This is a genomic window from Nocardia sp. NPDC020380, from assembly GCF_044386975.1.
Taxonomy (GTDB): domain Bacteria; phylum Actinomycetota; class Actinomycetes; order Mycobacteriales; family Mycobacteriaceae; genus Nocardia.
Genome location: NZ_JBIRVQ010000017.1, coordinates 167,455 through 210,148 on the forward strand (window position 1 = coordinate 167,455; position 42,694 = coordinate 210,148).

Genomic DNA, 42,694 nt, shown 5'->3' on the forward strand with positions numbered 1-42,694 from the left:
GGTCTCACCGCTCGCGTACTGATACCCGTTGCGGCCGCGAATGCGCTGATCACCGCCCGAGCAGAAGGCCCAGCCGCCGTCCTTCGGGGAGGGCCCGTTGCCGGTGAGCAGCACCGCGCCCACATCGGCGCTCATCCGGGCATGATCCAGGGCGCGATACAGCTCGTCGACCGTGTGCGGCCGGAACGCATTGCGCACCTCCGGCCGATCGAAGGCGATCCGCACGGTGCCTTGTTCGATGTGCCGGTGATAGGTGATGTCGGTCAGGTTCTCGAACCCGGGTACGGGCCGCCACAGCGCTGCATTGAACGTCACCCGTCTGAACATACTGATCGCCGCTGAGCAGCAGATTGTCGGCTATCGGGAGCGCGGGGAGGCCGGGTTGCTGCCGCGGTAGGACTTTCGGTCAGTTGATACAGAGCGCGGGTGTGAATCTGAAACGCTGCCAATCGATTGCGGGTGGCTTACAGTGCTGTTGCTGCCCTGGCAGTAGCAGCGCGTCGGCATCGTGTGTGCGGGGACACGGGTGCGTATAGTTGCGTGCGCTCGTTCATCGAAAAACTATCCGGAGGAACCTGAAAGTGGTTGCAGCACTGTCTGAATCCCTGCTCGATGACGCCAAGCGTCCGGCATTCATCGCCGACGCCCAGAAGGTTCTGGATGCGGAGGTGTCGGACAAGGGCGGCGCGTCGGGCCTCGCTGTGAAGGGCGGATACGCCGCCATCAAGAAGGTCAGCCCGACGATCGTCGGCGATGCGCTGGACTCGTTCGCCCCGAAGTTCGTCTCGCAGTTGGAGCCGTACTGGGCCGAATTCCGGGCCGGTGGCTCGGGTTCGTTCTCGGATCTGCTGGTTTCGAAGCAGGACGAGGTCGCCGAGGCTCTGCTGTCGGTTACCGATGCGCGTGCGGAGGCGTCCTCGCGTCCGGCGCTGACGAAGGTCTACAACTCCCTGCGTGGCTCGGCGAAGAAGCATGTCGTCGAAGCGCTTCCGCGACTGGGTGACCTGATCCAGCAGCACGCTGGTTAATCAAATGACCGGTTCGCGGCCCGCGCGGGGCCGCGACCGGCACCAGCTCTTGCTGTCAAGTGGGCTGAATCAGCCCGCGGCCCGGCCGGCCCGCCAGTAACCGGTGAAAGTGATGTCGGCCTTCGGGATTCCGCGTTCCTGGGCCAGATGCCGGCGCAGCCCGGTGACGAAACGCTGCTCACCCGCCAGGAAGCCGTAGACGGCGGCGGCGGCCGGAATGCTCGCGGCGCGGACCGCGGCATCCGTGAGCGTGCCCGTCTCGCCGTGCGAATCCGTGCGGACGATCCAGTTCACCTGCACCCCTTCGGGTTCGCCGAGGGTTTGCGCGTCATCCGCGTGCGGGATTTCGATGAACGCCGCACCCCGCAAGTCACGCGGCGCCGACCGCAGTGCGCCCGCGATGCCCGGCAGTGCGCTCTCGTCGCCCGCCAGCAGCGCGAAATCGGTGTGCTCGGGCGCCTGATAGGTGATGCCCTCGTCCAGCAACCCGACGCGATCGCCCGGGGTGGCATTGTTGGCCCACGCGGACGCGGGGCTGTCGTCCCCGTGTGAGACGAAGTCGATGTCGATCTCGGCGGTGCTGCCGAACTGACCCGAACCGGCGGGCCGGTATTCGCGCACGGTGTAGTTGCGCACCAGCGGCCGGTGTTCCTTGCCCGTCACGAGGTATTGCGCGTACCAGCCCAGGCTGCTCGACGAGGTGGGCAGTTTCAGGCTGCCGTCCTTGCCGGGCATGAACAGCCGGAACCATTGGTCGAATCCCATTGCGGTGAAGCCGCCCAGGCCCGCGCCGCCGATGGTGACTCGCACGAAGTTGGGGCTGATCGGCTTGCTCGCGAGGACCTTCGCGGTGAGGATCTCGCGGTGTTCGGGTTTGACATACTTGGTGCGCTTCGCCATTGATTTAGGTTAGCAAACCCTAAGTATATCGGATAGGTGTGAGCAGGCCGACGCAGCGCCCGCACCCACTGTCTGAGAGGCTGGGGGTGTGAATCCTTCGACAGCACAGGCGCACGTCATCGTCGACGAGCTCGCGCGCGGGGGAGTGCGGGATGTGGTCCTGTGCCCCGGTTCGCGAAATGCCCCGCTGGCCTTCGCATTACAGGCCGCGGACGCCGCTGGAAGGCTCCGGCTGCACCTACGGGTCGACGAGCGCACGGCGGGCTTCCTCGCCATCGGGCTCATCGCCTCCAGCGGCCGCCCCGTCCCCGTCGTCATGACCTCCGGCACCGCCGTCGCCAACCTCGGCCCGGCCGTCCTGGAAGCCAATTACGCCCGGCTCCCGCTCATCGTGCTCAGCGCCAACCGGCCCTACGAAATGCTCGGCAGCGGAGCCAATCAGACCGTCGAGCAGTTCGGGCTCTTCGGTAGCCAGGTGCGCGCCGCCATCAGCCTCGGGCTGGCGGAGATCGAACCGGGCGACTCCCACTACTCGACGCAGAACAGCCTGTGGCGTTCCGCGGTCTGCCGGGTGCTGGCCGCCGCCCGCGGCACCCGCTCCGGCAATGCCGGCCCGGTGCAGTTCGACATCCCGCTGCGCGAACCGCTGGTTCCCGACCGTGCCGCCGGTGACCTGCTGCCCTCCGGCCGGGACAACGAATGCCCTTGGACCGCAACGCAGTACGCGACCCTGGACGTGCCGATCGACATCGACTTGACCCTGGACACGGTGGTCATCTCCGGGCACGGCGCGGGACATCGGCCCGAGCTCGCGGCGCTGCCGACGGTCGCCGAACCGACCGCGCCCATGCACGGCCCGGCGCTGCATCCGCTGGCGCTGCCGCTGCTGAAACCCAAGCAGGCCATCATCACCGGGCGGCCGACCCTGCACCGGCCGGTCTCCAAGATCCTCGCCGATCCGGAGGTCACCGTGTACGCGCTGACCACCGGGCCGCGCTGGCCCGATGTGTCCGGCAATGTGGTCGGCACCGGTACCCGGGCGATCACCTTCGGTGCGCCGCGGCCGGAATGGCTGGAGCTGTGCCGGGATCTGAACGAGAAGGCGTCCCGGGTGGTGCGGGCGCAGCTCGCCTGCCATCCCAAGCCGACCGGCCTGCACGTGGCGGCGGTGGTCATGGACTCCCTGCACGAGGGCGATCAGCTGCTGCTCGGCGCCTCCAACCCGGTGCGCGACGCCGCGCTGGTCTCGTATCCGCGGCGCGGCATCCGGGTGCTGTCGAATCGCGGCGTGGCCGGGATCGACGGCACGGTGTCGGCGGCGGTCGGCGCGTCGCTCGCGCATGCGGGCCGTACGGTCGCGTTCATGGGCGACCTGACCTTTCTGCACGACGCCTCCGGGCTGCTCATCGGTCCCGGTGAACCGCGGCCCGAGGACCTCACCATCGTGGTCGCCAATGACGACGGCGGCGGCATCTTCGAACTCCTGGAACAGGGCGATCCGCAGTACGCGGGCGTCTTCGAGCGCATCTTCGGCACCCCGCACGGCATGGATCTGGCCGCGCTGTGCGCCGCCTATCGCATCCCGCACCGCCAGGTGGATCCGGCGCAACTGGCCGCGGCACTGACCGAGAGCGCGCACGGCATCCGCGTGCTGGAGGTCGCCACCGAGCGGTCCAGCCTGCGGGAACTGCACGCGACCGTGCGCGACGGCATCGGCAAGTAGTGCCGCGCGGGCCGCGGGAAGTGAACACGGCCGCGGGAAGTGAAGTAGTGCAGCGGGTTCGGGGTTACTCCTCCGAACCCGGCTCGTCGTAGTCGTCCATCGGCACCGCGATGGCCTGTTCAACGAGGTCGCCTTCGGAGGCGGTCCAGCCGGAGTCTCCGGCGGGCACAGCGTCGATCTCGGTATCGGCGTCCTCGAGCTGGTCGGAATCCCGGTCCGGATACGCCGGGATGTGCTGTTCGATGTAATCGGCCTCGGGAACGGCGTCGGCAGTGCGATCGGACATCGGAGCTCCTCTTCCGCCGGGTGGGCTGGCCGTACGGTCGGGCTGTTTCGAGAATGCGCCTCGCCCGGCCCGACGGCAACCGCCGTGTTCACTCGTCCGGCAGTGGCCCGTCGTCCGCCGGGTACTCGACCAGCGCCAATACCCGCCCGGACAGGAAACGCGCGGTGCGTACCGCGGTGCCGGTCCGGGTCACTTCGCTGACTTCCACCACGCCCCGCGCAATGCGGACCTCGACCTTGCGGCCGGCCCGGGTAGCGGTCACTTCGTAATTGCGAGACCCGTCGCCGGTATCGACGACGATCTCCACTCGATCACCCTTCATCTCCCAATTCTCCTCGCCACCAGTGCTTTTCGCCGCTGATACCGGTTAACAACTCGGTGTCGACCGGCGGGTGTGCTTGCATTCCACGCCCGTGCGGGAACTCCAGCACGGGGGCGCCGGTCATGGTGGTCACCACGACCGGGCCCTTCCAGCCGCACCAGCCGCCGCATTCGCCGATGGTCTGCGACTCGATGCGGCCGTCGTCGAACTGGGCGGTGATCTGCCGGGCCCGGGCGGGGCGCCCGCAGATCGGGCAGGCGCCGAAGTAGTTGAGGATTTCCTGCACTTCGGATGCGATCACGATGCGCTTGCGGTCAGCCATCTTTCAGGAATACGCCTGCCGTGGCGGCGAGCGTGGCGGCTTCGGCTGCCGCTTTGATCACATGCTCGTCGAGCGGGTCGCCGGTATTGAGGAGGCGGTAATACAGGGGAGCGGAGACGGCGGCGAGGACGGCGCGGGGGTCGGTGCCGGAAGGGATTTCGCCGCGTGCCGTGGCGGCCGTGACGCAGGGGGACCATTCGGTCAGGCGGGTGTCGTAGAAGCGGTGCAGGGCCTCGGCGGCGGTGTCGTCGAGGGTGGCGGCGGCGATGACCGCGCGGAAGAGGCGGCCCTGGCGCGGGTCGGTCAGGGTGGCGGCGACCAGGCGGGCATTCGCCAGCAGGTCACCGCGCAGGGAGCCGGTATCGCTGTGCGGGAGTGAGGTTTCCGCCATCTCCGCGAGCAGGTCGGCGACCAGGCCGGCCGGAGCGCGCCAGCGGCGGTAGACGGTGGTCTTGCCGACCTCGGCGCGGGCGGCGACCTCGGTGAGGTCCAGGCCCGCGAAACCGTGTTCGGCGAGCAGATCGCCGGCGGCGCGCAGGACCGCCTCGCGGACGCGGGCGGTGCGGCCGCCCGGCCGGATCGAGCCGGGCGTGGTGTCCTGCGTCATAACGGGCCTCCGGTTCCATTTGTGTTGGGTCGAGTGTATCGTCGGTCGTGTTAATGAAACTGTAGTTCCGTTAGGAGTAGGTCATGGAGTACCGCAGGCTCGGCGCATCCGGTCTCATGGTTCCGGCGCTCAGCTTCGGCGCGGGCACCTTCGGCGGTCGCGGCGAACTCTTCAGCGCCTGGGGCGACACCGACGCGCAACAGGCCCGCCGCATGGTCGACATCGCCCTCGAAGCCGGCATCACCCTCTTCGACACCGCCGACGTCTACTCGGACGGCGCCTCCGAGGAAGTACTGGGCGAGGCCATCCGGGGCCGCCGCGATCGACTGCTCATCTCCACCAAATCCGCGCTGCCCACCGGGCCCGGACCCGGCGAATTCGGTTCCGGCCGGGCCCGATTGATCACCGCCGTCGAGGATTCGCTGCGCCGCCTCGGCATCGACCACATCGACCTGTACCAGCTGCACGCCTTCGACGCGGGCACCCCGGTCGAGGAAACCCTTGCCGCTCTGGACGATCTGGTCCGCGCCGGCAAGATCCGCTATATCGGCGCTTCCAACTTCGCGGGCTGGCAGCTCATGAAATCGCTCGCGGCCGCGGACCGCCACGGCTTCCCGCGCTATGTCGCGCACCAGGTCTACTACTCCCTGGTCGGCCGCGACTACGAGTGGGAACTCATGCCGCTGGGCCGCGATCAAGGAGTCGGCGCGGTGGTGTGGAGTCCGCTCGGCTGGGGCCGCCTCACCGGGAAGATCCGGCGCGGGCAACCCCTTCCGGCGGGCAGCCGGCTGCACAAGACCAGCGAGGCCGGGCCGCCGGTGGACGACGAACTCCTCTACGACATCGTGGACGTGCTCGACGAACTGGCCGCCGAAACCGGCCGCAGCGTCCCGCAACTCGCCTTGAACTGGCTGCTGTCGCGGCCCACCGTGTCCTCGGTCATCATCGGGGCCCGCAATGAGGAGCAGCTGCGGCAGAATCTCGGGGCGATCGGCTGGAGCCTGGACGCCGAACAGCTGGCGCGGCTGGACAAGGCGAGCGCCGTGACTCCGCCCTACCCGTACTACCCCTATTACCGGCTGCCGGACTTCGCCCGGCTGAATCCGCCCGCCGTGTAATCGGTTCCGCGCGTTACGGCGCCGAATACAGTCCCTGCGCCAGCACCGGCCACGAGGCCTTCAGATCGTCCTGCCAGTAGCCCCACGAATGGGTGCCGCTGTTGCGGTACACGAAGGTGGCGGGAATGTTCAGGTCGTTCAGCCGGTGCTGCAGGGTGCGGGTGGACAGGTCGATATTCGCTTCGATGAACGCGCCCACCGCCACGGTTCTCGCATTGTCCTCGGGGCGTTCGAGCCGGAACTTCCCGCCGGGTGCGTCGTAGACGCCGGGAATCCCATTGCCGGTGGAGATGAAAAGGTGTGTGCCGCGCAGCTTCTCGGCCTGCACGGTGGGATCGTTGGTCACCCACAGCGGATTGTCGTCGGCGCCCCACATATTGGTGACGGTGCCGCCGCCCCAATTGCGCACGGTGAGTTTCACCGCCTCCCGGCCGAGGGGGTCGCTGGTTTGCGTGAGCCCGCTGTAAACGGCGGCGCTGCGGTACATTCCGGGATTGCCGATGACCGCGTCCAGCACCGGTATGCCGGACATGGACAGGCCCGCGATGGCGTTCACGCCATTGGTGCCGAGGGCCGCGTCGATCAGCGGCGGGAGTTCCTTGCTCAGGTAGGTGGCCCATTTGTTGACACCGCCCATGGCCGGATCGGGTTGCAGCCAGTCGGTGTAGAAGGTGAAGGCGCCGCCGATGATCTGCACCACATTGATGTTCTTGTCCGCCAGGAAATCCAGTGCGTCGGTGCGCAATTGCCAGGAGGCGTCGTCCACGCCGCCGCCCGCGCCATTGAGCAGGTAGAGAGCGGGTTGCGGGACGGAGGTGTTCTCGGGGCGTTCGACATCCACGGCGAAGCTGCGGTGCATGGCGGCGGAATAGACGGAGAGGCGGATATTGTGGGCGTCCTCGACCAGGACGTCCTCGATATACGAACCGTCGTCCGACCGCAGGACCGGCAGTGTCACTCCGGGTGCGGAGACCGGGTCGGCGTGGGCGGGTGCGCCGCCGAATCCGAGGAGGACAGCGGTCAGCACGGCCGCCGATCGCCCGATGGTCACTGCCGGTCGTCCGCTGATCGCACAGTGCCGCCCTTCGGGTCTCAGTACACGTCGCGTACGTACCTTTTCTCCGCGACCAGCTGTTTCCGGAACGCCAGCGCGGCCTCCTCGCTCAGCTTGCCGTGAATCCGGGCGATTTTCAGCAGCGTATCGTCCACATCCTTGGCCATGCGCGAAGCGTCACCGCACACATAGAAATACGCGCCGTCCTGCAACCAGGCCCACAGTTCCGCGCCGTGCTCGATCATGCGGTGCTGCACGTAGATCCGTTCGCGCTGATCCCGGGAGAATGCCAGATCCAGCCGGGTCAGGAAGCCGGAACGGAACATGTCTTCCAGTTCGTCGCGGTAATAGAAGTTGTCCCGGGCGTTCTGGTCACCGAAGAACAGCCAATTGCGGCCCGCGTGACCGAGTGCGCGACGCTCCTGCAGGAAACCGCGGAACGGGGCGATGCCGGTACCCGGGCCTACCATGATCATGGGTGTGTTCGGGTCCGGTGGCGGCCGGAAATGCGGGGCCCGCTGCAGGAAGATCGGCACCTCGGCGCCGGCGCGATCGGCCAGGAAAGTCGAGCACACGCCGCCGCGCCGGGCCGCCGGATCCCCATACCGCACCACGCCCACCGTCAATTGCACCTCGCGCGGGCTGACCAGCGGACTCGACGAAATCGAATACTGCCGCGGCTGCAGCTTCTTCAACGCGCCCTGCCATTCGACCAGATCGGCCCGCACCGGGAAATCCCGCAGCACGTCCACCGCCTGCCGGTCCCACAGGTAGCTGTCCAGCTCGTTCCGATTGTCCCGCCGCAGTAATTTGGCGAGCCGCTGATTCGTATTCCGTTCCGCCGCAAAGGCCAGCAGGTCCCCGCTCACCTTGGTGATGTCGTACTGCGTCCGGAGGGCCTCCGCGAGCGTGAACTCCCGCCCGTCGACCTCGACGATCCGGCTTCCCTCCAGCCCCGTGACCGCGAGCCACTCCGTCACCAGCGCATCACAATTCGCGGGCCGGATCCCCAGCGAATCCCCCACCTCGTACACGGCCGCGCTACCACTCAGATCGAACCCGAACTGCCGCACCTCTTTCCCGGTCCCCGCCCGCGACAGCAATTCATTGCGCACCAGCGTCGCCGGCAACGGCGCATGCCGCGTGAAAGGAACCGCCCCGGGCCGCCCGATCACCGGCGCCAGCGTGGCCACCGACATCCGCGCGTCCGCCCTGCCCGCGGCCCAGGCACCGCCGATCGAGGTGATCGAACCGGCGCCCGCCACGGATGCCCCACCGGCGGTGGGCCACCCGCCGACGTTCGGCGAGCCCGCTGCGGTGTTCCCGCCGTGGCTCGGCGAGTGCGCTTGGTCTTCGGCCAGGGCCGTGACGATGTCGACGGCCCACCGGTCGGAGAGGTCATCGTGGTCGGGTTCGCTGTCGACGCGGGGGAGGAGGCGAGTGGCCCCGCGGGCAGCGAGCAGTTCGTCGAGTTTGCGGCCGTGGCCACAGAAGTCGTCGTATGAGGAGTCACCGAGAGCGAAGACCGCATAGCGCACGCCGGAGAGTCGAATCTCGCTACCGGACAGCCGTTCCCAGAAGTCCGCGCCATTATCGGGCGGCCCACCGTCCCCGAACGTGCTCGTGATGATCAGCACATCCCCGTGCAGATCCGCCAGCTCGGCGGCATCCATCTCCAGCAGCCGTGGCGCACACCCGGATTCGGTCAACCGGGCCACCATCTCCGCGGCCAATTCCTCGGCCGTCCCCGTCTGCGAGGCCCACAGCAGGGTCAGCGTCCGAGCGGCGGAGCCACTACCGCCATCGGCCGCCGGAAACCCGTTGCCGTTGGCAGGAGATCCATTGCCTGAGGTGCCGGTGGCAAGGGTCCCTGCGCCTGGAGTGCCGGCCGGTGCTGTGCTCGGCCCGGGTATACCCGGGCCGGGCATACCGAGCGCCGCGGCAGCTGACCCGGATGCGGCACTGCGTGAGTACATTCCGGCCAGCAAGCCGTCGATCCATACCCGGCTGCGAGGTGAGATGGGTGCGGAGTCCGGCAAGACCGGGACCGCGGTAATCGGCAGGGCTTGCAGGGCCGACAGGTATCCGCCGAGGTAGATCCGTTCGATCTCGCTCAGCATCGGGGTAGCAGTCGTCTCCAGGCCGAGCATGGCCGCCAGCGGATGCTGTCCGGCGGCAGGCGGATTCGCCGCGCCATACGAACCGGCCGCGTCGTTCGAACCGACCGGGAATTGCGGGCCGGCCGTGCCGGATAGGTCGGCCGGGCCGTGCGCTCCGGCTGGGAGCGACGCGCCGCTCGCGCCCGGGATCGCTTGTGGCTGGGCCGGGTGCGACCCGCGCGGGAGGGCGTCTGCCGTGAAGGTGTCCGCGGCGGGCAGGGTGTCGTGGGTGGGGTTCACGGCGGCCACCTTTCGCAGTCGTACGGCGCAGACCTTGAACTCCGGCTGCAGTGAGTCGGGATCCACGGCGTCGTTGGTGACGGCGTTGATGGTCAGGTATTCGCCCTGTTCGTCGTTCCAGTGGAAGGGGGCGAAGCAGTTGCCGGGGAGGACGCGGTCGCTGACGACCGCGGGGAGGACGGCGCGGCCGCGGCGGGAGGCGATCTCGATCTGATCGCCCGCGACGATGTCGAGTCGGGTCGCGTCGTCGGGGTGGATTTCGACGAACGGCCGCCCGTTGAGTTTGTTCAGCCGGGCGATCTTGCCGGTCTTGGTCATGGTGTGCCACTGATGTTGCAGGCGACCGGTATTGAGGACGAACGGGTGATCCTCGTCCGGCATCTCGGCGGGCAGCAGGTGCGGGCGCGGCAGGAAGACGGCGCGCCGGCTCGGAGTGGCGAAGGCGAGGCGCGGGGTGTGGCCGTCGGCGTCGGTGAACAGGTCCTGGCTGACGCCGTCGTTGAGGTAGCGGATCGGGTTACGCCGCACGGCCGGATCGGGGCACGGCCACTGTGCGGGGCCTTCGCGCAGCATGTCGTAGTCGATGCCGCGGAGGTCGTAGCCGGTCTTGGGGTTGGCGAAGCCGCGGATCTCGTCGAAGATCTCGGCGCTGGAGGCGTAGTCGAAGCCGGGGAACCCCATGGCGGTCGCCACCTGGGAGATCAGCTGCCAGTCCGGTCGCGCGTCCCCGACCGGCGGCAGCGATTGCCGCATCAGGGTCAGGGTGCGTTCCGAACTCACCATGACGCCGTCCGCCTCCGCCCACAGGGTGGCGGGCAGCAGCAGGTCGGCGTACGCGTTGGTGGCATTGTCGGTGTACACGTCCTGCGCGATCACCAGTTCGGCGGCTTCCAGCCCGGCGATGACGTTCTTCCGATTGGCCATGGAGGCAACGGGATTGGAGCAGATGATCCAGCAGGCCTTGATCGCGCCGTCGGCGAGCCCGCGCCACATGTCGACCGTGCCGGGCCCGCCCTTACTGCGCAGACTGCCCGGTTCCAGCCCCCACGCGGTCTCCACGAACGCACGATCCGCGGGCGCCAGCACGCTGCGCTGCCCCGGCAGTCCCGGTCCCATGTAGCCCATTTCGCGTCCGCCCATGGCGTTCGGCTGCCCGGTGAGCGAGAAGGGCCCGCTGCCGGTGCGGCAGAGCGCGCCGGTCGCGAGGTGCAGGTTGCAGAGGGCGTTGGTGGTCCAGGTGCCGTGCGTGGACTGGTTGACGCCCATGGTCCACAGCGACATCCATTCGCCCGCCGCGCCGATCATGGCGGCGGCGGTGCGGATATCGGCTTCGGCGAGTCCGGTGATGGCGGCGACCAGGTCGGGCGGGTACTGGGCGAGGAATTCCGGCATGCCGTCCCAGCCCTCGGTGTGCTCGGCGATGAACTGCTCGTCGATGTCGCCGTTTTCGACCAGCAGGTGCAGGATCCCGTTCAGCAGTGCCAGATCCGTGCCGGGTTTGAGCTGCAGGAACAGGTCGGCCTTGGCGGCGGTGTCGGTGCGCCGCGGATCCACCACGATGAGTTTCGCGCCCGCCTTGAGCCGATCGGCCATGCGCAGGAACAGGATCGGATGGCAGTCGGCCATGTTCGCGCCGATGACGAAGAACAGGTCGGCGTGGTCGAGATCGTCGTACGATCCGGGCGGTCCGTCCGCGCCGAGCGACTGCTTGTAGCCGGTGGCGGCGCTGGCCATGCAGAGCCGCGAATTGGCTTCCATGTGCACGGTCCGGATGTGGCCCTTGGCCAATTTCGTTGCCACGTACTGGGCTTCGATGGACATCTGACCGGATACGTAGAGCGACACGGCATCCGGGCCGTGTTCGTCCAGGATGGCGCGTAGTCGTTCGGCGGCCGCACGAACGGCTTCGTCGACGGGGACCGGTACCGGCGGCTGCCCGCGCTCGGGTCGCCGGTACGCGGATTCCATGCGGCCCGGGGGCCGCATGAGGTCGGCGTGCGTGGCGCCCTTGGTGCACAGTCGCCCGCCGTTGACCGGATGTTCCTTGTCGCCGGCCAATTTGGCGATGATGGGCAGGCCGAGCTCGCCGGTTCTGGTCTGCACGGTGATTCCGCAGCCCACCCCGCAGTACGAGCACACGGTCCGGGTGCTGTTCGAGGCGGGGGAATCGGGCATGGTTCCGATCTTCGTCACCCCCGGTTGCGCCGGATTTACCGAACGTTATCGCGAGGTGACATTCAGCCTCACTTTTGGTTTCCGCGACGGTGAGGAAGGCCCGGTCATGGGCCGATCACATGTTAGCCGAGCTTGTAGCCCCGGTGCAGCGCGACGATTCCGCCGGTGAGATTGCGCCATTTCACCGCTGACCAGCCCGCATCGGCGATGCGCAGGGCCAGCTGCGGCTGCGTCGGCCAGGCCCGGATGGACTCGGCCAGGTAGACGTAGGCGTCCGGATTCGAGCTGACCCGTTCCGCCACCCAGGGCAGCGCCTTCATCAGGTATTCCATGTACACCGTGCGGAAGGGCGTGAGGGTCGGCGTCGAGAACTCCGCCACCACCAGCCGGCCGCCGGGCTTGGTGACGCGCAGCATCTCGCGCAGCGCCAGATCCGGATCGGACACATTGCGCAGGCCGTACGAGATGGTCACGGCATCGAACGAGTCGTCGGCGAACGGCAGAGCCATGGCATCACCGGCGACCATCGGCACATTGCGGAAGCGGCCGGCGGAGAGCATGCCCTGCGAGAAGTCCGCGGCCACACACCAAGCACCCGACTTGGCGAGCTCTACGGTCGAAACCCCGGTCCCCGCGGCCAGATCCAGGACCCGCTCGCCGGGACGCAAGGCCAGCGCCTTCCGCGTCACACGCCGCCAGTAATAGTCCTGCCCCCCGGAGAGCACGGTGTTCGTGATGTCGTATCGCTTCGCGACCCCATCGAACATGGACGCAACCTCATGAGGTTGCTTGTCCAGCGAGGCCCGAACCAATTCCCGCTGCTCATTTTTCGCCACGGTGCTCATTTTGCCCTGCGCTTCGCTCCGGGCGGGTTCGCGGCCCCGAAGTCTCGATTCTTCCCTCCCTCCGCTCCTCCGCTTCGCTCCCCCGCTCCACTCAGTCCAGAATCGAGCCGGCCGCGAACCTTGAGGGCTCGGAGCCACCGCGCGGGTGGCCTCGCACCCAGCAGCCAGAGCGCGGGCAATGCCAGCAACCACGCCACGACAATTACCGACAGCGCCGGGATGATGGCGACACGCGCATCGCGACCCGCCACCCGGACCAGATCGGGATCGCTGCGCCGGTATTCGACATTGATGCGTTCGCCGACCGTCAGCTTGGTCGGGTACAGCACACCGGTTTTCGGATTGTGCGTCTCACCGTCCGGCGTGACGAAGATGACCGCGGACCGCAGGCGGCCCGCCGACAGCACTTCCGCGCTGGTCACGCCCTCGTCGGAGGAGATCAGATGGTCATCGCGCCAGGCGGCCAGCACCAGCAGCACCGCGAGCACGCTCACCGCCAGCGCGGCGACGATCACCGAGATCCGGGCACGCCGCAGCCGTACGGCCCGTCGGTGCGCGGGATCCTCGGCCGGCTGCACGATGCTGGCAGACTGGCTAGTTTCCGACACTTCACCAGGCTATTCCACGACTCGGCTACCGTTGCCGCCATGTCCCGTAAATTCAGCTTCACCGTGCAGTACAGCGTCCCGGTAGAAGAGCTTCACCGGGCACTCACCACCGACGAGATGTGGCAGGCGCGCTTCGAAGGAGCCTCCACGGCAACGCTGGAACTTTCCCACCCGGACGGGCCCGGCACCATCAGCATTCATATGACCGAAAAAGCTCCCGAAGACCAGATTCCCGGCATCGTCAAGAAGGTGCTCAAGAGCGAACTCCAGCTGGAGCGCACCGACACCTGGGGCCCGCTCGACGGCGACACCGCCAAGGGCAGCTTCCACGGCAAGTCCGGCGGCATCACCACCGAAATGCAGGGCACCTTCGAATTGCGGCCCGCCGCCGAGGGTTCCGAACTCGAGGCCACCGGCACCGTGGACGTGAAGGTCCCGCTGGTCGGCGGCGCCATCGAACCGCTGGTCGAGAACCTGCTCAAGAAGGTCATGAACAGCGAGCGCAAGTCCGTCGAAAACTGGTTCGCCGCACAGAACGCGTAGCACCGGTCCGTGGGCCCGGGGCGAGAACCCCGGGCCCACGCGGGCGGAACCGGACTGCCGCCGCACCCGAATCGGGCGCCCGGCCCGATCAGCTACTGCGGGCCGAAATCGCCGCCCTCGTAAGGCCGCTGCTCCACCAGCACCAGCCAGTTGCCGGAGTTGTCGCGCAGGATCGCCTCCACGCCGTACGGGCGCTCCGACGGCGGCTGCACGAAATCCACGCCCTTCGCGGTGAGTTCCTCGTAGGCCTTGTGGCAGTCGTCGGTGCTCAACCCCAGCGCACCGTGCGTGCCATTGGCCATGGAACGCCGGATGGCCTCGGACAGGGCCTCGTCCAGCGGGGGACCGGGGACCATGAGGGTCACCTCCAGCTCCGGATGATCCGGGTGCGCCACGGTCACCCAGCGGAAGCCGTTGTCGCCCATGGTCACATCGGTGGATTCGACGAAGCCGAGCTTGTCGACGTACCACTCCTTGGCGGCGGTCTGATCGGTCACGTACACGGTTACCAGCGAGACATTCTTGATGATCGGCATGGCTCGAGGCTATGAGCCCGCACCGCCCTGATGCTTCTCCGAAATTGCTGTGTCGCATTTGCCGTGCCACGGCTGTGTCGCATTTGCCGTGCCACGGCTGTGTCGCATTTGCCGTGCCACGGCTGTGTCGAAGATTGCCTTGACCGATCCGGCCGTGAGTGTGACGTAACCCGCACGAAACGGCTCGGAAAGCCGAGATCAACAATCACCCACCAGTCTCGACTGCAGCAAACAGCTCGCGAAGCCGGATCGAGGAGTTTTGGTGGTCGAAGTGGATACCCGCGCGGCGAATACCGTCGCCGCGACCAAGGAGACGCTGGAGGACTACACCCTCCGGTTCGCCCCGCGCAGTTACCGCAAATGGAGCCCCGCCGTGGTCGGCGTCTCCGCCCTGGGCGGCATCGCCTACCTCGCCGACTTCTCCATCGGCGCGAACATCGGCGTCGCCAACGGCACCGGCAACGCGCTGCTCGGCATCGGCATCTTCGCCATCGTGGTGATGCTCACCGGTTTCCCGCTGGCCTACTACGCCGCGCGCTACAACATCGACCTCGACCTGATCACCCGCGGCAGCGGATTCGGTTACTACGGGTCGGTCATCACCAATATCGTGTTCGCCTCGTTCACCTTCATCTTCTTCGCGCTCGAGGGCTCGATCATGGCGCAGGGCCTGAAACTCGGCCTGCACGTGCCACTTCCGATCGGCTACCTGGTGTCCACGCTGATGATCTTCCCGCTGGTCATCTACGGCATGAACACCCTGGCGAAACTGCAGGTGTGGACCACCCCGCTGTGGCTCGTGCTGATGGTGCTGCCGTTCGCGTTCCTGCTGGTGCGGCACCCGGATTCGGTGAGCTCCTTCCTCGCCTACGGCGGCAAGGACGGTCAGGGCGTGAGCCTGGCCGGCGCGCTGCTCGCGGCCGGCGTCTGTCTCTCGCTCATCGCGCAGATCGCCGAACAGATCGACTACCTGCGTTTCATGCCGCCGAAAACCCCCGAGAACAAGCGCAAGTGGTGGGGCTGGATGCTGCTGGCCGGACCCGGCTGGGTGCTGTTCGGCGCCATCAAGCAGGTCGTCGGCCTGTTCCTCGCCGTCTACCTGATCGCGAATCTGCCCGGCGCCCAGGACATCGCGAACCAGCCCGTGCACCAGTTCCTCGAGATCTACCGCGACATGATGCCGTCCTGGCTGGCCATGACCCTCGCCGTGGCGCTGGTCGTCATCAGCCAGATCAAAATCAATGTGACCAACGCGTATTCGGGATCGCTGGCGTGGACCAACTCCTTCACCCGCGTCACCAAGACCTACCCGGGCCGGCTGGTGTTCCTGGCGCTGAATCTGGTCATCGCGTTGATCCTGATGGAAGCCAATATGTTCGACTTCCTGAACAATATTCTCGGCTTCTACGCCAACTGCGGCATCGCCTGGATCGTCACCGTCGCCACGGATATCGCGATCAACAAGTACGTGCTGAAGATCTCGCCCAAGCAGCCGGAATTCCGGCGCGGCATGCTCTACGACTTCAACCCGGTCGGACTGGTCGGCTTCGGGCTGTCGGCGCTGCTGTCGATCATGACGTTCTTCGGGCTCTTCGGTGACACGCTGAAGCCGTATTCGCCGATCGTCGCCGTGGTGGTGTCGTTCGTCGCGACCCCGCTGACCGCCGTGCTCACCAAGGGCAAGTACTACCTGCGCCGCGACCACGACGGCATCGACCTGCCCATGTTCGACGAGCACGGCAATCCGTCGGGGGAGACGCTGACCTGCGCGGTCACCGGACTCGACTTCGAACGGCCCGACATGATCGCCTCCCCGGTCCCCGGGCCGGAAGGCGAAATCCAGTACATCTCGTCACTGGCGCTCTCGACCGACAAGAGCGGCCTGCACGTGCTGCCGCCGAAATAATCGTTACAGCAACGGTTTCCGATCCGAGAGACCGTGCATGAAAACGTAGCAACCAGGAATATGGGGCGCGCCCTCGGAGACGAATTTCGCTTGATACTCCGAGGGCGACATCCCCACCAGTTCGGTGAATTTGCGGCTGAACGAACCCAGGCTGCTGTAACCGACCAGCATGCAGGTCTCGGTCACCGTGATATTGGTGGCGCGCAACAGATCCTGTGCGCGTTCGATGCGCCGCTCGGCCAGATATACAGCCGGAGTCTTCCCGTAGGTCGCGGCGAAGCAGCGCAGGAAGTGATACTTCGACACTCCCGCCGCGGCGGCCAGACTGTCCAGGTCAAGGGGTTCCGCGTAATGACGATCGGCCAGATCCCGAGCCCGCCGCAGGTGAGGCAACAGGTCTTCGGGAACCGGCCGGTTGGTCACAGCCGCTGGGAGGGGGAGGCTGCGAAGGGCTGAAGTTTGTCGAAACGCATGGACGCGCGGCCCGCGCCCCGCCACAGTTTGGCGGTCAGATCCAGGTCCTCGTCCGTGACCAGATTGCCCATGACGCGAACCGCGGTGCGCTGCAGCAGCTTCGAACGCATCACCGGAGGGCCGCCCAGCGGCACCGCGCGCGGATGCGTGGCCAGCGCCGCCAGCCGCCGCGCCACCGAATAGGTGCGGCCGTAGCGGGCGCGCAGCATATCCGGCCAGATGCGGGTCAGGTCCGGTTCGTCGAGGATGCCGGCCAGCATGTGCCCGCCCTCCAAGCCGTAGTCGATGCCCTCGCCGTTCAGCGGGTTCACGCAGCCCGCCGCATCGCCGACCAGGGCCCAGTTGCGCCCGGCCACATTCGACACCGCACCGCCCATGGGCAGCAGCGCCGACGCCACCGCCCGCGCCTCACCCTCGAAACCCCACTCCTGGCGGCGCTCCGAGACATAGTGCTGCAGCAGCGGTTTCAGGGCGATGTGCGAGGGCCGCTGCTCGGTGGCCAGTGAACCCACACCGATGTTCACCTCGCCATTGCCGAGCGGGAACACCCAGCCGTAACCCGGCACCAATTCGCCTGCGGCATCCCGCAATTCGAGGTGTGAGGTGATCCACTGATCATCCGAGCGGTCCGACTTGATGTAGGCGCGCGCCGCGGTCCCGTACGCGTACTGCCGATGCCAGGTGCGGCCCAGCAGTTTCCCGACCGGCGACCGCACCCCGTCCGCCACGATCAGCGTATTGCAGGACACCGCGCGCAGCCCGGACTCGGTCTTGATGCTGACCCCGGTGACCCGGCCGCCGTCCCGCGCGACCTCCACCACCTTGGCGCCCTCCACCATGTGCGCCCCCGATTTCACCGCGGTCTCCCGCAGCTTGTCGTCGAGTTCGGTACGCGGCACGGCACTTCCGTACGCCGGGAACGACCCGTCCGGCCAGGGCAGCAGCGCCTCCCGCCCGAACCCGGCCATCCGCAGCCCCTTGTTCACCGTGTGCAGCCGCACCCAATCCCCGAGCCCGAGATGCTCGAGCTCCGCCGTCGCGCGCGGCGTGAGCCCATCCCCGCAAGTCTTATCGCGCGGAAACACAGCGGAGTCCGTCAGCAGCACATCCCGCCCGGCACGCGCGGCCCAAGCAGCGGCCGCCGACCCGGCCGGCCCGGCCCCCACGACCAGCACGTCAGCGTGCGCGGGCAACACTGTGTTTGATTTGCCTCCGCTTCGCTCCGGCGGGTTCGCGGCGCTGTAAGTCTCGTTCTTCCCTCCCTCCGCTCCTCCGCTGCGCTCCCCCGCTCCACTCAGTCCAGAACGAGCGCTCCACCTCCCTGCGCTTGCGCCACGAACTTGCCTGTGCTGCGAACTCAGGTCGCCATCCGGAGAGCTCATGGCTTCAATACTTGCAGCACATCACGATCGGTGTCGACGCGGATCACCTCACGCCTCGTCCCGAGAGTTGGGCCACCCACACAGTGGGGAATCGAACACGCCACTGTTCTCTGCGTCGCACTACGGTGGTGTGCATAGGGGGTGAGTGCCCCACACGCTAGGTTCTTTGCGTGGGGTCGGACGCGGCACTGGGAGATGGAATGAGCGCATCGGCTGTGAGCGATGAGAGCACCGTGGTTGCGGGGGTCGATCTTGGCGACCCCGATCTCGCCGCCACCGTGCGTAAAGGCCTGGTCGAAGTCGAAGACCTGCTGATCACCGAACTGTCCGACGGCGAGGAATTCCTCCAGGAAGCGGCCCTGCATCTCGCCAAGGCCGGCGGCAAGCGGTTCCGCCCGCTGTTCACCATCCTCACCGGCCAGCTCGGTCCCGACCCGACCAGCCCCGACCTGATCACCGCGGGCACCGTCGTCGAACTCGTGCACCTGGCCACCCTCTACCACGACGACGTCATGGACGAGGCCTCGCTGCGCCGCGGCGCCCCCAGCGTGAATTCGCGCTGGGGCAACAGTGTCGCCATCCTCGCCGGCGACTACCTGTTCGCGCACGCCTCCCGCCTGGTCTCCACCCTCGGCCCGGACGCGGTGCGCATCATCGCCGAGACCTTCGCCGAACTGGTCACCGGCCAGATGCGGGAGACCATCGGCGCCAAGCAATCCCAGGATCCGGTCGAGCACTACCTGCGCGTGGTGTGGGAGAAGACGGGTTCGCTGATCGCCGCCTCGGGCCGTTTCGGCGGCACCTTCTCCGGCGCGAGCCTCGACCATGTGGAACGCCTGGCCCGGCTCGGCGACGCGGTCGGCACCGCCTTCCAGATCTCCGACGACATCATCGACATCTCCTCGGTGTCCGAACAGTCCGGCAAGACCCCCGGCACCGACCTGCGCGAGGGCGTGCACACCCTGCCCGTCCTGTACGCGCTGCGTGACGAGGGCTCCGAGGGCGACCGCCTGCGCAAGCTGCTGGCCCACCCGCTGCAGACCGACGCCGAGGTGGAAGAGGCCCTGGACCTGCTGTCCCGCTCCCGCGGCATGGTGCTGGCCAAGGAGAAACTGCACGGCTACGCGGACATCGCGCACGCCGAACTGTCGGCCCTGCCCGGCGGCCCCGCCAATGAGGCCCTGGAACAGCTGGTCCGCTACACCATCGAACGCGTCGGGTAGAGATCCGCGGGAACTCCCGGCCGCATGTCTATCGTTGACCTGGTGTAACACCCTCAAGGAAACACCTTCGAGGTTCGCGGCCCGTCTCGTTCTGGACTGAGCGGAGCGGGGGAGCGAAGCGGAGGAGCGGAGGGAGGGAAGAACGAGACCTCCAGGGCCGCGAACCCGCCCGGAGCGGAGCGGAGGGCAGTATGCACAGCTATGCGAACGGGTTCAAGACGTTCGGGTTGCTGGTCGGCATGTCGGCGTTGATCGTGTTCGCGGGTGCGCTGTTCCGCAATCCCACGATCCTGATCCTGTCGATCGTGCTGGCCGTCGGCATGAACGCCTACGCCTACTTCAACAGCGACAAACTGGCCTTGAAGGCCATGCACGCGCAACCGGTGAGCGAGCTGGAAGCCCCGGTCATGTACCGCATCGTGCGCGAGTTGGCCACGGCCGCACGCCAACCCATGCCGCGGCTCTACATCAGCCCCACCAATGCGCCGAATGCGTTTGCCACCGGCCGCAATCCGCGCAATGCCGCGGTCTGCTGCACCTCCGGCATCCTGCAGATCCTGGACGAGCGGGAACTGCGCGCGGTACTGGGGCACGAACTGTCGCACGTCTACAACCGCGACATCCTGATCTCCTCGGTCGCGGGTGCGCTGGCGTCGGTCATCTCCGGTCTCGCCAACCTGGCCTTCTTCGCGGGCGCCTTCGGCGGCGGCAACCGCAATGGCGAGGGCCCGAATATCATTGGGATTCTGCTGGTTTCGCTGCTGGGGCCGATCGCGGCGACGCTCATCAAACTGGCCGTCTCCCGCTCCCGGGAGTATCAGGCCGACCAGGATGGCGCGGAACTCACCGGTGACCCCCTGGCGCTCGCCTCGGCCCTGCGCAAACTGGAACGCGGCACCCAGGCCGCTCCACTGCCCCCCGAGCCGCAGCTGACGGCTCAGTCGCATCTCATGATCGCCAACCCGTTCCGCAACGGTGATCGGATGGCGCGCTGGTTCTCCACCCATCCCCCGATGGCGGATCGCATTGCCCGCCTCGAGGAAATGGCCGGTGGGAGCCGTAAGTAACTAGCGGTAGTTGACGAACTGGAGGGCGATCTCGAAGTCGGCGCCCTTCAGCAGGGAGATGACCGCCTGCAGATCATCGCGGCTCTTGCTGGAAACCCGCAGCTCCTCGCCCTGGATCTGCGCCTTGACCGACTTCGGGCCCTCGTCGCGGATCTTCTTGGAGATCTTCTTCGCATTCTCCGAAGTGATGCCCTGCACCAGGGTCCCTGTGATCTTGTACACCTTGCCGGAGGCCTGCGGATCGCCGGCGTCGAACGCCTTCAGCGAGATGTCGCGGCGAATCAGCTTCTCCTTGAACACCTCCAGCGCCGCCTTCACGCGCTCCTCGGCATTGGCGGTGAGGATGATCTTCTCCTCGCCCGACCATTCGATGCTGGCGTCGGTGCCGCGGAAGTCATAGCGCTGGCTCAGTTCCTTCGAGGCCTGGTGCAGCGCATTGTCCACCTCCTGGCGATCGATCTTGCTGACGACATCGAACGACGAATCGGCCACGCTCATGCTCCTGTCCGAGATCGGAAAGTAGGGGGGTTCGAACGCCGACGCTAGCTCGTCCGGCATGGCCTTGGCCAGCTGGTTTGCATTGCGGGCGGGGGTTCGATGTATTCTCGTCACCGCGCCGCAAGGCGTCCCACGGCAGATTGCCCGAGCGGCCAATGGGAGCGGACTGTAAATCCGTCGGCGAAAGCCTACGTAGGTTCGAATCCTACATCTGCCACCGAGAACCCCCTGGAGATCATCTTCGGGGGGTTCTTGCATTTTCAGGTGCCGATCGCGTCCCGAACCGGTCGGTCAACGCCGAAAAATGACTCTGACCAGCCGGTTTGGAGACCGGGTCGGATGTTGTGTAATCTCGTTCAAGTCGTCAGCGCCCCGGCGAAGTTCCGGAGCGAAGTAGACGTGCCCCCTTAGCTCAGTCGGCAGAGCGTTTCCATGGTAAGGAAAAGGTCAACGGTTCGATTCCGTTAGGGGGCTCGCCGGATTGCCGGTGGTGACCGACTCGGCTTCTCGTGCAGGACCCGGGACATCCCCGCCGTCAGCCCGCACATGATGGCGGTGTAGCTCAGTCGGTAGAGCAAACGACTCATAATCGTTGTGTCGCCGGTTCAAGTCCGGCCATCGCTACATATCTGATATTCCAATCAGGCTGTCCGGAAGGGAAGGCAATCGTGGCCGCGAAGTCCACTGATATCCGGCCAAAGATCACCTTGGCCTGCGAGCAGTGCAAGCACCGTAACTACATCACCAAGAAGAACCGGCGTAACGACCCGGACCGCCTCGAGCTGAAGAAATTCTGCCCGAACTGCGGTACCCACCGGGCGCACCGCGAGTCTCGCTAAAACAACCCCGCGCGATCTACCGCGTGGAAGAAGTGCCGGATCGGCAAGCTGCTTCGTCCCCCATACAAGGGGACAGTGGCCCCGATTCGGCACTTGGTGTATATAGCGGTGGTTCAGCGCTCCGCCCGATCCCCTCCGGGATCAGATAAGGGACTTCCTCCGTGACGATCAACACCGAGACCGATCAGGTCGACACAAGCGAGGGCTTCGACCCCGCTGCACACGCCGCCGCCATGGTCGGCCATCACTACCGCGTCGACGACTATTACGAGGTCGGCCGCGAGAAGGTGCGTGAGTACGCCCGCGCCGTGCAGGACTACCACCCCGTTCACTGGGACGAGGACACCGCGCGTGCCTACGGCCACGAGGGACTGGTTGCCCCGCTCACTTTCATCTCCCTGGTCGGAATTCTGGCCCAGCGCAAGCTCTTCGAGCAGATGATCACCGGCTACGACCTGAGCCAGATCATGCAGACCGACCAGATCCTGGAATTCCACCGGCCCATCAAGGCCGGCGACCAGCTCTCCTGCATCGTCTACCTGCACTCCTTCCGGCAGGCCTTCGGCGGCGACATCATCGTCACCAAGAACGACGTGGTGGCGCAGAACGACGAGCTCGTCCTCACCACCTACACCACCCTCATCGGCCGCAGCGGCGGTGACATCGACCCCAATATCGGTGACGCCGTACGCAATGTGCTCATGCACGGCATCGGCCCGGACGAGCGCCCCGAAGACCAGCCCGGCAGCATCGAGGTCCCCCCGGCGCCGCCCGCCGTCGAGGTCGCGGCCACCGGCAAGGTCGTGGCCAGCCCGCGCGCCGCGCTCCGCTTCGAGGACATCGCCGCCGGCGACGAACTGCCCCCGCGTCTCGTCAGCCTCACCCGCGGCGATCTGGTGAACTACGCCGGCGTCTCCGGTGACGCCAACCCGATCCACTGGAGCGACGATGTCGTGAAGCTGGTCGGCCTGGAAAACGTTGTGGCACACGGCATGCTGACCATGGGCCTGGGTGGCGGCTTCGTCACCTCCTGGCTCGGCGACCCGGGCGCGGTGAAGGAATACAACGTCCGCTTCACCAGCCCCGTCTACGTGCCCGCGGAACGCCCCGCCGAGATCGAGTACACCGGCAAGGTGAAGTCCGTCGACCCGGAGACCCGCACCGCCGTGATCGCCATCGTGGCGAAGTCGGAGGGCCGCAAGATCTTCGGCCGCGCCACCGCGACAGTCCAGCTGGGCTGACGCCGCACCGGCGCACACACCCCGTATCCCGCTACCGCGCGGCGACGCCCCGATTGGCGATCGCCGCGCGCGGTAACGTAGACTCGGCAATCTGGGGTCACCAGCCAATGCGCGCTGCTCCGAGGAGCGGCGCGTATGTTGTGTGAAAACCCGTGTACAACTGAATAGAACAGTGGCTGGATTCCATACAGTGTCCAGCCGAAGGGGCGTAGCTCAACTGGCAGAGCAGCGGTCTCCAAAACCGCAGGTTGCAGGTTCAAGTCCTGTCGCCCCTGCCCTGGATGCCTACGAAGAGAGGATCGACGTGAGCGACGAGCGGGACACTCGCCACGAAGATGGCGATGACACCGCCGCAGTGGCTCGGCCGAGCGGCAAACGGTCCGCGCGGCGTTCACGCGCCGCGTCGTCCAGCGCCGTCGCGACGATCGAACGACCCTCTGCGTCGGACAAGGCAACCACCAAGTCCGGCAAAGACAAGAAGGCCGGTCGGAGCGGTATCGGCAATCCCTTCAAGCGCCTGGTGAAGTTCCTCAAGGAAGTTGTTGCGGAACTACGCAAGGTCATCTGGCCCAACCGCAAGCAGATGGTCACCTATACGAGCGTTGTCCTGGTGTTCGTGGTCTTCATGGTCGCGTTCATCAGCGGGTTGGATCTGGCGTTCATCAAGGGTGTCAACTGGCTCTTCGGCTAGCTGACGGTCGGCGCCGGATAACCGGTCCCCGCCGGAAGCGGGGGCGGGGCCATCCGCCGGGTTCATCCATAACACCCGGCGCGCAGAGGATTACGTGACGACTAAGGAAGCGAGTGCCCCAGTGAGCACCCCGGAGAACGGTACAACCGAGGAATTCCAGGTTGACGAGACGGAGACGGTGGAAGAGACCATCGTCGACGACGTCGACTTCGCGGACGCCGACGACGAGACCGCTCCGGAGCAGCCCGCCGCCGAGCTCTCCGATCCTGCCGACGACGAACCCGCCGATCCGGTAGCCGAGATGACCGCGGCGCTGCGCCGCGCGCCCGGCGACTGGTACGTCATCCACTCCTACGCCGGGTACGAGAACAAGGTGAAGACCAACCTCGAGACCCGCGTGCAGAACCTCGGTCTCGAGGACTACATCTTCCAGGTCGAGGTCCCGACCGAAGAGGTCACCGAGATCAAGAACGGCCAGAAGAAGAACGTCAACCGCAAGGTGCTGCCGGGCTACATCCTGGTCCGCATGGACCTGAACGACGAGTCCTGGGGCGCGGTCCGCAACACCCCCGGTGTCACCGGCTTCGTCGGCGCGACCTCGCGCCCGTCGCCGCTGTCCATCTCCGATGTGGTGAAGTTCCTGGTCCCGGCCGCGCAGCAGAAGAAGGCCGCGCCGGCCACCGCCGCAGCCGCCGCCGGCGGATCGGGCGAGACCGCGGTCGCCAAGCCGATCATCGAGGTCGACTTCGAGGTCGGCGAGTCGGTCACCGTCATGGACGGCCCGTTCGCGACGCTCCCGGCCAGCATCTCCGAGGTCAATGCCGAGCAGCAGAAGCTGAAGGTGCTGGTCTCGATCTTCGGCCGCGAGACCCCCGTCGAACTCGCGTTCACGCAGGTCGCAAAGATTTAGTCGCCGAGAGGCGGTGGCCCGGGTTCGCCCCGGTGTCACCGCCTTTTTCGCGTTCGCATAGACTTGTCGGGTTGTGCCTGTGCCCGTGCTCGGCTTTGTCGAGCAGGCCGGGCGCATGTCCCGGAAAAGGCTTACGGGAATCCGTAAGGAACCTAACCAAGGAAGAAAGATGCCCCCGAAGAAGAAGAAGGTCTCTGGGCTCATCAAGCTCCAGATCAAGGCTGGTATGGCCAACCCGGCTCCGCCGGTCGGTCCGGCGCTGGGTCAGCACGGCGTCAACATCATGGAGTTCTGCAAGGCGTACAACGCGGCGACCGAGTCGCAGCGCGGTGACGTCGTCCCGGTCGAGATCACGGTCTACGAAGACCGCTCGTTCGACTTCAAGCTGAAGACGCCGCCCGCCGCGCGTCTGCTGCTGAAGGCCGCCGGAATCCAGAAGGGTTCGGCCGAGCCGCACCGCCTGAAGGTCGCGCAGATCACCATGGACCAGGTCCGGGAGATCGCCAAGACCAAGCAGACCGACCTGAACGCCAACGACATCGACGCCGCGGCGAAGATCATCGCAGGCACTGCCCGCTCGATGGGTATCACCATCGCGGAGTAGGGCTCCGCGGCGAGCGCGTCAGGCCCGGAGGCGGCAGCCTGCGTAACCACGCAGGGCCCGCGATCGCCGCAATAGTTACTGAGCTCTTGTGGGAGGGACCGCCTGTCCCGCACCACTTCTGACTTAAGACAAGGACAGAGAATCATGGCAAAACGAAGCAAGGCTTATCTCGAGGCGGCCGCCAAGGTCGACCGCGACGCGCTCTACCTGCCGCTGGCCGCCGCGCGCCTGGCCAAGGAGACCGCGACCACCAAGACCGACGCGACCGTCGAGGTTGCCGTCCGTCTGGGCGTCGACCCGCGCAAGGCGGACCAGATGGTCCGTGGCACCGTCAACCTGCCGCACGGCACCGGTAAGACCGCGCGCGTCATCGTGTTCGCGGTTGGCGACAAGGCCGCCGAGGCCGAGGCCGCCGGTGCGGACGCCGTGGGCGCCGAGGATCTGATCGAGCGCATCCAGGGCGGCTGGCTGGACTTCGACGCCGCGATCGCGACCCCGGACCAGATGGCCAAGGTCGGTCGTATCGCGCGTGTGCTGGGCCCGCGTGGCCTGATGCCGAACCCGAAGACCGGCACCGTCACCCCCGATGTCACCAAGGCTGTCAACGACATCAAGGGCGGCAAGATCAACTTCCGCGTCGACAAGCAGGCCAACCTGCACTTCGTCATCGGCAAGGCTTCCTTCGACGACAAGAAGCTGGCCGAGAACTACGGCGCCGCCCTCGACGAGATCCTGCGTGTGAAGCCCTCCACCGCGAAGGGCCGCTACGTGAAGAAGGTGACCTTCTCGACGAACACCGGACCGGGCATCCCGGTGGACCCGAACCGCACCCGCAACTTCGCCGAAGAGGACTGACCTCTCCGCGAGTACGCGTAGCAACGCAAAACATGCGAGGGCCGGCACGAGGAATCGTGCCGGCCCTCGGTGTATGTGGGGGGAGCGGAACGCTCTGCGCCTGTGGGGTTTCAGGGGCTTGCCCCGGCGCAGGGAGGTGGAGCCGCGAGCTACGAGAGTTGTTCTCTCATGGTTCTATCCGACTCCAGAATTCAGCGGGAACGCCCTTTTCTTTGTGGAGCCAGGCTCCTGGATCGCGAAATCCCTTGTCTGCGAAGGCTTCCTGAACCAAGTCCAGGACGTCGTCGCCGGGTTCTCCGCCCAAGGCGAAACGGATCAAAGGGAAGGATGAAGGCGTAAACGTCCATCCCCATTCGTATTCGGCGTAGGGGCCGCCGAGGTCCTGGCCGTCGAAGACGAGGTTGCCGGAAGTGGCTAGGCGAGCGTCCACGTACCAGCGGTCGTCGTCGGCGACGAGGCGGATCGTGCGCTCGGGCTCTTGGGTCACCCCGGATTCGTACCACCGCGCACCCCGTTTTGGCAGATAGATACGCGTCCGCTATATTGGACAACGGTCATCGCGACACTCCTCGGAGATTCTGCCGATGATCACCCCAAATCGTTCTACCGAAGACCGTTGGTTGCTGCCGTCAGGCAGCTGAAGGTCCGGCGATATTGCCGGCGGCCCACGCAGGGAGAGCCGAGGTAGGGAAACCCGCGAGAAATCGCGATCGTTTCTTGTGCGCCCCGGGTCCACTGCGACCGGGGCGTTAGCTTTGTCGCCGGCCCCTGTGGCGGAACTCGGTAGTTCATACGAGAACCGACCATCCAGAGAGGAGGCGAAGTATGGCAAAGGCTGAGAAGGTCACCGCGGTCGCGGAGATCACCGAGCAGTTCAAGTCCTCCACGGCGACTGTTGTCACGGAGTACCGTGGCCTGTCCGTCGGCAAGATCACCGAACTGCGTCGTGCGCTCGGTACGAACGCTACTTACTCCGTCGCCAAGAACACCCTGGTCAAGCGTGCCGCCGCCGAGGCGGGCGTGGAAGGCCTGGATGACTTGTTCGTCGGTCCGACCGCCATCACCTTCATCACGGGTGAGCCGGTCGACGCCGCGAAGGCGCTGAAGGCGTTCGCCAAGGACAACAAGGCGCTCATCATCAAGGGCGGCTACATGGACGGCGCTGCGCTGTCCGTGTCCGAGGTCGAGCGCATCGCCGACCTGGAGTCGCGCGAGGTGCTGCTGGCCAAGCTGGCCGGCGCCATGAAGGGCAACCTGTCGAAGGCTGCGGGCCTGTTCGCCGCCCCCGGCAACCAGGTTGCTCGCCTGCTGGCGGCCCTGCAGGAGAAGAAGCAGGCCGAGGGTGGCGCTGCCGCCGCTCCGGTCGCCGATGCTCCGGCCGACGCCGAATAAGTCACTTACCCAAACCTTTTCGTTCGCCGCTCGCGCGGTGACGAACCCACCGAAAGGAAATATCAATGGCCAACGTTGATGAGCTGCTCGAGACCTTCTCCGGTATGACCCTGCTGGAGCTCTCCGAGTTCGTGAAGGCGTTCGAGGAGAAGTTCGAGGTCACCGCTGCTGCCCCCGTCGCCGTCGCTGTCGCGGGTGGCGCTGCTGCCCCGGCCGACGCCGCCGAGGAGCAGGACGAGTTCGACGTCATCCTCGAGGGTGCCGGCGACAAGAAGATCCAGGTCATCAAGGTCGTTCGCGAGATCGTCTCCGGCCTGGGCCTGAAGGAAGCCAAGGACCTGGTCGAGGGCGCCCCGAAGCCGATCCTGGAGAAGGTCGCCAAGGATGCCGCCGAGGCCGCCAAGGCCAAGCTGGAAGAGGCCGGCGCCAAGGTTTCCGTCAAGTAAGACGGAAGACACGCGCTGTGGGCTTCCACAGTTGAAGCGCCACCCAGTGGTGCGTTGCTTGTGAAAAGGGTGGTTCCCATTGTGGGACCACCCTTTTCGCGTACCCTGACGTCGTAATTGGCGCGTGATCGCAAATTCGCTGGGAAACTTTCTACCGACCGGTCAGGTGGCGGTGTCCGAGACGGTATATATGCGATACAGTGGCCGGACCTACTGTGACGCGCCACACCGCGCAAATCTGTGACCTGTCACGTAGTGCGCTCGTCGGAGAAAGTGGAGGTTGGCGTGGGCGTCGAGGTCAGGACCGAAGGCATCACGAAGTCGTTCGGTTCGCAACGTATTTGGCAGGACGTCACTTTGACGCTGCCTCCGGGGGAAGTCAGCGCGTTGCTCGGCCCGTCCGGTACCGGTAAGTCCGTCTTCCTGAAGTCTTTGATCGGTTTGCTGCGCCCTGAGAAGGGCTCGATCTATATCGACGGCACCGACATCACGACCTGCTCCAACAAGGAGCTCTACGAGATCCGCAAGCTGTTCGGCGTCCTCTTCCAGGACGGCGCGCTGTTCGGTTCCATGAACCTCTTCGACAATGTGGCCTTCCCGCTTCGTGAGCACACGAAGAAGAGCGAGGCCGAGATCAAGAAGATCGTCATGGAGAAGCTCGAGCTGACCGGTCTGCTCGGCGCGGAAGGCAAACTCCCGGGCGAGATCTCGGGTGGTATGCGCAAGCGTGCCGGCCTGGCCCGCGCCCTGGTGCTGGACCCGCAGATCATCCTCGTCGACGAGCCCGACTCCGGTCTGGATCCGGTTCGTACCACGTATCTCTCGCAGCTGTTGATCGATATCAACGCGCAGATCGATGCGACGATCCTGATCGTCACGCACAACATCAACCTGGCTCGTACCGTGCCGGACAACATCGGCATGCTGTTCCGCCGCAATCTCGTCATGTTCGGCCCGCGCGAGGTGCTGCTCACCTCGGAGGAGCCGGTCGTCAAGCAGTTCCTCAACGGCCGCATGCAGGGTCCGATCGGCATGTCGGAGGAGAAGGACGAAGCCCAGATGGCCCGCGAGCAGGCCATGTTCGACTCGGGTCACCTCGACGGTGGCGCCGAAGAGGTCGAGGGCATCATCCCGCAGATGAAGGCGCAGCCGGGTATGCCGGTGCGACAGGCGGTCTACCGCCGGCGTGAGCGGGTGCGTCAGATCCTGCACACCCTGCCGCCCGCCGCGCAGGAGGCCATTCGGGAGTCGCTGGAGCAGAACGGGGATGATCCCGACACACAGGTGATTCCCGCCTACACGGGCGGGTACGACACCACGGTTCGACAGAACCTGACTAACGGGTAACATACGCGGCGTGAACCCTACCCTGACGCGGCTGCGTACCCCGGTCGAGTCGGGTCTTGCCCAGGCCGGCAACATATTCGCACTACTTCTGGACGTCGTTCGCAAGACGTTCCGCCGGCCCTTCCAGGTCCGGGAGTTCATCGAGCAGTCGTGGTTCATCGCGAGTGTCTCGATCCTCCCGGCGGCCCTGGTGGCAATCCCCTTCGGCGCTGTCGTGGCCCTCCAGACGGGCTCGCTCATCAAGCAGCTCGGTGCGGAGAACTTCACGGGCGCGACCAGTGTGCTGGCGACAGTGCAGCAGGCCGCCCCGGTCGTGACCGCTCTCATCATCGCCGGTGCGGCAGGTTCCGCCGTGGCCGCCGATCTCGGCTCGCGCACCATCCGCGAGGAGATCGACGCCATGGAGGTGCTGGGCATCGATCCCATTCAGCGCCTGGTGGTTCCGCGCGTGCTGGGCATGATGCTGGTCGCCTTCCTGCTCAACGGCCTGGTCTCGGTCGTCGGCATCTGCGGTGGCTATTTCTTCAATGTCGAGTTGCAGGGCGGCACGCCGGGCGCGTACCTGGCGTCCTTCTCCGCGCTCGCTCAGATTCAGGACCTGGTGATCGGCGAGATCAAGGCGCTGATCTTCGGTGTCGTGGCGGGCGTGATCGCCGCTTACAAGGGTCTGCATCCCAAAGGGGGACCGAAAGGAGTGGGTGACGCCGTGAACCAGTCCGTGGTTATCACGTTCCTGGTGCTGTTCTTCCTCAATCTCGTGCTGACCCTGATCTACCTTCAGGTCGTCCCGGCCAAGGGCGCGTGATCCATGGTCGTTTCGCAGCGCTCCACCGTTTTCTCGAGGTCGGCGCGCCGGGTCACCGGCGTGCTCAAGGCCCCCGTCGCCGTGGTCGACAAGGCCGGCGACCAGATGTCGTTCTATTCGCGGGCCATCGCCTGGATCCCGAAAACCGTTGTGCACTACCGCAAGGAGGTCATGCGGCTGCTGGCCGAGGTGACCTTCGGCTCGGGTGCGCTGGCGGTCATCGGCGGCACCATCGGCGTCATCGTGTTCATGTCCGCGTCGGTGGGTGTGGTGGTCGGCCTGCAGGGCTTCAAGGCCCTCGACTCGCTGGGTTCCGGTGTCCTCACCGGCTTCCTGACCGGGTACATCAATACGCGTGAGCTCGCGCCCCTGGTTGCGGCACTGGCCCTTTCGGCCACGGTCGGTTGTGGTTTCACCGCGCAGTTGGGCGCCATGCGGATCTCCGAGGAGATCGACGCGCTCGAGGTGATGGCGGTGCCGTCGGTGCCGTTCCTGGTGACCAGCCGCGTGATCGCGGGCTTCGTCGCGGTGATCCCGCTGTACATCGTGGGCCTGCTGGGCACGTATGTGGCATCGCGGTTGATCAGTATCTATTTCAACGGGCAATCGAGTGGTTCGTATGACCACTACTTCTATTTGTTCCTGCCACCCGAAGACGTGCTCTATTCGTTCGCGAAAGTCCTCATATTCGCGTTCGTGATCATCCTGGTGCACTGCTACTACGGCTTCAACGCCTCCGGCGGTCCGGCCGGTGTGGGTGTGGCCGTGGGCCGGGCGGTGCGTTCCGCGATCGTCCTCATCAACGTGCTGGACTTCTTTCTGTCCCTGGCGATCTGGGGCACGACGACGACGGTGCGGGTGGCGGGATGAGCGGTCAGCGGCCGGAGGCGGCAGCCTGCGTAACCACGCAGGCCGCCCGCTCATCCCGGATGGAGACAGCATGAGCAACCCGGATCGCGTGCAGTTCTGGCGTTCGACCGAGAAACTGCGCAGCCGCACCCTGGGCGTGCTGTTCTTCGTGGTGGTGGTGGCGTTCCTGTGGACGACCATCGCCATCTACAACAAGCAGTTCACGCCGGTGGTGAAGGTCAACCTGATCACCGACACGGTCGGCAACGCCCTGACCCGCGACGCGGACGTGAAGGTGCGCGGCGTGCTGGTCGGCGAGGTCCGGTCCAGCGATTACGACGGCAAGAACGTCACCCTGCACCTGGCCATCGATCCCGACAAGGCCGACCGCATCCCGGCGAACGTGACCGCGCGCCTGCTGCCCAAGACCCTGTTCGGTGAGCGCTACGTCGATCTGGTGTGGCCCGAACAGCCGCAGGGTGAGCTGAAGGCGGGGGACACCCTGCATCAGGACAGCAGTGGCAATGCCATCGAGGTGAGCCAGCTGCTGGACCACATTCTGCCGCTGCTGCAGGCACTTCCGCCGCAGTACCTGTCCTCCACCCTGGGCGCGCTGTCCAATGCGCTGCAGGGGCAGGGCGCGGAACTGGGGAAGACCATCGATCGACTGGACGAGATCTTCACGCAGGTGAACACGGTGATGCCGACACTGCAGCAGGATCTGAAGAGCCTCGCCGACGTGGCCGACACCTACTCGGACGCGCTGCCGCAGCTGGTGGACGCGCTGGACAACTTCCGCACCACGAATGCGACCGTCGTGCAGAAGCGTTCGCAGGTCGACACGCTGCTGGCGACCCTGACCCCGAGCGCCTCGACCACCGCGGACTTCCTGCTGGCCAACCGCGACAACATCATCGACGTGGCCGCGGATTCGCGGCCCGCGCTGGAGGCGCTGGCCAAGTACTCGCCCGGATACACCTGCGCGCTCAAGGATTTCGCGGAACTCAAGCCGCGCATCGACGACATCTTCGGTAAGGGCACGGATCTGCCGGGTTCCCGGGTGAGCATCTCCATCGTGAATCCGCGCGGCCGCTACCTGCCGAATCAGGACGAGCCGCGCTGGTTCGACAATCGTCCGCCGGCCTGTATCCCGAACTACCCGCTGGGTACGGATCCGGGTCAGTACACGAACGGTTCCGCGAATGACGGCTCCTACCAGCCGCCTACCCGCAACCCGGGTGATCAGGCGGTCGGTATTCAGCAGGCGCCGCAGTTGATGGTCATGGGCCCGGTCCCGGCGACCACCATCGGCTCGCCGTCGGAGCAGCGCACGCTGGGTACCATCTACGGTGCGGCACAGGGTGTTTCGCCGGATCAGGTGCCGAACTGGGTGACCAAGATCGGTGCGCCGGCCTTCCGCGGCAGCGAGGTGACCGTCAAGTGAAGGATCTGCTGCGCGGCCTCGGCGGCACGCTGACCAAGCTGTTCATCTTCATCCTGGTGACGATCTTCGCCACCGGCATGCTGGCGCTGACCATCGCGAACTACAGCGGTGGCGGCACGAAGTTCAAGGCCGACTTCACCGATGTGACGTCGCTGAACAAGGGCGACGAGATCCGCATCGCGGGTGTCCGGGTCGGCAAGGTCACCGATATCTCGATCAAGGACAAGCGCCTGGCCGAGGTGCAATTCGAACTGACCGACCGGGATTGGCTGCCCGCCACCACCACCGCGACCATCAAGTACCGGAACCTGATAGGCCAGCGCTACATCGCGCTGGAACAGGGCGCCGGCGAGCAGGGCCGCAAGCTCGGCAAGGGCTCGACCATCCCGCTGGAGCGGACCAAGCCCGCGCTGAACCTGACCGAACTGTTCAACGGTTTCCGGCCACTGTTCGTGACGCTCACACCGGATGACGTGAACAAGCTGTCCTCCGAGATCATCCAGGTCTTCCAGGGTGAATCGGGCACCATCGCGGATCTGGTCTCCAATACCGCCTCCCTGACCAACAAGATCGCAGACAAGGACGCGGTGATCGGCGCGGTCATCAAGAACCTGAATGCGGTCCTGGACGCGGTCAATGCCCATGACGGACAGCTGGATCAGCTGGTCGTGAACACCGAGGCGCTGGTCACCGGTCTGAACAACGACCGCGGCACCATCGGCTCGGCCGTCACCTCGCTCGGCAACCTGGCCTCGGCCACCGCCGACCTGCTGGTGCCGACCGTCCCGAACCTGCAGGGCGCCATCGCGGGCCTGAACCAGCTCACCGGGACCCTCGACAACCGCAAGGACGACGTCGACCAGGCCCTCACCAACCTGCCCATCAAGATGGACAAGCTGGGTCGCGCGGCCTCGTACGGTTCCTGGTTCCAGTTCTATCTGTGCGGCATCGACATCGTCGCCGGACCGGGTCAGAAGGACGCACCGCAACTGAATCTGCCGCCCGCCATCGCGAACCTGCCGACCGTCAATCAGCCGATCTACACGAATCCGGCGCCGCGCTGTCACGGGAAGGGTAGTGGCCGCTGATGGACGATCGCATCGTGCTCGGTAAGCGCAGCCCCGCGTTCATGGGTGGCCTGGGACTGGTCATGGTACTGCTCGTGACCATGTCCGCTTTCAGTCTGGACAAGCTGCCGATCCTGGCCGCCGGCACCAAGTACACCGCCGAATTCTCCGAGGCCGCCGGCCTGAAATCGGGCAATGAGGTGCGCATCGCGGGCGTGAAGGTCGGCACCGTCTCCGACGTCGGCCTGGACGGCGACAAGGTGCTGGTGTCCTTCCGCACCCAGGACGCCTGGATCGGGGATCAGACCACCGCGTCGATCCAGATCAAGACGCTGCTCGGCCAGAAGTACCTGGCCCTGGACCCGAAGGGTTCGAAGGTCGCGGATCCCGGCAAGCGGATCCCGTTGTCGCGCACCGTGTCTCCCTACGACGTGGTGGACGCGTTCAGCGATGCCGCCAAGGACATCGAGGAGACCAATACCGATCAGCTCGCGCAGTCCATGCGGGTGCTGTCGGACGCCTTCTCGGCGACCCCGCCGGAACTGCGCAGCTCCATCGACGGCGTGAGCCGCCTCTCGGAGTCGCTGGCCAAGCGTGACGATCAGCTGGTGAAGCTGTTCGCCGCCACCAAGAAGACCACGCAGGTGCTGGCCGACCGGAATCAGGAATTCCAGCGGCTCATCTCCAACGGCGGGCAGCTGCTGGCGGAGCTGAACGTGCGCCAGCAGTCCATCGCACAGCTGCTGTCCGGGGCGAAAGCCGTTGCGGCGCAGCTGTCCGCGCTGGTCAAGGACAACGAAGAACAGATCGGCCCGGCGCTGACCAATCTGAACAAGACCATCGACATCCTGAACAACCATCAGGCCGACATCTCCAAGACGCTTACCTTGGCGGCGCCCTTCTACGGGTTGTACTCCAATGTGCTCGGCAACGGCCGCTGGTTCGACGCGGTGATCACCAACCTGATTCCGCCTGCCCTGCCCGATATTCCGGGCGACCGTCCGCCGATCCGGAAGTTGGGAGGTTAACTCGTGGCGAGCAATCCGCTGAACGCCCTCAGGGCGACCAGTCGCAAGAGCAAGATCATCGCCGCCGCGGTGATCCTGGCTCTCGTGGCCGCGGGCCTGGGCTGGTGGGGTTTCGTGCGATACAACACCACCACCATCACCGCCTACTTCGACAAGTCCATCGGCATCTACTCCGGATCCGATGTGCGCATCCTGGGTGTGCCGGTGGGACACGTGGATTCGGTGACCCCGCAGGGCGACCTGGTGAAGGTCGTCATGAAGGTGGACCGCAAATACGACATCCCCGCCGACGCCAAGGCCGCCCAGATCACGCCGTCGGTGGTGTCCGACCGCTACATCCAGCTGGCGCCCGCCTACAAGGGCGGCCCGAAGATGGGGCGCAATGCCACCATCCCGAAGGACCGCACCGCGACCCCGGTCGAGGTGGACCGCCTGTACAAGTCCATCACCCAACTCTCGGACGCACTGGGCCCCAACGGCGCCAACAAGCCCGGCGGTCCCAACAACGAAGGCGCGCTGAACGAGCTGGCGCGCACCGGCGCCGCGAACCTGGCCGGCAACGGCGACGCGCTCGGCAACAGCTTCACGCAGTTGTCCATCGCGGCCAAGGCGCTGTCGGATTCGCGCAACGACATCTTCGACACGGTGAAGAACCTGCAGGTGTTCGTGCAGATGCTGGCCGACAACGACGACCAGGTGCGGACCTTCAACACGCAGCTGGCCTCGCTGGCGGGCTTCCTCGCCGACGAACGCCAGACCCTCGGTGAGGCGCTGAACCTGCTGTCCGTCGCGCTCGGCGACGTGGCCCGGTTCATCGACAACAACCGATCGCTGGTGCAGTCCAACGCGGAGGCGCTGACCAAGCTGACCCAGACCCTCGCCGATCAGCGCGACGATCTGGCGAAGGCGCTGCCGCTCATCCCGACTGCGCTCAGCAACCTGATCAACGTCCACAACGGTGAGACCGGCACGCTCGACATGCGGCCCAACTTCACCGATCTGCAGAACCCGTTCGGCACCATCTGCGAGCTGATCGACCTGGGCAAGCTGCGACCCGGCGACCCCAAGTTCGACGCCATCGGCCGCCAAATGAAGCCGATCCTGGACAGCTGCAAGATGATCACCGATCAGCTCGCCGCGGGTGTGAAGACGCCGACCCTGGTGCTGCCCTTCGGCATCCTCAGCGGTGACAACGAGCAGCGTAACGTGGCCCCGGGCACCGTCCCCGGCAACCCGTCCGACCAGCAGCCGCCGTCGCAGCAGGAGGGTGGACAGCGATGAGCGTCAAGACGATCCGCACCGCGGCGATCGCTGCCACGCTGGGCGCGGTCACCGTGATCGCGGCCGGCTGCGGCAACGGCGCGTACAGCATTCCGCTGCCCGGCGGCGCGAATGTCGGCGATCACCCGATGCACCTCGACATCCGGTTCAAGGACGTCCTCGACCTGGTGCCGCAGTCCGCGGTGAAGGTGGACGGCGTCGCCGTCGGCCGGGTGGACAAGATCGAGATCGCCCCCGACAACGCCTGGGAGGCCAGCGTCCGGGTGCTGGTGAACCCGAGCGTCAACCTGCCCGACAACGCGCTCGCCGCGGTCAAGCAGACCAACCTGCTGGGTGAGAAGTACATCGACCTGTCCGCGCCCGCCAACGGCGCCGATGCCGCACGGCTGAAGGACAATTCGAAGATCCCGGTGCAGAACACCACCACCTCCACCGAGGTGGAGCAGGTGCTCGGCGCCCTGTCGCTGCTGCTCAACGGCGGCGGCGTCGCCGAACTGCAGCCCATCGTGTCCGAACTCAACAAGGCCCTCGACGGCCGCGAGTCCAAGACCCGGGATCTGTTGCAGCAGGCCAACACCCTGATCCACGGCCTCGACCAGCAGGTCGACGACATCACCCGCGCCCTGGACGGCCTCGACAAGCTCAGCACCAGGGTGGCGACGCAGACCGACCAGATCACCAAGGTGCTCGACGAACTGCCCGCCGGCATCAAGATCCTCAACGAGCAACGGCCGCAGCTGATCCAGCTGCTCGCCCAGCTGGATCGGGTGGGCCAGGCCGGTTTCGACGTGCTCGACCACTCCAAGGACAACCTGATCACCGACCTCAACGCCCTGCGGCCCACGCTGCAGGAACTGGGCAAGGGCTCCAACGATCTGGTCGACGCCTTCCCGCTCATCCCCACCTACCCGTTCCCCGACGAGGCGATCAAGTCGGCGTTCGGCGGTCAGGTCAACACCTGGCTGTCGGTGGACCTGCAGATCGGCACCCTGCTGTCGAATCTCGGTGTGGGCAAACAGGATCCGCAGTACATCCCGCCGCAGGGCCGGACCGTGAACGTGGATCCGGCCAACCCGTACTACAACGGCAACGGCCCCCGCCCCGGCTGGCCGACCGTCTCCCTGCTGCCGCTGCCGCCGACCGTGGTGCGGCCCACCGGGCAGCCCGGTCCGACCGATCCGCTGGGATCGATCCTGCAGCAGCTGGGAGTGGGTGGTCCCAAATGAGCCGTCTGGTACGTAACCAGCTGATCGCGTTCGTGGTCATCGCGGTGCTCGGCGTCGTCTTCGTCGGCGCCAAGTACGTGCGGTTGGACAATATGCTCGGAATCGGGCTGTACCACGTCAAATTGGAGATAAACAACACCGACAAGCAGGCGGCCAACACCGGCAACCTGTCCAAGGGCGCCGAGGTCACCTACCGCGGCGTCCCCGTCGGCCGGGTCGGCAGCACCGACATCACGCCCGACGGTGTCGTCATCGACCTCGAAATGGACTCCGGCGCACCGAAGGTCCCCGCCAACGCGAAAGCCGTTGTCGCGGACCGCTCCGCCATCGGTGAGCAGTACGTGGACCTGCAGCCCATCGCCAACGGCTCGCCCTACCTGCGCGACGGCTCGGTGATCGTCGGTGCGGCGCTGCCGATTCCGGTGGAGACCCTGCTGTCCAGCGTGGACAGCTTCGCGTCCACCACCGACCTGGCCGCGCTCAGCACCACCATCACCGAACTCGGCAAGGCCTTCGACGGCAAGGGCGACGACCTGAAGGTGCTGGTGGACTCGCTCAACAAGTTCACCGCCACCGGCATCGACTCGCTGCCGCAGACCATCGACCTGATCCGCCGCGCGCAGACCGCGCTCGGCACCCAGGCCGACCAGTCCAGCGCCATCCGGCAGTTCAGCGACGGCCTGGATCAGCTGACCGCGCAGCTCAAGTCGAACGATCCGGATATCCGCCGGCTCATCGGCACCGGCACCACCGCCGGCAGCGCCATCCAGCACCTGCTGCAGGAGAGCGGCCCGGCCCTCACCAAGGACCTGACCAACCTGCGCGTCCTGCTGGCCGCCATCTCGCCGAAGTTCTACGCCCTCGGCCCGGTGCTCTCCATGCTGCCGCTGCTCCCGCTCGGCGGCACCTCCACCGCACCCGGTGACGGCACCACCCACTTCGGCCTGGTGCTGGAGACCAACAACCCGCCCGCCTGCACCGTCGGATACGAAGGCACACAGGCGATCATCGCGCAGCAGAAGGCACAGAACCCGAACTTCGACGACTCGCGCGACGACTTCCCGTTCAACACGGACGCCAAATGCACTGCCCCACAGGGCAGCGACACCGACGTCCGCGGCGGCGCCCGGGCCGAGCTGGCCGATCCCAGCGTCACCCAGCCCTGGGACGACAAGCCCAAGACCGATCCGGACAAGCTCAACCTGAACCCGGTCGCCACCCAGCTGGCCACGCTCATGGGCGTGACACCCAAGCACTGACCACTACGGTGGCGACGACGCCCGCGGCGCGCATCCCGTTGCGCCGCGGGAAAGCATTGTGATGTACGACACCGTGGTGGCGTCGTGCAGAGAGGAAAGTATGGTGGCGGCGTGAGCCAGCAAAAGGACAGCGACCAGGGGGCAAACCAGGCCGAGCCGACCGACCCATCGGTCCCCGAGCCCACCCCCGAGTCGGCCGCCCCAGCTGACTCCCCGCAGGCCGCCCCCGCGGCCACCGAAATTCCCGAATCTTCCGCCGACTCCCCGGCCGTGGTAGCGGAACCCGCCGACGCGGAGGCCGCCGCCCCCGCGAGCGCCGACGATGAGGCCGTAAAAATCCCCGCCGCACCTACCGAGACTCCGGCCGTCGAGGCCGAATCCCTCTCGCCCGCAGCGGATTCCGATCCCGAGCCCTCCGGCTTCGACCTACCCAAGGCCGTGACCCTCACCTCGGTCGTGCTGCTCGTAGTGGCACTGATCTTCGCCGGCTGGCTCGGCGGCACCTGGATCTTCGGCGGCCTCATGAAGGACAAGCCGCGCGCCGACGCCCGCGAACACGTCCTGACCGATGCCCGGCAGGCCGCGATCAACCTGATGTCGTTCAATCCGGACGATATCGACGGTTCGCTCGCCAACATTCGCTCTTCCATGACCGGTGATCTGCTGAAACAGCAGGAGCAGGGCCAGGATCAGCTGAAGCAGACCGCCGCCGACTCCAAGACCCGGATCGTCGCCTCGGTGGAGGGCATCACCGTCACCTCGCTCAACAGCGAACGCGACCACGCCTCCGCCTTCGCGGTCCTGAAGATCACCCGCACCTGGCCCGGCGGTCAGCCCGCCTCGTTCCGCCAGCTGTGGACTCTCGACATGGTGAAGCAGGGCAGCACCTGGAAGGCGGAGAAGGCGCAGAACCTCGGTGAGCCGGTGCCGCTGGGCAGCGGTGCGCCGCAGCAGAACGCCGCGCCGCAACCCGGCGATGCGCCACAACCGAGCGGCGCGCCACAACCGGCCGCCCCGCAAACCACCGCGAACAACCCGCAGCCGGGCAACTAGGAGGGAGTGACCCATGGCCAGCAAACGACCCGTCAATCGCGTCACCCCGCAACGCCGTCCGGCCGCCCAGCGCGGTTCGGCATCCCGCACCACCGCCGCCGACGTGCGCGGCGGCGAAACCGCCCGCGGCACTTCGCCCGCGGGCGCCCGGACCGCCGGCTCGCGCCCCGGCAAGACCGCCCAGCGCGGTCCTGCGGCGCCGAAATATCCTGCTGCCCAGTCGAAACCGAAATCGGCCGGACCGGGCGGTTTCTGGCGCACCTGGGGCGTCGCGGTCGGCTGTGGCATCGCCACCGTCCTGCTCGCCGCCCTCGCCATCGTGGGCTACCTGCGTCCCGGCGTGGACGACGGCAACAAGGCGTACGTGGACAACAAGTCCACCGAAGAGGTGAAGGCCGCCGCCGACAATGCCCTGTCGACGCTCTACGGCTATTCGGCCAAGGATCTCGACAAGGACAAGTGGAAGGCCGCCGTCGCCGGCGTGCTCACCGATTCCATGCGGCAGGACTTCGACAAGTACATCGACACCACGTACGACGCGGTCAAACAGGCCCAAACGGACACGAAGGTCACCACCGACCCGGTCGGCGTGACCCTTCTCACCGATGACCACGCGGAACTGCTGGTCAACCTCAATGTCGCCGCCGTGCAGAACGGTAAGCCGGAGCCGCTGGCGTCCGGGCCCATCGTGGTCCGGCTGCAGAAGGTCAACGGTCACTGGCTGACTTCCGCGATCACTGACAAATAATGCCGTCAGATCGTGCCGTGCGTGTCGCCGCTGGTCGGCGCACTCGCCCCATTCCGCGACGTCGCAAGGTGATCTTGTAGCGGGACAGGCGATCTCGGCGTTTGTCAACTCGGGCCGCCACTTGACGGTTTTCGTCCGACCCGTCACGCTATTCACAACAGCGGCGGCTGTCACAGGGGTCAGACGCCGATGCGGCTCCCATGGAACGCAGCCAGCGAACGCCGGGATCCCGTCGGCAGCGACTTGTGAGCGGCACCGCAGCACACTGTGGGTCACACAGTGGACACACCGGGGCGCGGTTGCCCGCCGCGGATCGCCACGGGTGGTACTTTGACACCCCCGTAGGTTTGGGTGTAGTTTTGGACGTTGCGCTGGCTGCCTCCTGTCCATACCTTGATCGCATCGTCGAAAGTTCCACCTTCCGGTGTTACTTCCGCTGTTTGCTGTTCGGGTTTCGTTCGGGTTGTAACCAGCGGAATTCGTAGCAGACAAGCGACGGTCGCGGACCACCACGCGACGCGCGTGAGGTGCTGGAAGGACGCATCTTGGCAGTCTCCACCCAGACCAAGGCCGGTATCCCCGGAGCCCCTAAGCGGGTGTCTTTCGCGAAGATTCGTGAGCCTCTCGAGGTACCGGGTCTTCTCGATCTACAAACCGACTCTTTCAACTGGCTGATCGGTTCACCGGACTGGCGTGTGCGTGCCACTGCGCGCGGTGACGTCAACCCGGTGGGTGGGCTCGAGGAGGTGCTCGAAGAGCTTTCGCCGATCGAGGATTTCTCGGGTTCGATGTCCCTGTCCTTCTCCGACCCGCGCTTCGAGGAGCACAAAGCCTCCATCGAAGAGTGCAAGGACAAGGACATGACCTACGCGGCGCCGTTGTTCGTCACCGCGGAGTTCATCAACAACAACACCGGTGAGATCAAGTCTCAGACGGTCTTCATGGGTGATTTCCCGATGATGACCGACAAGGGCACCTTCATCATCAACGGCACCGAGCGCGTCGTCGTGTCGCAGCTGGTCCGTTCGCCGGGTGTCTACTTCGACGACAGCATCGACAAGTCCACCGAGAAGACGCTGCACTCCGTGCGCGTCATCCCCTCGCGTGGTGCCTGGCTCGAGTTCGACGTCGACAAGCGCGACACCGTCGGCGTGCGTATCGACCGCAAGCGCCGCCAGCCGGTCACCGTGCTGCTGAAGGCGCTGGGCCTCACCGCCGAGGAGATCACCGAGCGTTTCGGTTTCTCCGAGATCATGATGTCCACCCTGGAGAAGGACAGCACCCCGGGGCAGGACGAGGCGCTGCTCGACATCTACCGCAAGCTGCGTCCGGGCGAGCCGCCGACCAAGGAGTCCGCGCAGACCCTGCTGGAGAACCTGTTCTTCAAGGAGAAGCGCTACGACCTGGCTCGCGTCGGCCGCTACAAGGTCAACAAGAAGCTGGGCCTGAACCTGGACAAGCCGGTCACGGGTTCGGTGCTGACCAAGGACGACATCGTCACCACCATCGAGTACCTGGTGCGCCTGCACCAGGGCGACAAGCTGATGACGGCGCCCGGCGGCGCCGAGGTTCCGGTCGAGGTCGACGACATCGACCACTTCGGCAACCGTCGTCTGCGGACGGTTGGCGAGCTGATCCAGAACCAGATCCGCGTCGGCCTGTCCCGTATGGAACGCGTCGTGCGTGAGCGCATGACCACCCAGGACGTCGAGGCGATCACGCCGCAGACCCTGATCAACATCCGTCCCGTCGTGGCGGCGATCAAGGAGTTCTTCGGTACCTCGCAGCTGTCGCAGTTCATGGACCAGAACAACCCGCTCTCGGGCCTGACCCACAAGCGCCGCCTGTCGGCGCTGGGCCCGGGTGGTCTGTCCCGTGAGCGCGCCGGCCTGGAAGTCCGTGACGTCCACCCGTCGCACTACGGCCGCATGTGCCCGATCGAGACCCCGGAAGGCCCGAACATCGGCCTGATCGGTTCGCTGTCGGTGTACGCGCGGGTCAACCCGTTCGGTTTCATCGAGACCCCGTACCGCCGGGTCGAGAACGGCCGCGTCACCGATGAGGTCAAGTACCTCACCGCCGACGAGGAGGACCGCGAGGTCCGCGCCCAGGCCAACTCGCCCGTCGACCTCGAGGGCAACTTCCTCGAGGACAAGGTGCTCGCGCGCCGCGGCAACGAGGAGATGGAGTACGTCGCCCCGTCCGAGGTGACCTTCATGGATGTCTCGCCGCGCCAGATGGTGTCGGTCGCGACCGCCATGATCCCGTTCCTCGAGCACGACGACGCCAACCGTGCCCTCATGGGCGCGAACATGCAGCGTCAGGCCGTGCCGCTGATCCGTTCCGAGTCGCCGCTGGTCGGCACCGGTATGGAACTGCGTGCCGCGGTCGACGCCGGCGACGTGGTCGTGAACCAGAAGCCCGGTGTGGTGGAAGAGGTTTCGGCCGACTTCATCACCGTCATGCACGACGACGGCACCCGCCGCTCGTACCGCATGCGCAAGTTCGAGCGTTCGAACCAGGGCACGTGTGCCAACCAGCGTCCGATCGTGGACGAGGGCACGCGGGTGGAGGCCGGTCATGTGCTGGCCGA

The 42,694-nt window shown here is 66.2% G+C and carries 41 protein-coding genes, 4 tRNA genes and 1 pseudogene (1 of these 46 cut by a window edge); 31 read left to right on the top strand and 15 right to left on the bottom strand.

The genetic code is table 11. The features are described from left to right. Positions 1–315 carry the 5' end (the start) of a 1,4-dihydroxy-2-naphthoyl-CoA synthase gene (locus ACH438_RS38285; RefSeq protein ID WP_397014602.1) on the bottom strand. The gene continues 579 nt to the left of window position 1, outside the view, so 315 of the gene's 894 nt are visible here — the first part of the coding sequence; its start codon is at positions 313–315; the stop codon falls past the left edge of the window. A gap of 266 nt (positions 316–581) precedes the next feature. Here ACH438_RS38285 and ACH438_RS38290 point away from each other — a divergent pair, with 266 nt between their 5' ends. Beyond that, positions 582–1,028: a DUF6918 family protein gene (locus tag ACH438_RS38290; protein WP_397014604.1), complete on the top strand. Its 447-nt coding sequence runs from the start codon at positions 582–584 to the stop codon at positions 1,026–1,028. Positions 1,029–1,097: 69 nt separating this feature from the next. Here the strand turns inward: ACH438_RS38290 and ACH438_RS38295 are convergent, their stop codons facing one another. Beyond that, positions 1,098–1,928 carry a siderophore-interacting protein gene (locus tag ACH438_RS38295; protein ID WP_397014606.1) on the bottom strand — a complete coding sequence of 277 codons (831 nt, stop codon included), beginning with the start codon at positions 1,926–1,928 and terminating at the stop codon, positions 1,098–1,100. An 88-nt stretch (positions 1,929–2,016) separates the two neighbouring features. On the opposite strand from ACH438_RS38295, the gene menD reads away from it, so the two are divergent. After that, positions 2,017–3,651 (top strand): 2-succinyl-5-enolpyruvyl-6-hydroxy-3-cyclohexene-1-carboxylic-acid synthase, encoded by a 1,635-nt coding sequence (gene menD / locus ACH438_RS38300; RefSeq protein WP_397014608.1) that lies wholly within the window; start codon positions 2,017–2,019, stop codon positions 3,649–3,651. Between the two features lie 64 nt (positions 3,652–3,715). Here the strand turns inward: menD and ACH438_RS38305 are convergent, their stop codons facing one another. The 4 genes from ACH438_RS38305 to ACH438_RS38320 all read right to left on the bottom strand — a co-directional run bounded on the left by ACH438_RS38305 (position 3,716) and on the right by ACH438_RS38320 (position 5,188). Further along, complete coding sequence (locus ACH438_RS38305) at positions 3,716–3,937, bottom strand: hypothetical protein (protein ID WP_397014610.1); 222 nt, start codon at positions 3,935–3,937, stop codon at positions 3,716–3,718. 88 nt (positions 3,938–4,025) lie between these two features. Further along, a complete protein-coding gene (locus tag ACH438_RS38310; protein WP_397014612.1) occupies positions 4,026–4,259 on the bottom strand; it encodes a hypothetical protein in 234 nt (77 codons plus the stop codon). Beyond that, positions 4,249–4,581: a hypothetical protein gene (locus tag ACH438_RS38315; RefSeq protein ID WP_397014614.1), complete on the bottom strand. Its 333-nt coding sequence runs from the start codon at positions 4,579–4,581 to the stop codon at positions 4,249–4,251. Before ACH438_RS38315 ends, ACH438_RS38310 begins: the two co-directional genes overlap by 11 nt. Beyond that, positions 4,574–5,188 carry a TetR/AcrR family transcriptional regulator gene (locus ACH438_RS38320; RefSeq protein WP_397014616.1) on the bottom strand — a complete coding sequence of 205 codons (615 nt, stop codon included), beginning with the start codon at positions 5,186–5,188 and terminating at the stop codon, positions 4,574–4,576. Before ACH438_RS38320 ends, ACH438_RS38315 begins: the two co-directional genes overlap by 8 nt. Positions 5,189–5,271: 83 nt before the next feature. On the opposite strand from ACH438_RS38320, the gene ACH438_RS38325 reads away from it, so the two are divergent. Then, on the top strand, positions 5,272–6,306 hold the full coding sequence (locus ACH438_RS38325; RefSeq protein ID WP_397014618.1) for an aldo/keto reductase: 1,035 nt from the start codon (positions 5,272–5,274) through the stop codon (positions 6,304–6,306). A 13-nt stretch (positions 6,307–6,319) separates the two neighbouring features. On the opposite strand, the gene ACH438_RS38330 is transcribed toward ACH438_RS38325, so the two are convergent. The 4 genes and pseudogenes from ACH438_RS38330 to ACH438_RS38345 form a co-directional block, all read right to left on the bottom strand. Further along, the gene (locus ACH438_RS38330; protein WP_397014620.1) at positions 6,320–7,357 is read right to left on the bottom strand and encodes an alpha/beta hydrolase; all 1,038 of its coding nucleotides are present in this window, start codon (positions 7,355–7,357) and stop codon (positions 6,320–6,322) included. A 41-nt stretch (positions 7,358–7,398) separates the two neighbouring features. Further along, positions 7,399–11,934: a molybdopterin-dependent oxidoreductase gene (locus tag ACH438_RS38335; protein WP_397014622.1), complete on the bottom strand. Its 4,536-nt coding sequence runs from the start codon at positions 11,932–11,934 to the stop codon at positions 7,399–7,401. Between the two features lie 122 nt (positions 11,935–12,056). Continuing rightward, complete coding sequence (locus ACH438_RS38340; protein WP_397014624.1) at positions 12,057–12,779, bottom strand: demethylmenaquinone methyltransferase; 723 nt, start codon at positions 12,777–12,779, stop codon at positions 12,057–12,059. Positions 12,780–12,928: 149 nt separating this feature from the next. Further along, positions 12,929–13,315: pseudogene (locus ACH438_RS38345) on the bottom strand (DUF3592 domain-containing protein); the annotation flags it as partial. Between the two features lie 111 nt (positions 13,316–13,426). On the opposite strand from ACH438_RS38345, the gene ACH438_RS38350 reads away from it, so the two are divergent. After that, positions 13,427–13,930, top strand: coding sequence for a DUF2505 domain-containing protein (locus tag ACH438_RS38350; protein ID WP_397014626.1), 504 nt, complete (start codon positions 13,427–13,429; stop codon positions 13,928–13,930). Between the two features lie 92 nt (positions 13,931–14,022). Here ACH438_RS38350 and ACH438_RS38355 read toward each other — a convergent pair whose 3' ends face one another. Next, complete coding sequence (locus tag ACH438_RS38355; RefSeq protein ID WP_397014703.1) at positions 14,023–14,460, bottom strand: VOC family protein; 438 nt, start codon at positions 14,458–14,460, stop codon at positions 14,023–14,025. 268 nt (positions 14,461–14,728) lie between these two features. Between ACH438_RS38355 and ACH438_RS38360 the strand changes: the two genes are divergently transcribed. After that, positions 14,729–16,372 carry a purine-cytosine permease family protein gene (locus tag ACH438_RS38360; protein ID WP_397014628.1) on the top strand — a complete coding sequence of 548 codons (1,644 nt, stop codon included), beginning with the start codon at positions 14,729–14,731 and terminating at the stop codon, positions 16,370–16,372. Between the two features lie 3 nt (positions 16,373–16,375). Here ACH438_RS38360 and ACH438_RS38365 read toward each other — a convergent pair whose 3' ends face one another. Then, positions 16,376–16,795: a helix-turn-helix transcriptional regulator gene (locus tag ACH438_RS38365; protein ID WP_397014630.1), complete on the bottom strand. Its 420-nt coding sequence runs from the start codon at positions 16,793–16,795 to the stop codon at positions 16,376–16,378. Beyond that, a complete protein-coding gene (locus ACH438_RS38370; protein WP_397014632.1) occupies positions 16,792–18,039 on the bottom strand; it encodes a geranylgeranyl reductase family protein in 1,248 nt (415 codons plus the stop codon). The genes ACH438_RS38365 and ACH438_RS38370 overlap by 4 nt, the downstream gene beginning before the upstream one ends. 389 nt (positions 18,040–18,428) lie before the next feature. Here ACH438_RS38370 and ACH438_RS38375 point away from each other — a divergent pair, with 389 nt between their 5' ends. Then, positions 18,429–19,451, top strand: coding sequence for a polyprenyl synthetase family protein (locus ACH438_RS38375; protein ID WP_397014634.1), 1,023 nt, complete (start codon positions 18,429–18,431; stop codon positions 19,449–19,451). A gap of 191 nt (positions 19,452–19,642) precedes the next feature. Further along, on the top strand, positions 19,643–20,518 hold the full coding sequence (gene htpX / locus ACH438_RS38380; RefSeq protein ID WP_397014636.1) for a zinc metalloprotease HtpX: 876 nt from the start codon (positions 19,643–19,645) through the stop codon (positions 20,516–20,518). Here htpX and ACH438_RS38385 read toward each other — a convergent pair whose 3' ends face one another. After that, the gene (locus tag ACH438_RS38385; protein ID WP_397014638.1) at positions 20,519–21,010 is read right to left on the bottom strand and encodes a YajQ family cyclic di-GMP-binding protein; all 492 of its coding nucleotides are present in this window, start codon (positions 21,008–21,010) and stop codon (positions 20,519–20,521) included. It lies immediately after the preceding gene. A gap of 140 nt (positions 21,011–21,150) precedes the next feature. On the opposite strand from ACH438_RS38385, the gene ACH438_RS38390 reads away from it, so the two are divergent. The 10 genes from ACH438_RS38390 (at position 21,151) to rplA (ending at position 26,156) form a co-directional block, all read left to right on the top strand. Continuing rightward, positions 21,151–21,233 (top strand) — tRNA-Tyr (locus tag ACH438_RS38390). Positions 21,234–21,417: 184 nt separating this feature from the next. Then, positions 21,418–21,490 (top strand) — tRNA-Thr (locus ACH438_RS38395). A 77-nt stretch (positions 21,491–21,567) separates the two neighbouring features. Continuing rightward, positions 21,568–21,640 (top strand) — tRNA-Met (locus ACH438_RS38400). A gap of 44 nt (positions 21,641–21,684) precedes the next feature. Beyond that, positions 21,685–21,855 carry a 50S ribosomal protein L33 gene (rpmG, locus tag ACH438_RS38405; RefSeq protein WP_029925945.1) on the top strand — a complete coding sequence of 57 codons (171 nt, stop codon included), beginning with the start codon at positions 21,685–21,687 and terminating at the stop codon, positions 21,853–21,855. A gap of 167 nt (positions 21,856–22,022) precedes the next feature. Further along, complete coding sequence (locus ACH438_RS38410; RefSeq protein WP_397014705.1) at positions 22,023–23,096, top strand: fused (3R)-hydroxyacyl-ACP dehydratase subunits HadA/HadB; 1,074 nt, start codon at positions 22,023–22,025, stop codon at positions 23,094–23,096. Between the two features lie 202 nt (positions 23,097–23,298). Next, positions 23,299–23,371, top strand: a tRNA-Trp gene (locus tag ACH438_RS38415). 29 nt (positions 23,372–23,400) lie between these two features. Next, entirely contained in the window at positions 23,401–23,787 is a 387-nt protein-coding gene (secE, locus tag ACH438_RS38420; protein WP_397014640.1) for a preprotein translocase subunit SecE, read from the top strand. A gap of 121 nt (positions 23,788–23,908) precedes the next feature. Beyond that, positions 23,909–24,697: a transcription termination/antitermination protein NusG gene (nusG, locus tag ACH438_RS38425; RefSeq protein WP_397014642.1), complete on the top strand. Its 789-nt coding sequence runs from the start codon at positions 23,909–23,911 to the stop codon at positions 24,695–24,697. 169 nt (positions 24,698–24,866) lie between these two features. Next, on the top strand, positions 24,867–25,301 hold the full coding sequence (gene rplK, locus ACH438_RS38430; RefSeq protein ID WP_397014644.1) for a 50S ribosomal protein L11: 435 nt from the start codon (positions 24,867–24,869) through the stop codon (positions 25,299–25,301). 144 nt (positions 25,302–25,445) lie between these two features. Continuing rightward, the gene (rplA, locus tag ACH438_RS38435) at positions 25,446–26,156 is read left to right on the top strand and encodes a 50S ribosomal protein L1 (RefSeq protein ID WP_397014646.1); all 711 of its coding nucleotides are present in this window, start codon (positions 25,446–25,448) and stop codon (positions 26,154–26,156) included. Positions 26,157–26,322: 166 nt separating this feature from the next. On the opposite strand, the gene ACH438_RS38440 is transcribed toward rplA, so the two are convergent. Beyond that, a complete protein-coding gene (locus ACH438_RS38440; RefSeq protein WP_397014648.1) occupies positions 26,323–26,643 on the bottom strand; it encodes a hypothetical protein in 321 nt (106 codons plus the stop codon). A 338-nt stretch (positions 26,644–26,981) separates the two neighbouring features. Here ACH438_RS38440 and rplJ point away from each other — a divergent pair, with 338 nt between their 5' ends. The 14 genes from rplJ to ACH438_RS38510 all read left to right on the top strand — a co-directional run. Then, positions 26,982–27,548 (top strand): 50S ribosomal protein L10, encoded by a 567-nt coding sequence (gene rplJ / locus ACH438_RS38445; RefSeq protein WP_397014650.1) that lies wholly within the window; start codon positions 26,982–26,984, stop codon positions 27,546–27,548. A 65-nt stretch (positions 27,549–27,613) separates the two neighbouring features. Next, a complete protein-coding gene (gene rplL / locus ACH438_RS38450) occupies positions 27,614–27,994 on the top strand; it encodes a 50S ribosomal protein L7/L12 (protein ID WP_397014652.1) in 381 nt (126 codons plus the stop codon). A gap of 285 nt (positions 27,995–28,279) precedes the next feature. Then, entirely contained in the window at positions 28,280–29,341 is a 1,062-nt protein-coding gene (locus ACH438_RS38455; RefSeq protein WP_397014654.1) for an ABC transporter ATP-binding protein, read from the top strand. 10 nt (positions 29,342–29,351) lie between these two features. Next, on the top strand, positions 29,352–30,146 hold the full coding sequence (locus ACH438_RS38460) for an MlaE family ABC transporter permease (RefSeq protein ID WP_397014656.1): 795 nt from the start codon (positions 29,352–29,354) through the stop codon (positions 30,144–30,146). Positions 30,147–30,149: 3 nt separating this feature from the next. Further along, positions 30,150–31,016 carry an MlaE family ABC transporter permease gene (locus tag ACH438_RS38465; protein WP_397014658.1) on the top strand — a complete coding sequence of 289 codons (867 nt, stop codon included), beginning with the start codon at positions 30,150–30,152 and terminating at the stop codon, positions 31,014–31,016. A 70-nt stretch (positions 31,017–31,086) separates the two neighbouring features. Beyond that, positions 31,087–32,439, top strand: coding sequence for an MCE family protein (locus ACH438_RS38470; RefSeq protein WP_397014660.1), 1,353 nt, complete (start codon positions 31,087–31,089; stop codon positions 32,437–32,439). A gap of 8 nt (positions 32,440–32,447) precedes the next feature. Then, positions 32,448–33,527, top strand: a complete 1,080-nt coding sequence (locus ACH438_RS38475) for an MCE family protein (RefSeq protein WP_397014707.1) — start codon at positions 32,448–32,450, stop codon at positions 33,525–33,527. After that, a complete protein-coding gene (locus ACH438_RS38480) occupies positions 33,527–34,534 on the top strand; it encodes an MCE family protein (protein WP_397014662.1) in 1,008 nt (335 codons plus the stop codon). Before ACH438_RS38475 ends, ACH438_RS38480 begins: the two co-directional genes overlap by 1 nt. A 3-nt stretch (positions 34,535–34,537) precedes the next feature. After that, positions 34,538–35,815: an MCE family protein gene (locus ACH438_RS38485; protein WP_397014664.1), complete on the top strand. Its 1,278-nt coding sequence runs from the start codon at positions 34,538–34,540 to the stop codon at positions 35,813–35,815. Further along, a complete protein-coding gene (locus ACH438_RS38490) occupies positions 35,812–37,041 on the top strand; it encodes an MCE family protein (protein ID WP_397014666.1) in 1,230 nt (409 codons plus the stop codon). The genes ACH438_RS38485 and ACH438_RS38490 overlap by 4 nt, the downstream gene beginning before the upstream one ends. Beyond that, positions 37,038–38,300, top strand: a complete 1,263-nt coding sequence (locus ACH438_RS38495) for an MCE family protein (RefSeq protein ID WP_397014668.1) — start codon at positions 37,038–37,040, stop codon at positions 38,298–38,300. The genes ACH438_RS38490 and ACH438_RS38495 overlap by 4 nt, the downstream gene beginning before the upstream one ends. Before the next feature lie 111 nt (positions 38,301–38,411). Continuing rightward, entirely contained in the window at positions 38,412–39,353 is a 942-nt protein-coding gene (locus tag ACH438_RS38500) for a hypothetical protein (protein WP_397014670.1), read from the top strand. Positions 39,354–39,366: 13 nt separating this feature from the next. Continuing rightward, on the top strand, positions 39,367–40,101 hold the full coding sequence (locus ACH438_RS38505; RefSeq protein ID WP_397014672.1) for a hypothetical protein: 735 nt from the start codon (positions 39,367–39,369) through the stop codon (positions 40,099–40,101). Between the two features lie 527 nt (positions 40,102–40,628). Beyond that, positions 40,629–42,694 (top strand): DNA-directed RNA polymerase subunit beta (locus tag ACH438_RS38510; protein WP_397014674.1); only part of this gene is annotated, 2,066 nt, incomplete at its 3' end.

Coding starts and splice junctions, on each gene's coding strand:
- ACH438_RS38495 (WP_397014668.1), top strand. CDS start 37,038: ATGAGCCGTCTGGTACGTAACCAGCTGATCGCGTTCGTGGTCATCGCG.
- ACH438_RS38375 (WP_397014634.1), top strand. CDS start 18,429: ATGAGCGCATCGGCTGTGAGCGATGAGAGCACCGTGGTTGCGGGGGTC.
- ACH438_RS38505 (WP_397014672.1), top strand. CDS start 39,367: ATGGCCAGCAAACGACCCGTCAATCGCGTCACCCCGCAACGCCGTCCG.
- rplL (WP_397014652.1), top strand. CDS start 27,614: ATGGCCAACGTTGATGAGCTGCTCGAGACCTTCTCCGGTATGACCCTG.
- rplK (WP_397014644.1), top strand. CDS start 24,867: ATGCCCCCGAAGAAGAAGAAGGTCTCTGGGCTCATCAAGCTCCAGATC.
- htpX (WP_397014636.1), top strand. CDS start 19,643: ATGCACAGCTATGCGAACGGGTTCAAGACGTTCGGGTTGCTGGTCGGC.
- ACH438_RS38490 (WP_397014666.1), top strand. CDS start 35,812: ATGAGCGTCAAGACGATCCGCACCGCGGCGATCGCTGCCACGCTGGGC.
- rplJ (WP_397014650.1), top strand. CDS start 26,982: ATGGCAAAGGCTGAGAAGGTCACCGCGGTCGCGGAGATCACCGAGCAG.
- ACH438_RS38315 (WP_397014614.1), bottom strand. CDS start 4,581: ATGGCTGACCGCAAGCGCATCGTGATCGCATCCGAAGTGCAGGAAATC.
- ACH438_RS38340 (WP_397014624.1), bottom strand. CDS start 12,779: ATGAGCACCGTGGCGAAAAATGAGCAGCGGGAATTGGTTCGGGCCTCG.
- rplA (WP_397014646.1), top strand. CDS start 25,446: ATGGCAAAACGAAGCAAGGCTTATCTCGAGGCGGCCGCCAAGGTCGAC.
- ACH438_RS38470 (WP_397014660.1), top strand. CDS start 31,087: ATGAGCAACCCGGATCGCGTGCAGTTCTGGCGTTCGACCGAGAAACTG.
- ACH438_RS38350 (WP_397014626.1), top strand. CDS start 13,427: ATGTCCCGTAAATTCAGCTTCACCGTGCAGTACAGCGTCCCGGTAGAA.
- ACH438_RS38335 (WP_397014622.1), bottom strand. CDS start 11,934: ATGCCCGATTCCCCCGCCTCGAACAGCACCCGGACCGTGTGCTCGTAC.
- ACH438_RS38480 (WP_397014662.1), top strand. CDS start 33,527: ATGGACGATCGCATCGTGCTCGGTAAGCGCAGCCCCGCGTTCATGGGT.
- ACH438_RS38320 (WP_397014616.1), bottom strand. CDS start 5,188: ATGACGCAGGACACCACGCCCGGCTCGATCCGGCCGGGCGGCCGCACC.
- ACH438_RS38465 (WP_397014658.1), top strand. CDS start 30,150: ATGGTCGTTTCGCAGCGCTCCACCGTTTTCTCGAGGTCGGCGCGCCGG.
- ACH438_RS38310 (WP_397014612.1), bottom strand. CDS start 4,259: ATGAAGGGTGATCGAGTGGAGATCGTCGTCGATACCGGCGACGGGTCT.
- ACH438_RS38305 (WP_397014610.1), bottom strand. CDS start 3,937: ATGTCCGATCGCACTGCCGACGCCGTTCCCGAGGCCGATTACATCGAA.
- ACH438_RS38295 (WP_397014606.1), bottom strand. CDS start 1,928: ATGGCGAAGCGCACCAAGTATGTCAAACCCGAACACCGCGAGATCCTC.
- ACH438_RS38325 (WP_397014618.1), top strand. CDS start 5,272: ATGGAGTACCGCAGGCTCGGCGCATCCGGTCTCATGGTTCCGGCGCTC.